This window comes from Pseudomonas sp. NBRC 111119, assembly GCF_001320125.1.
Classification (GTDB): Bacteria; Pseudomonadota; Gammaproteobacteria; order Pseudomonadales; family Pseudomonadaceae; genus Aquipseudomonas; species Aquipseudomonas parafulva.
On the sequence record NZ_BCAV01000005.1, the window covers coordinates 1 to 57,671 of the forward strand.

A 57,671-nucleotide genomic window follows, 5' to 3' on the forward strand; every position below is an offset into this window, starting at 1 on the left:
CTCCCACAGAATGGGCTGCCCCACAAAAGTTGGACACCTCTCCCATTTTTGTGGGGCAGCCTAGAAAGCGCGGCGCGGCTAGCGCCCGTACCGCGCACGGCCCCAGTCCAGCATGGCCTGCAACAGGTCACGCAGCACGTGTTGGGTGGGCTGGGCCAGGTCCTCGCGGTAGTCGAAAGGCGCGTGCTCCTGCATGTAGGTGCTTTGCGCAAGCTCCAGCTGTACCGCATGGATATGCCCGGCCGGGTCACCATAGTGACGGGTGATATGCCCGCCCTTGAAGCGGCCATTGAGCACATGGCTGTAGCCTTGGGCTTGTGCACACACCGCTTCCAGCTGTTGCGCAAGGGTGGCATCGCAACTGGCGCCATTGAAGGTGCCGAGGTTGAAATCCGGCAGCGTGCCATCGAACAGATGGGGGATGCACGAGCGGATCGAGTGAGCATCCCACAACAGGGCGTAGCCAAACTGCACGCGCAGGCGCTCAAGCTCGCGCTGCAAGGTGCCGTGGTACGCCTGCCAGATCTGCCCAAGGTACTGTTGGCGTTGCTCGGCGGTAGGTGCCAGCCCGTCCTTGAACAGGGGCTGGCCGTCGAACAGCGTCGCGGGGAACAGGCCAGTGGTAGCCCCGGCGTACAACGGTTTGTCATCCTGCGGGCGGTTCAAGTCGATAACGAAGCGTGAGTACTCCGCCGCCAGCACACTGGCGCCCATTTCCTGGGCAAAGCCGTACAGCCTGGGGATATGCCAGTCGGTGTCCGGCAAGCCTTGCGCTGCATCGATCAGTCCGTCGCGCACCGCGCTGCTCAGGCGCAGGCCGGCATGGGGCATGCTGATCAGCAGCGGCAGGCGGCCTTGGTGAAAACTCAGTACCTGTTCCATGGGGCCTCGCTCAGTGGGTGATTTCTTGCCCGCTGCGCACGATGCGCTTGGGCAGGTCGCCGCCCAGCCAGTAGGCTAGGTCGGCGGGGCGTTCGATGTGCCAAGCAACGAAGTCGGCCACCTTGCCCGCTTGCAACGTGCCATGGCTGTGGCCAAGGCCCAGCGCGGTGGCGGCGTGCACGGTGACACCGGCCAGGGCCTCTTCAGGTGTGAGGCCAAAGCAGGTGCAGCCCATGTTCAGCATCAGGCGCAGTGACAACCCGGGCGAAGTACCCGGGTTCAGGTCGGTGGCCAGGGCCATCTTCACACCGTGGCGGCGCAATGCAGCCATCGGCGGCAACTGGGTTTCCCGCAGGAAGTAGAAGGCCCCGGGTAGCAACACTGCGACCGTTCCGGCGGCCGCCATGGCGATGGCGTCCTCTTCGGACATGAACTCCAGGTGATCGGCCGACAGCGCCTGGTAGCGGGCTGCCAGGCTGGAGCCGTGCAACGATGAGAGCTGCTCGGCATGCAGTTTGACCGGCAAGCCCAGTTCGCGCGCCGCGATGAACACGCGCTCTACCTGGGCGGGCGAGAACGCCAGGTGTTCACAGAAGGCGTCCACCGCATCCACCAGGCCTTCGGCAGCCAACGCCGGCAGCATGTGCTCGCAGATGTGCGTGATGTAATCATCAGGCCTGCCACTGTACTCGGGCGGCAGTGCGTGTGCGGCCAGGCAGGTAGCGCGCACGGTCAGCGGCAACGCCTGCCCCAGGCGCCTGGCCACGCGCAGCATCTTGCGCTCGCTGGCAAGGTCAAGGCCGTAACCGGACTTCACTTCCAGGGTGGTCACGCCGTCGCGCATCAGGGCCATGACCCGCTGACGGGCGCTGGCGAACAGCGCCTCTTCACTGGCCGCCCGGGTGGCCCGCACCGTACTGGCGATCCCCCCGCCCTGGGCGGCAATTTCAGCGTAACTCACGCCCTTGAGACGCTGCTCGAACTCGCCACTGCGGTTACCGCCAAACACGGCATGGGTATGGCAGTCGATAAGCCCAGGCGTCACCCAGGCACCGCCCAGGTCCACCGTGCGCTCGGGCATGGGCGCGGGCAGCTCGGCCTTGGGGCCCACCCATTCCACAAGCCCATCACAAGTGACGATGGCTGCGTCTTCGATCGCCGAATAATGGCCGTCGACCATGGTTGCCACGTGGCAGTGCTGCCAGAGGGTTCTCATGTACAGTCTCCTTTGCTAACGGTGCAGTTCGGCACGTTCCGCAACCGGCATGCCCTGCCCGGCGCGCGGCTTGCACCACAGCAGGTAGGACGCCACCAGGAACACCAGCCACACCAGCCCGACCAGCAATGCCGCCTGGGTGTCGGGGAAGTAGCCAAGCACACCGAAGATGAACACCATGAACGCGATCGCCATGGCCGGGCCGTAGGGCCAGAACGGAACGGGGAACTTGAGCTGGGCCATCTGCTCACGGCTCATGCGCCGGCGCATGGCAACCTGGGTCACCAGGATCATCAGCCAGACCCACACCGTGGCGAAGGTCGCGATGGAAGCAATCAGCAGGAACACGTTTTCCGGGATCAGGTAATTCAGCAGCACGCCGATCAGCAGCGCAGCGCCCATCACCACTACGGTCATCCAGGGTACTCCGTGCCGGGACAGGTGGCTGAACCCGCGTGGTGCATGGCCTTGCTGGGCCAGCCCATACATCATGCGGCCCGCGCCGAAGATATCGCTGTTGATGGCAGACACCGCCGCCGAGATCACCACGATGTTCAGCACCGCTGCTGCAGAGCCGATCCCCAGGTTGCTGAAGATCTGCACGAAGGGGCTGCCCTGGCTACCGATTTGCGGCCAGGGGTACAGGCACATCAGCACGAACAGGGTAAGCACGTAGAACAGCAGGATGCGCAGCGGCACCGCGTTGATCGCCTTGGGGATCACACGCTGCGGGTCCTTGGCCTCGCCTGCGGTCACGCCGATGATCTCGATGCCGCCAAACGCGAACATCACCACCGCGAAAGAAGCGATCAGGCCCCCTACGCCATTGGGCATGAAGCCGCCATGGTCGAACAGGTTGCCGAGGCCAACCGCATGGCCACTACCCACTTGGCTGAAGCCGAACGCCATGATGCCCAGGCCTGCCAGGATCATGGCGATGATGGCGCCGACCTTGAGCAACGACAGCCAGAACTCCATCTCGCCGAAGACCTTGACGTTGCACAGGTTCAGGCCGCCGATCAGGAAGACGATGCCCAGCACCCAGATCCAGCGGGCTACTTCCGGGAACCAGAAGCCCATGTAGATACCGAAGGCGGTCACGTCGGCGATGGCCACGATGACCATCTCGAAAGCGTAGGTCCAGCCGAGGATGAAGCCCGCCATGGGCCCCAGGTACGTGCTGGCGTAGTGGCCGAAGGAACCGGCCACGGGGTTGTGCACGGCCATTTCACCCAGGGCGCGCATGACCATGAACACCGCTGCGCCGCCGATCAGGTAGGCCAGCAGCACGGCAGGGCCGGCCATCTGGATGGCAGAAGCGGAGCCGTAGAACAGGCCGGTACCGATGGCGGAACCCAATGCCATGAAACGGATGTGGCGGGCACTGAGCCCGCGCTTGAGACCTTGAGCGTGTTGCATGTCACGTCCTTGAATTGTTTTTGTGGTCGTGAGGGCACGGGGCTGCTGCGCAGCCCCTCAGGCATTACAGGCTGGGCAGTACCCCCGCCGGCAGCAAACCGGTCAGGCTGCCTTTGGCCAACAGTTCCACAGCCTTTTCGATGTCCGGTGCGAAGAAACGGTCACGGTCATAGTGCGGTACTTCGCTGCGCAGCGCCTGGCGGGCCTGCTCCAGCTTGGCCGAGGTCTTCAGGCCCTTGCGCAGGTCCAGCCCCTGGCACGCGCCCAGCCACTCGATCGCCAGCACCCCACGGGTGTTTTCGGCCATCTCCCACAGGCGCTTGCCGGCTGCCGGGGCCATGGACACGTGGTCTTCCTGGTTGGCAGACGTCGGCAGGCTGTCGACACTGTGCGGGTGCGACAGCGCCTTGTTTTCGCTGGCCAGTGCCGCTGCGGTCACCTGGGCGATCATGAAGCCCGAGTTGACCCCGCCGTTTTCCACCAGGAACGGCGGCAGCTGGGACATGTGCTTGTCCATCATCAGCGAGATGCGGCGTTCGCTGAGCGAGCCAATTTCGGCAATGGCCAGGGCCAGGTTGTCGGCGGCCATGGCGACCGGCTCTGCGTGGAAGTTACCCCCGGAAACCACGTCGCCTTCGGCGGCGAACACCAGCGGGTTGTCCGACACGGCGTTGGCCTCGACTCCCAGCACCTCGGCGGCCTGGCGCAGCTGGGTAAGGCAGGCTCCCATGACCTGCGGTTGGCATCGCAGCGAGTAAGGGTCCTGGACCTTGTCGCAGTTTTTGTGCGACAGCGAAACCTCGCTGGCTTCGCCCAGCAGGTCGCGGAAGCAGGCTGCTGTATCGATCTGCCCGCGCTGGCCGCGCACTTCATGAATACGGGCGTCGAACGGCGAGCGCGAACCCAGCGCAGCCTCGACGCTCAGGGCACCACAGGCGATGCCAGCCGCATACAGGTCTTCGCCATGGAACAGGCCACGCAGGGCATAGGCGGTGGAGGCCTGGGTACCGTTCAGCAGGGCCAGGCCCTCTTTGGCCGCCAGGGTCAGGGGCTCAAGGCCGGCAACGGCCAGCGCTTCGGTTGCGGGTAACCACTGGCCGCGGTGACGGGCCTTGCCCTCGCCCAGCAGCACCAGCGACATGTGCGCCAATGGCGCCAGGTCACCGGAAGCACCTACCGAACCCTTCAGCGGAATGTGGGGGTACACCTCGGCGTTCACCAGGGCGATCAGCGCATCGATGACCTTGCGGCGAATACCCGAGAAGCCGCGGCTGAGGCTGTTGATCTTCAGTACCATGATCAGCCGCACCAGGGCATCGTCCAGCGGTGCGCCGACCCCGGCGGCATGGGACAGCACCAGCGAGCGCTGCAGGTTTTCCAGGTCGTGGCTGGCGATGCGGGTGGACGCCAGCAGGCCGAAACCTGTGTTGATGCCATAAGCGGTGCGGTCTTCGGCAATGATCTGTTCGACACAGGCCACGCTTGCGTCGATGCCGGCTGCAGCCCCCGGGTCGAGCTGCAGGCGTACGGGCGCGTCATGAATGGCACGCAGCTGGGCAAGGGTCAGGGCGCCGGGTTTGAGGGTAAGTTGGGTCACGTTGCTACTCCAGTCGCGGGGCATGGCGGGCGTGTCTGTCGGCGCCGGCGTGCCCCTTCTTGTTGTTCAGTATCACCCGCGAAGGGTGGGAGCCAAAGCGTGGCGGTCAGCCGGTGATCATCGGTAGGTCCAGGCCTTGCTCGCGGGCGCAGTCGATGGCGATGTCGTAGCCAGCATCGGCATGGCGCATTACGCCGGTGCCAGGGTCGTTGGCCAGCACCCGGGCGATGCGGGCGGCGGCTTCATCGGTGCCGTCGCACACGATGACCATGCCGGAGTGCTGGGAGAAGCCCATGCCAACACCGCCCCCGTGGTGCAGCGATACCCAGGTGGCACCGCTGGCCGTATTGAGCAGGGCGTTGAGCAGCGGCCAGTCGGAAACGGCATCGGAACCGTCGCGCATGGCTTCGGTTTCGCGGTTGGGGCTGGCTACCGAGCCGGAATCCAGGTGATCGCGGCCAATCACGATGGGCGCCGACAACTCGCCGCTGCGGACCATTTCGTTGAACGCCAGGCCCAGCTTGGCGCGCAGGCCCAGGCCCACCCAGCAAATGCGGGCTGGCAGGCCCTGGAAGCTGATGCGCTCGCGGGCCATGTCCAGCCAGCGGTGCAGGTGGGCGTCGTCGGGGATCAGTTCCTTGACCTTGGCATCGGTCTTGTAGATGTCCTGGGCATCGCCAGACAGCGCGGCCCAGCGGAACGGGCCGATGCCGCGGCAGAACAGCGGGCGGATGTAGGCCGGGACGAAGCCCGGGAAGTCGAAGGCATTGGCAACGCCCTCTTCCTTGGCCATCTGGCGAATGTTGTTACCGTAGTCGAAGGTGGGAATGCCCTGCTTCTGGAAGTCGAGCATCGCCTGCACATGCACGGCCATGGACTGCTTGGCCGCCTTGACCACGGCAGCCGGCTCGGTCTGGGCGCGGTCACGGTACTGCTCCCAGCTCCAGCCTGCGGGCAGGTAACCGTTGAGCGGGTCGTGGGCGCTGGTCTGGTCGGTTACCATGTCCGGGCGTACGCCGCGCTTCACCAGCTCGGGCAGAATTTCAGCCGCGTTGCCATGCAGGGCGATGGAAATGGCCTTGCCCTCGGCGGTATAGCGGGCGATACGGGCCAGAGCGTCGTCCAGGTCGGTGGCCTGTTCATCCACATAGCGGGTTTCGAGGCGGAAATCGATACGGCTCTGCTGGCATTCGATGTTCAGCGAGCAGGCGCCGGCCAGCGTAGCGGCCAGGGGCTGAGCACCGCCCATGCCGCCCAGGCCGGCGGTAAGCACCCATTTGCCTTTGAGGCTGCCGCCATAGTGCTGGCGGCCTGCTTCGACGAAGGTTTCGTAAGTACCTTGGACGATGCCTTGGCTGCCAATGTAGATCCAGCTGCCTGCGGTCATCTGGCCGTACATGGCCAGGCCCTTGGCATCCAGCTCGTTGAAGTGTTCCCAATTGGCCCAGTGGGGGACCAGGTTGGAGTTGGCGATCAGCACGCGGGGCGCGTTGCTGTGGGTCTTGAACACACCCACGGGCTTGCCCGACTGCACCAGCAAGGTTTCGTCGTCTTCCAGGCGGGTGAGGGTTTCGACGATCTTGTCGTAGCAGGCCCAGTTGCGCGCAGCACGGCCAATGCCGCCGTAAACCACCAGTTCCCTGGGGTTTTCTGCCACTTGCGGGTCCAGGTTGTTCATCAACATGCGCAGCGGTGCTTCGGTCAACCAGCTCTTGGCGGTGAGCTTGTTGCCACGGGGGGCACGGATTTCAACGTCACGGTATTTGTTGTTGTCAGTCACGGGAAGGTCCTCTGCGGTCGTCCGCGGGCAGATGTGTCATGGCGGGTATACAAACACATCTTTACTTGTATGTACAAGCATGGACAACCAATATTTCTAGATGACGCTAGCGGCCTCACGGTGCTTTATCGACGAATGTGATTGGGCTGGGAGGTGTTCGGCTTTCCAGGTGCAGCGCCTGGGAGATCGAGCGCCGCACGCGCGGCGCATCGCGAGCTGCGCTCGCTCCTGCGTTTGTTTCGGGCCAATTATTGCCTTGGGGGTTGTAGGCAAAGGTGGTCACGCCCGGTGAGCTCGATCAAGCAACACCGCCCCTGCACTTCCAGTTCCTGCAACCCTTCCCCAGGCTCCAGCCGCAAGCAGTCGTACAAATCCAACCGCTGCGTGTTCGCGCCTGGGACCGCTACTTGCACCACGCTGGCGGCGGCAAACAGCAGTATCAAAGACGCCGAGCTGTAAAGCCGGGTGGTGCCCTCCAGCCATTGCAGCCGTGCCTGATACCGCAGCGGGGCATAGATCAGGTTGAAGTCACGGATAGCGCCACCCAGCAGCGTGCAACTCACCTGGCTGGCGCCGTTGAAAGCAAACGCATCGAACGGCAACAGCGGTCGGCTGGCCTGCCCGTCCACCAGCAGGCGCATGCCCTCGCCCTGCAGCACGGTGATGACCCGTTGATAACCGGCGAAGGCAGAAAAACCACCGGACGCCTCGATATCAGCAATCGACAGCCGCCAGCCAAACCCCTCCAGGCCCTCGCCATCGTCGCGGGCGATTTCTTCGGTGAAACCGCCGCCGTTCTTCCAGGGCATGCGGGGGTAGTCGCGTGCGCGCAACACCTGCAAGCGGCTCATTTGCTGAATCGCCCTTCCAGGCGATGACGTGAGCCAGGGTGAATCAGCCGTGCAGCCGTGACCGGCTGCCGACCCGACCAGGTGCGGCGGCGAATGAGCAGGCAAGGTTCGCCACGCTCGATCTGCAACAGGCGGCACTCCTCAGGCTCGGCAAGAATCGCCTCCACCACGTGCTCGCCCTCGGTCAGTGGCGCGACCTGCGACAAATAGGCGTAAGGCGTCTGCCGGGTGAAGTCCTGTTTCAGGTAGTCCGGCGCGATGGCCGCGTTGACGTAGCGGTCCTCGATCTGCACCGGCGTGCCGTTCTCGAAATGCACGATCAGCGAGTGGAACACCCGCTGGCCCTCACGCATGTCCAGGGCCAGCGCCCGCTCGGAACCCGCCGCCTCTTCGGCCAAGGTAATCACCTGGCAGCTGTGCTGGTGACCACGGGCGGCGATTTCGTCGGCAATGTTGTTCACTTCGAACAGCGCCGAACGCCCCTTGGGCTCGGCCACGAAGGTGCCCACGCCCTGCATGCGCACCAGCAGGCCCTCGGCGGTAAGCTCGCGCAAGGCGCGGTTGATGGTCATGCGGCTGAAGCCCAGTTGGTTGACCAGCTCGCTCTCCGAAGGCACGCGGTGATGCGGCGGCCAGCTGCCATTGTCGATCTGCTGGGCGATCATCTGCTTGACCCGCGCATACAGCGGCGCCGGGCCCTCGCCCATCTGGGCAACCAGCGCGGAGACAGGAGGTGTCGGCACGGCGTGGATCCTTGTCGATAGAAATGAACGGTAGCTTGCCGCAGTTTACCCGGCAGGCAAACAGCTGTATATGTATATACAAGCTAATAACAACAGGATTTCTGCCGATGTCCACCTACTTTGCCGAGCGCGCCCTGCTGCCCACCGGCTGGGCCCGCGACGTGCTGATCGAGGTGGCCAGCACTGGCCACATAGCCCGCATCGAGGCTGGGGCATCGCCCGCGGGTGCCGAGCAGGTGAAGGGGCCGCTGCTGCCCGGCATGCCAAACCTGCACTCCCACGCGTTTCAACGGGCCATGGCAGGCCTGGCGGAAGTGGCAGGCAACCCCAATGACAGCTTCTGGACCTGGCGCGACCTGATGTACCGCCTGGTCGGGCAGATCAGCCCCGAGCAATTGCAGGTCATCGCGCGCCAGTTGTACATCGAAATGCTCAAAGCCGGTTATACCTCGGTCGCTGAATTCCACTACGTGCACCATGCCCCATCCGGCCAGGCTTACGACGACCCGGCCGAGCTGTCCCGGCGTATCAGCGCAGCGGCAGCCGACAGCGGTATCGGCCTTACCTTGTTGCCGGTGCTTTACAGCCACGCAGGTTTCGGCGGCCAGGCACCGAGCGAGGGGCAGCGGCGCTTCATCAACACCACCGGGCACTACCTGGAACTGCAATCGCGGCTGGCCCCGCTGATGGCAGCGCAACCCGCGCAGCGCCTGGGCCTGTGCTTCCATTCGCTGCGGGCAGTAACGCCTGGGCAAATCGCCGATGTACTGGCCGCCAGCGACCCGCACTGCCCGGTACATATCCACATCGCCGAACAACAGAAAGAAGTGGACGACTGCGTAGCCTGGAGCGGCCTGCGGCCGTTGCAATGGCTGCATGAGCATGTGCAGGTGGACCCGCGCTGGTGCCTGGTACATGCCACCCATGCCGAGCCCCACGAGGTCACCGCCATGGCCCGCAGCGGCGCAGTGGCCGGGCTATGCCTGACCACCGAAGCCAACCTGGGTGACGGGATATTCCCGGCGGTGGATTACCTGGCCCAGGGCGGGCGCCTGGGTATCGGCTCGGACAGCCACGTATCACTGAGCGTGGTGGAAGAACTGCGCTGGCTGGAATATGGCCAACGCCTGCGTGACCAACGGCGCAACCGCTTGTATGGCCGCGAACAACCCATGGTGGGCCGCACACTGTACGACGCGGCGCTTGCAGGTGGGGCCCAGGCGCTGGGGCAACCCGTTGGCGAACTGGCGGTAGGCAAACGCGCCGACTGGCTGGTACTGGATGGGCACGACCCTTACATCGCAACCGCGAACGGCGATGCCATTCTCAACCGCTGGCTGTTCGCGGGTGGCGACCGCCAGGTACAGGACGTGATGGTCAACGGCCAGTGGGTGGTGCGCCAGGGCCATCACGCCCAGGAAGAGGCCAGTGCACAGGCCTTTACCCAGGTGTTGCGCGAACTGTTGGGTTGAATGCAGCGGGGCTGCCTGGCAGCCCCACCCCGTCAATGCATCTTGACGATCTGCTGATCGGAAGCGCGCCAGACCAGCCGGCTGGTGTCATAACCCTGCTGGCGTGCCTTGGCCAGCAAGCTCTCCCGCTGCCAGGCCGGCAGGCTTTGCGTGCGTGACAGAATCCACAGGTATTTGCGGTCCGGGCTGCCGACGATCGCGGTGCGATAGCGGTCGTCTACGTACAGAATCCAGTAGTCGCCCTTGGCTACGCCCGGTACCAGCTTGGTGAACCAGTTGTCGAACTCTACCCACAGCTTGTCGGTGTGGCCGGGCTCCTGAACCGTGGCATGGCCTTCGGCGCGCAGCCACTCATCGCCCATCGTGCGGCAACGGTTGAGTACGCCAAAGGTGCCGTCCGGCTTCAGGTTGTAATGGGCTTCGGACTGCTCGCAACCAGCCTGGTAGCGCATGGGCAGGCGCGCCAGCTCATACCACTTGCCCTGGTAACGCTTGAGGTCGACATTGCCAGCTGTCTTGGGCGCCAGCGGATCATGCGCAGAGCCGGCGCACCCCCCCAGCAACATGGCCAGGCAGACACCGATCAGCAGGTACAGACGCCTCATTTGAGACCCTGCCCGGAGTACATCAGCACTTTGTCGGAGGCGTACTGCACGCTGATGAAACTCTTCTCGTCGCCCCAGGTACAGCTGCTCATGCCCAGCGCGCCGGAGCACTCGGTAGGCGTGCCGAGCAACTGCTCGACCTCGGCCTTGTTCATACCGGCCTTGAGCCTGGAATAGTTTTCCTGGTTGATCTTGCTGCAGGCGGCCAGAACGACGCACAGCGACAACAGGGCGAGGGAACGCAACGACATGAGGGACACTCCTGACAATGGACACAGGCGAGTGGCCTGCAGTGGCCTTCGACGGGAAAAACGGTCCCAGGTTCCCTGATGCAGTGCTGCGGTGCGCACCAGGTAGGGGGGCGCGAGCGCAGGTCGCGATGGGCTGCGCGGCAGGCCCTGCGATATCGGCGTTTTTTTATGGGAAAGGGGGCGCTGTGCGCCCCATCGCGAGCTGCGCTCGCTCCTACGACGGCGGGGGTCAGAAGCGGGAGCCGGGCTCCAGCAGGAAGTCCATCTCTTCGCTGGTACTCGGCCGCTCCAGCACCAGGTTGCGGTGCGGGAACCGGCCAAAGCGCTCGATCACACGCTGATGCTGCTCGGCGTAATCCAGAAACCCTTCGAACAGCCGGCGGTTGGGCTCAGGCTGCTCTTCCAGCAGCATCTGATAACGCTCCACGCACAGGTTCTGCCAGTCCAGCACTTCGGCATGCTCCAGCACCAGCAGCACGAACACCCGCTGGATAGGCAGCAACTGGTAATCCCAGCCCTTCTGCAAGCCCTGCATGGCCACCACCTGGGCACGGCGATCGCCCTCGAAAGCACGCGGCGTATCGCGGTAGAGCATGCGTGGCAACTGGTCCAGCAGTATCAGCAGCCCCAGCCAGCCCTGCGGGCTTTGCTGCCACTCGTCGAGCCCGCCCGCCAGGGCCTGCTCCACGAGTTCGCCGAAAAGCGCATGCGCCTCGGCATCGTGCTGCTTGCCGAACCACTGCGCGCTTTTCTCGTCAGCCACGGCCTGGGCATTGCTGCCCCAACCGAACCACCACTCCAGCAACGGCTGCCAAGGTGCGAGCATGACTTACTCCTTGTGGTAGGCGGTTACGCGCTCGACCTCTTGCTTCGAGCCGAGGATCACCGACACACGCTGGTGCAGGCTGTCTGGCTGAATATCGAGGATGCGGTCGTAACCGTTGGTGGAAGCGCCGCCGGCCTGTTCGATGATGAACGACATCGGGTTGGCTTCGTACATCAGGCGCAGCTTGCCCGGCTTGCTTGGGTCGCGGGCATCACGCGGGTACATGAACAGGCCGCCACGGGTCAGGATGCGGTGCACGTCGGCAACCATCGAGGCGATCCAGCGCATGTTGTAGTTCTTCTTCAACGGCCCGGTTTCACCCGCCAGCAGCTCGTCCACATAACGCTGTACCGGGGCTTCCCAGTGGCGCTGGTTGGACATGTTGATGGCGAACTCCGCGGTGGTTTCAGGCACCTGGATGTTCTCGTGGGTAAGCACGAAGCTGCCCAGCTCACGGTCGAGGGTGAAGCCTTTTACGCCGTTGCCCAAGGTCAGGATCAGCATGGTCTGCGGGCCATAGATGGCGTAACCCGCCGCAACCTGCTGGGTGCCTGGTTGCAGGAATGCGTTTTCGTTCAGGGTTTCGTTCTGGCTCAGGTACTCGGTTGGGCAACGCAGTACCGAGAAGATGGTGCCCACCGACACGTTGACGTCGATGTTGGACGAGCCGTCCAGCGGGTCGAACACCAGCAGGTAAGCACCCTTGGGGTAGCGCCCCGGGATCTGGTAGGCGTTGTCCATTTCTTCGGACGCCATGCCGGCCAGGTGACCGCCCCACTCGTTGGCTTCAAGCAGGATATCGTTGGAAATCACGTCCAGTTTCTTCTGGACTTCGCCTTGCACGTTTTCGGTGCCCATGCTGCCCAGCACGCCGCCGAGGGCGCCCTTGGACACGTGGTGGCTGATTTCCTTGCACGCACGCGCCACCACTTCGATCAGGAAGCGCAGATCGGCAGGGGTATTGTTGCTGCGGGTCTGCTCGATCAGATAGCGACTCAGGGTAACGCGGGACATGTATGGCTCCGAATGGATTGGGGATGAAAACCCACGCAGTTTACAGGGAGAGTGACAGGCTAGCGAGTCATGAGACTCGCCACGGCTGTCAGACGGCACATCAGGTCGGTAGTTCAGCGGCCGCCAGGCCGGTGGTCGGCATCCGGGCCTTCGCGGGTTCACCCGCGAAAGGGCCGAGGCAGCAGCCGATCACTCCAGCGCCTTCCAGATGTCGGTCGCATACTCCCTGATGGTGCGGTCCGACGAGAACCAGCCCATGCGCGCCGTGTTCAGCACCGCCATGCGCCACCATTGCTGCGGCTGGTGCCACAGGTCCTCGACACGCTGCTGCGCATCCCAGTACGCATCGAAGTCGGCGCACACCAGGAAGCGGTCGTAACCCACCAGCCCATCGATCAACCCCACGTAGCGCGACGGATCATCCGGCGAGAACACCCCACCGCGGATCGCCTCCAGCACATTGCCGAGGCGGCCGGATGCTGCAATGTCCTGCTCCGCGCCAAAGTCTCCGGCACGCTTGCGTGCCTCCACCTGCTGCGCGGTAAGGCCGAAGATGAACATGTTCTCGGCCCCCACCTGCTCACTCATCTCCACGTTGGCGCCATCCAGCGTGCCGATGGTCAGGGCACCGTTGAGCCCGAACTTCATGTTGCTGGTACCGGACGCTTCGTAACCGGCGGTGGAGATCTGCTCGGACAGGTCCGCCGCCGGGATGATGCTTTCGGCCAGGCTGACGTTGTAGTTGGGCAGAAACACCACCTTGAGCCGGCCATGCACCGTGGGGTCGTTGTTCACCACCCGGGCGATGTCGTTGGCCAGCTTGATGATCAGCTTGGCCTGGTGGTAGCTGGCAGCGGCCTTGCCGGCGAAAATCTTAACCCGGGGCACCCAGTTGGTGCTGGGGTCGTTACGCATGGCCTGGTAGAGCGCCACGGTGTGCAGCAGGTTGAGCAACTGCCGCTTGTACTCGTGGATGCGCTTGACCTGCACGTCGAACATGGCCTCGGGGTTCACGGTAATGCCGAGGCGGTCCTGGATGATGCTGGCCAGTGCCCGCTTGCTGTGCAGCCGCTGGGCGGCGAACTGCCGGCAGAAGCTGGGCTTGTCCGCAAAGGGCACCAGGCCGGCCAGGCGTCCCTCGGGGTCGTCCAGCAGCTCCGGCCCGAGTGCCTCCACCAGCATGCCGGTCAGCTGCGGGTTGGACTGGTACAGCCAGCGGCGGAACGTGATGCCGTTGGTCTTGTTGTTGATGCGGTCGGGGTACAGCTTGTGAAGCTCGGCGAACACCGTGCTCTTCATCAGTTGGCTGTGCAGCGCCGACACGCCGTTGACGCTGTGCGAGCCCAGGAACGCCAGGTTGCCCATGCGCACCCGGCGGCCGTTGTCTTCCTCGATCAGTGACACGGCCCGCAACACGTCGAAGTCATGGGTGCCTTTGGCCCGCAGGGCATCGATGTGGTAGGCGTTGATCAGGTAGATGATCTGCATGTGCCGCGGCAGCATGCGTTCCATCAGCGCTACCGGCCAGGTTTCCAACGCCTCGGGCAGCAAGGTGTGGTTGGTGTAGGCCAGGGTGCCTACGGTCAGTTCCCAGGCGGTATCCCACGGGATCTCGTGCTGGTCGACCAGCAGACGCATCAATTCGGCAACCGCAATGGACGGGTGGGTGTCGTTCAGCTGAATGGCCGCGGCATCGGGCAGGTTGAGCAGGCTGTCGTGCATGTTCAGGTGGCGGCGCAGCAGGTCCTGCAACGAAGCCGATACGAAGAAGTATTCCTGGCGCAGGCGCAGTTCCTGCCCCGCTTCGGTGCTGTCGGCCGGGTAGAGCACCCGCGAGATGCTTTCGGCGCGGGCCACTTCGGCCACTGCACCCAGGTGGTCACCGGCATTGAAGCGCTCCAGGTGCAGCTCTTCCAGCGCCCGCGCACGCCACAGGCGCAGGGTATTGACGCTGGAACCGCGCCAGCCCACTACGGGTGTGTCGTAGGCAACTGCCCGCACGGTTTCACCCGGCGTCCACACCTGGCGCGCATTGCCATGGGCGTCGTGCAGCGTTTCGACGCTGCCACCAAAACTGATCGGGTAGATCACTTCGGCCCGCTCGAACTCCCAGGGGTTGCCGAAATCCAGCCAGTTCTCGGTCTGCTCCTGCTGCCAGCCGTCCACCATCGCCTGCCGGAACAACCCGTGCTCGTAGCGGATGCCATAGCCATGCGCAGCGATGCCCAGGGTCGACATGCTTTCCATGAAGCACGCCGCCAGGCGGCCCAGGCCGCCGTTACCCAGCGCGGCATCCGGCTCGAGCAGGCGAATGCGCTCCAGGTCCACGTCCAACCCTTCCAAGGCATCACGGGCGATGTCCAACAGGCCGAGATTGCTCAGGCTGTCGTAGAGCAGACGGCCGATGAGGAACTCGAGGGAGAGGTAATACACCCGCTTCTGGCTGCGTCGGTACGACTGCCGCGTGTGGTCCATCCAGTGGTCGACCATGTGGTCGCGCGCCGCCAGGGCAATGGCTTCGAACCAGTCGTGGTCAAAGGCATGCTCCGGGTCTTTGCCGACCGCGTAGGTGAGTTTATCCAGCACTGCGGCGCGAAAATCCGCGACTTCAGCGTCTCGAGCGTTGGGTTCCTGGGACATGCGGCATCCTCGGGCGAGTAGACGAAAGCGGAATGCAAATGTTGAGCCTAGACGCTTCGACCGAACACCACGGCCAGTGTTCGCGATTTTCATCAGGCACACTGCATTTGGTCAAAAGGTTGTTCATAAATTGAGCGATTCCGGTATCATCGCGCGCCCCAAGACCGTGATCCACCCTATAAAACGATGAAAACGTCCCTGATCGCCGCTGCCGAAGTCGACCGCCTGGAAACCTGGCAGCGCTATGCCAGCCACATGTGTGGTGGCTGCCACTCCACCTGCTGCACCTTGCCGGTAGAGGTCAAGATCAAGGATCTGATCCGTATCGGTGTGGTGGATGAGTTCGAAAAAGACGAACCTCCCAAGAACGTGGCCAAGCGCCTGCAGAAAGAAGGCATCATCGAGCGCTTCAACCAGAAGTCCGGGATCTTCACCCTGACCCGAATGAGCAATGATGACTGCATGTATCTGGATCGTAAGAGCCGCCTGTGCACCATTTATGACAAGCGCCCGGACACCTGCCGCAATCACCCCAAGGTTGGGCCGCGGCCAGGATATTGCGCGTACAAGCCCAAGGTGGTCGGGCGCTGATCGTTGGCCTGGACCGGCCTCTTCGCGGGTGAACCCGCTCCCACAGTGGCTTCACAGGCTCTGATCATAGCAGAGATCGTTTGGGAGCGGGTTTACCCGCGAAGAGGCCAGCCCCGACAGCACAATTTCTGAAGGCACAAAAAAACGCCCCCGGCCTTTCGACCGGGGGCGTTTTCATTCAGCCTGAGCTAACTCAGTTCTTGGCTTTCTTGGCAGCGCGGGTACGCTCGCCTTCGTCCAGGATCTTCTTGCGCAGACGGATCGACTTCGGCGTCACTTCGCACAGCTCGTCATCCTGGATGAATTCCAGGGCCTGTTCCAGGGTGTGGCGAACCGGCGGCACCAGGGCGATGACTTCGTCTTTGCCCGAAGCACGCATGTTGTCGAGCTTCTTGCCTTTGGTCGGGTTCACGCCCAGGTCGTTGTCACGGCTGTTCAGGCCGATGATCTGACCACCGTAGATTTCCTGGCCGTGCTCGACGAACAGCTTGCCGCGCGCCTGCAGGGTTTCCAGCGAGTAGGTCAGTGCCTTGCCGGTTTCGACCGAAACCAGAACGCCGTTCAGACGGCCAGACATCTGGCCCGACTTCATGGTGTCGTAGCGGTCGAAGATCGAGGTCAGGATGCCTGCACCGTTGGTCAGGGTCAGGAACTGGTTACGGAAACCGATCAGACCACGGGCCGGGATGTTGTACTCCAGGCGAACACGGCCTTTGCCATCTGGCACCATGTTGGTCAGGTCGCCCTTACGCAGGCCCATCTCTTCCATGACCTTGCCCTGGGATTCTTCAGGGATGTCGATGGTCACGTTTTCGAACGGTTCCTGCTTCACGCCATCCACTTCGCGGATGATCACTTCAGGGCGGCCCACGGCCATCTCGAAGCCTTCGCGGCGCATGGTTTCGATCAGTACCGACAGGTGCAGTTCACCACGGCCCGACACCTTGAACTTGTCTGGGGAGTCGGTTTCCTGAACGCGCAGGGCTACGTTGTACAGCAGCTCCTTGTCCAGACGGTCCTTGATGTTACGGCTGGTGACGAACTTGCCTTCCTTGCCGCAGAACGGCGAGTCGTTGACCTGGAAGGTCATCGAAACGGTTGGCTCGTCAACGGTCAGCGGCTTCATCGCCTCTACCGCGTCCGGTGCACACAGGGTGTCGGAAATGAACAGCTCGTCGAAACCGCTGATGCAGACGATGTCGCCAGCCTGAGCTTCTTCGACGTCAACACGGTGCAGGCCGTGGTGACCCATCAGTTTCAGGATGCGGCCGTTGCGCTTCTTGCCGTCGGTGTCGATGGCCACAACCGGGGTGTTCGGCTTGATGCGGCCACGGGCGATGCGGCCAACGCCGATTACGCCGAGGAAGCTGTTGTAGTCCAGTGCGGAGATCTGCATCTGGAACGGGCCGTCACGGTCAACCGAAGGCGCAGGCACGTTGTCGATGATCGACTGGTACAGGGCAGTCATGTCTTCGCCCATTTCGGTGTGGTCCAGGCCGGCGATGCCGTTCAGGGCCGAGGCGTAGACGACTTTGAAGTCCAGCTGTTCATCGGTGGCACCGAGGTTGTCGAACAGGTCGAAGATCTGGTCCAGAACCCAGTCAGGACGCGCGCCCGGGCGGTCGACCTTGTTGATCACAACGATCGGCTTCAGGCCGGCTTCGAAGGCCTTCTTGGTCACGAAGCGGGTTTGCGGCATAGGGCCGTCCTGGGCGTCGACCAGCAGCAGCACGGAGTCGACCATCGACATCACACGCTCAACCTCGCCACCGAAGTCGGCGTGGCCGGGGGTGTCGACGATGTTGATGTGGTAGCCGTTCCAGTTGATGGCGGTGTTTTTCGCCAGAATGGTAATGCCGCGCTCTTTTTCCTGGTCGTTGGAGTCCATCACGCGCTCGTCGTTGAGCTCGTTACGCTCCAGGGTGCCGGACTGGCGCAGGAGTTTGTCGACCAGGGTAGTTTTACCATGGTCAACGTGGGCGATGATGGCGATGTTACGCAGATTTTCGATCACAACTGTATCTCGATCAGAGGATTCGGTTGCCGCCAGTGTAGGCGGCGAATAGGTATGCTTTGCGGCTCAGCGGGCCCGCAGGTCGGGAGGGCGATGGCGGATGCTGCCGCCATACAGCCCTGGCGTCTTATGCCGGACGATAAACACGCACATTGGCATGTCCCTCACTGAGCAGGTGGTGTGCGTGCAAACGGCTCATCACACCTTTGTCGCAATACAGCAAGTACTGGCGCGTGGGGTCCAGGTGCTTGAACTTGCTGTTGATGGCATAGAACGGCATGGCCTGGACTTCGATCCCGTCGATGAGCAGGGGTTCGTCTTCCTGGGCATCGGGGTGACGGATGTCGATGATGATCTGACCCGGCAGAGCCTCGGCCACTTCCTCGATTTCGATGTCCTTGCCCAGCTCGTCGATCACATGGTCGATGGAGATGAACTTGGCGCGCTCGATGGCGCGCTCCAGCACCTGCATCTCGAACTGCTTTTCTTCGTGCTCCATGCGGTGGCGTTTGGCATGGGTAGTCGGGTTCACCGAAATCACGCCGCAGTACTCGGGCATGTGCTTGGCGAAATCGGCGGTGCCGATGGCGTAGGCCTGGTCGATGATGTCCTGCTTGTGGGTGGCCAGCAGCGGGCGCAGCACCAGCTTGTCGGTAGCCGAATCGATGATCGACAGGTTGGGCAGGGTCTGGCTGGACACCTGGGAAATCGCCTCGCCGGTCACCAGCGCGTCGATGTCCAGGCGCTCGGCCATGCGCGCTGCAGCGCGCAGCATCATGCGCTTGAGGGTCACGCCCATGTAGCTGTTGTCGACCTTGTTGAGGATCTCGCCGACCACTTCCTCGAATGGCACGCTGATGAACAGCACGCGCTGGCTGCTGCCGTACTTCTTCCACAGGAAGTGGGCCACTTCCATCACCCCGAGCTCGTGGGCACGGCCGCCGAGGTTGAAGAAGCAGAAGTGGGTCATCAGGCCGCGGCGCATCATCTGGTAGGCCGCCACGGTGGAGTCGAAACCACCGGACATCAGCACCAGCGTCTGCTCCAGCGCTCCCAGCGGATAACCGCCGATGCCCTGGTGCTGGCTGTGAATCACGTACAGGCGCTGGTCGCGGATTTCGATGCGCACCAGTACTTCGGGGTTCTTCAGCGTGATACCGGCCGCACCGCACTGCTGGCGCAGCTGGCTGCCGACGTAACGGTCGACGTCCATCGAGGTGAAATCGTGATGGCCACCGCGCTTGCAGCGTACGGCGAAGTGCTTGCCGGCCAGCAGGTGGCCGAAATGGTGCTTGCACTTGGCGACGATATCGTCGAAGTCACCCAGTGGGTATTGCTCGACCTGCAGGAAGTGGGTGATACCCGGGGTGCAGGTAAGGCGCTCGATGATCTCGCGCTGGACCTTTTCGTCCTCGATGCGGGTGACCACTTCGAGATTGTCCCAGACACCGTCGACCGCGAGCTCAGGGTCGAGGTCCTTGAGCACGTTGCGGATGTTCTTGGCCAGCTGGCGGATGAAGCGCTTGCGCACTGGCCGGCTCTTGATGGTGATCTCTGGGAAGACTTTGACGATAAGTTTCATTGGTCTACAGCGCGCACTGGGCCTGCCGAAAATGAGGGGCGCGAATTATAGCGGAAGTTGCTCAGCTTTTGACCAACTTTCGGTCAGAAGCGCCAATATTAATGCAACGCCCCTCTATCGTGGGAACGCGTAGGAGCGAGCGCAGCTCGCGATGGCCCTCACACGATCGCCCTGGAGAACGCAATCGCGAGCTGCGCTCGCTCCTACATATAGACGCGTCGCACCATGACGGTGCACCGGAGGAAAATTACGCATGATAATGGTGCAAAGCTTGCCCTAAGCCTGTCGCCAGATGCCCAAGAACGCCCCCTTATGTCCAGACCTCGCCATTTTCGGGCACTGGCATGCAATTTGCTCCCTTGTGAGGCAGGTAAGCTTGGCCGACTATCCGCGCCCGGCAACACCCTTTTTCCAGGGCCGCGGCCAACCGTGCCCTAGACCATCCGGAGGACAACATGTCGAAGTCGGTTCAACTCATCAAAGATCATGACGTCAAGTGGATTGATCTGCGTTTCACGGACACCAAAGGCACTCAGCACCACGTGACCATGCCGGCGCGTGATGCGCTGGACGACGATTTCTTCGAAGTCGGCAAGATGTTCGACGGCTCCTCCATCGCTGGCTGGAAAGGCATCGAAGCCTCCGACATGATCCTGATGCCGGTCGACGAAACCGCCGTGCTCGACCCGTTCACCGAAGAGCCCACCCTGATCATCACCTGCGACATCGTCGACCCGTCGAGCATGCAGGGTTACGACCGCGACCCACGCGCCATCGCCAAGCGCGCCGAGGAATACCTCAAGAGCACCGGCATTGGTGACACCGTCTTCGCAGGCCCGGAGCCTGAGTTCTTCATCTTCGACGAAGTGAAGTTCCAGTCGGACATTTCCGGCTCGATGTTCAAGATCTTCTCCGAGCAAGGCTCGTGGATGACCGGTGCCGATATCGAAGGCGGCAACAAAGGCCACCGCCCAGGCGTGAAAGGCGGCTATTTCCCGGTTCCGCCGTTCGACCACGACCACGAAATCCGTACTGCCATGTGCAACGCACTGGAAGAAATGGGCCAGACCGTCGAAGTTCACCACCACGAAGTGGCCACCGCTGGCCAGAACGAAATCGGCGTCAAGTTCAACACCCTGGTGAAGAAGGCGGACGAAGTACAGGCCCTGAAATACGTCGTGCACAACGTTGCCGACGCCTACGGCCGTACCGCTACCTTCATGCCCAAGCCGCTGTACGGCGATAACGGCTCGGGCATGCACGTGCACATGTCGATCTGGAAGGAAGGCAAGAACACCTTCGCGGGCGAAGGCTATGCCGGCCTGTCCGACACCGCCCTGTACTTCATCGGCGGCATCATCAAGCACGGTAAGGCCCTGAACGGCTTCACCAACCCGTCCACCAACTCCTACAAGCGTCTGGTCCCAGGCTTCGAAGCCCCGGTAATGCTGGCCTACTCGGCACGCAACCGCTCGGCCTCGATCCGTATCCCCTACGTCGGCAGCCCGAAAGCTCGCCGTATCGAAGCGCGCTTCCCGGACCCATCGGCCAACCCGTACCTGGCCTTTGCAGCCCTGCTGATGGCTGGCCTGGACGGCATCCAGAACAAGATCCACCCAGGCGATGCGGCGGACAAGAACCTGTATGACCTGCCGCCCGAAGAGGCCAAGGACATCCCGCAAGTGTGCGGCAGCCTGAAAGAAGCCCTGGAAGAGCTGGACAAAGGCCGTGCGTTCCTGACCAAGGGCGGCGTGTTCTCCGACGATTTCATCGATGCCTTCATCGAACTGAAGAGCGAAGAAGAGATCAAGGTCCGCACCTTCGTCCACCCGCTGGAATACGAGCTGTACTACAGCTGCTGATCTGATCGGCACACCTCGCCGATACGAAAAACGAGATGGCCTCCTTGATGGAGGCCATTTTTTTTGCATTTCACACTGTGTCCTACACGGCAAGCAGACACAGCTGACATTTTGCGGTGTCACGCAGCAGCAAGGTAGACGGCCATTTCCTCAACGGGCGTCACCATGCAAAAAATCCTACCCGCGCTACTCACCGCAGCATTGCTCACCGGATGCGTCAGCCACGGCCAGGAGGCCGTCAAATCACAGGTTCTCCACCGGGCAACAGGCAGCTGGGACGGCACCCCTTACCGTCAATACCCGGCGGGGCCACCTGTGTTGTCCCTGGTGAGGCTGACCATACCTGCCAACACGACACTAGACTGGCATTGCCACAAAGCGCTCAACCTCGGCTACCTGGCTGAAGGCAGCCTGGAAGTGGAAACCCGCGATGGAAAACGAATCCACCTGAACGCGGGCGACACGCTGGCTGAGCTGGTTGGGGAAGTTCATCGCGGGCACACGGCGGGGCAACCAGCGACGGTAATGGTGTTTCACGCAGCTGATGAGACGTTGGCGTTCTCCACGCCGGAAGCGCAATGCCCAGCTCAACGACCGGCTGAAAACACCGCTCTGAATGCACTCCTCGATCTGGTGGAGAAACGCCTGACAACCGCTGAGGCAGTTGCTTTACATAAATGGGACAAGAAACAGCCCGTTCAAGCGACCGAGCGTGAGCAGCAAGTACTGGCCAGTGTCCGCCAGGCCTCGCCGGGGCTGGGCGTGGCGCCACAACGCGCCGAGGCGTTCTTCGCCGACCAGATGGAAGCCAACAAGCTGGTGCAATACACCTTGCTGTCCCAATGGCACCTGGCGGGCCAGGCGCCAGACACCCAGCGCCTGGACCTGACCGACGTCATCCGCCCACGGTTGGACGAACTGCAGGCTGACTTGCTGGCGAAGCTGGCCGCCTTCGACCAACACCCTGTACCAGGCTGCGCGGCGCAGCTTGCCGTTGCCATCGCCAACAGGCCGCTGCTGCCAACGGCGCAACATGCGTTGATCCGCGCTACCGGCCAGCTATGCGATCGCCCCTGAACTCACTATGCTCCATTATGGTGCGCGCCACCTGCAGTCACACTGCGCGGCCACCCAAAAAAGGTCGTCTGAAACGATAAACCTGAACATCTTGGTGCGTAGTCGGACCTAATAAGGCGTTTTTCGGCTTATTCCGCTTCTTTTCGGGGCCTTGGTTTGTTTCTTGCATTTTCATGGCGACTGCAACAGTGGAAACCCCGTGCCTTGCCCGGTCCACGTTTTGCCAGACAGCCCCGAAAGAGGTCGACGACGCCTTATGACCATCAGTGATGCACAGCACCGTCTGCTTCTGGACAACCTTACCACCGCCACCTTGCTGCTTAATGCCGAGTTGCGGTTGGAATACATGAACCCGGCCGCCGAGATGCTGCTGGCCGTCAGCGGCCAGCGCAGCCATGGGCAGTTCATCAGCGAATTGTTCACCGAGTCTGCCGAAGCCCTGGGTTCGCTGCGCCAAGCGGTAGAGCAGGCTCACCCGTTCACCAAGCGCGAAGCCCAGCTCACCTCGTTGACCGGCCAGACCATTACTGTGGACTACGCCGTTACCCCCATCCTGCACCTGGGCCAGACGCTGCTGCTGCTGGAGGTGCACCCCCGTGACCGGCTGTTGCGCATCACCAAGGAAGAGGCGCAGCTAAGCAAGCAGGAAACCACCAAACTGCTGGTGCGCGGGCTGGCCCACGAGATCAAGAACCCGCTGGGCGGCATCCGGGGGGCGGCGCAGTTGCTGGCCCGCGAACTGCCGGAAGAGAGCCTGCGCGACTACACCAACGTGATCATCGAAGAAGCAGACCGCCTGCGTAACCTCGTTGACCGCATGCTGGGCTCCAACAAGCTGCCGTCGCTGGCCATGACCAACATCCACGAAGTACTGGAAAGGGTCTGCAGCCTGGTGGATGCCGAGAGCCAGGGGTGCATCACGCTGGTGCGCGACTATGACCCGAGCCTGCCGGACGTCTTGATCGACCGCGAGCAGATGATCCAGGCAGTGCTCAATATCGTGCGCAACGCCATGCAGGCGATCAGTTCGCAAAACGAGCTGCGCCTGGGCCGCATCACCCTGCGCAGCCGTGCCCTGCGCCAGTTCACCATCGGCCATGTGCGCCATAGGCTGGTGGCGAGGGTCGAGATCATCGACAACGGGCCCGGTATCGCAGCGGAACTGCAAGACACCCTCTTCTACCCCATGGTCAGTGGTCGCCCGGACGGTACCGGGCTGGGCCTGGCCATTACCCAGAACATCATCAGCCAGCACCAGGGGCTGATCGAGTGCGAAAGCCACGCGGGCCATACCGCATTTTCCATTTACCTGCCCCTGGAACAAGGAGCCAACGCCTCATGAGCCGAAGTGAAACCGTATGGATCGTCGACGATGATCGCTCCATTCGCTGGGTGCTGGAAAAAGCCCTGCAACAGGAAGGCATGACCACCCAGAGCTTCGACAGCGCCGATGGGGTGATGGGCCGGCTGGCACGCCAGCAGCCCGACGTGATCATTTCCGATATCCGCATGCCCGGCTCCAGCGGCCTGGAACTGCTCGCCCAGATTCGCGAACAGCACCCACGCCTGCCGGTCATCATCATGACCGCGCACTCCGACCTGGACAGCGCCGTGGCGTCGTACCAGGGCGGTGCGTTCGAGTACCTGCCCAAGCCATTCGATGTGGACGAGGCGGTTGCGCTGGTCAAGCGTGCCAACCAGCACGCCCAGGAACAACATGGGCTGGACGTGCCGCAGAGCCTGGCGCGCACCCCTGAAATCATCGGCGAAGCGCCGGCGATGCAAGAGGTGTTTCGCGCCATTGGCCGCCTGAGCCACTCCAACATCACGGTGCTGATCAACGGCGAATCGGGCACAGGCAAGGAACTGGTCGCCCACGCGCTGCACCGCCACAGCCCGCGGGCTGCCTCACCGTTCATCGCCCTGAACATGGCAGCCATCCCCAAGGACCTGATGGAGTCCGAGCTGTTCGGCCACGAAAAAGGCGCGTTCACCGGGGCGGCCAACCTGCGCCGCGGCCGCTTCGAGCAGGCCGACGGGGGCACCCTGTTCCTCGACGAAATCGGCGACATGCCAGCCGACACCCAAACCCGCCTGCTGCGGGTGCTGGCGGACGGCGAATTCTACCGAGTGGGGGGCCACATACCGGTCAAGGTCGATGTGCGCATCATCGCGGCTACCCACCAGAACCTGGAATCGCTGGTGCAAGCCGGGAAGTTTCGTGAAGACCTGTTCCACCGCCTGAACGTGATCCGCATTCACATCCCGCGGCTGGCCGATCGCCGTGAAGACATCCCGGCCCTTGCCCGGCATTTTCTGGCCCGCGCTGCCCAGGAACTGGCAGTGGAGCCAAAAGTGCTCAAGCCGGAGACCGAGGAGTTCATCCGCAACCTGCCCTGGCCCGGCAATGTGCGGCAGATGGAGAACACCTGCCGCTGGATCACGGTCATGGCGTCCAGCCGTGAAGTGCTGATCGGCGACCTCCCACCGGAGCTGTTGAACCTGCCGCAGGATGCTGCGCCGGTGACCAACTGGGAGCAGGCGCTACGCCAGTGGGCCGACCAGGCCCTGGCCCGTGGGCAGTCGAACCTGCTGGACAGCGCCGTGCCCAGCTTCGAGCGGATCATGATCGAGACAGCGCTGAAGCACACCGCAGGTCGCCGCCGTGATGCCGCACTGCTGCTGGGCTGGGGGCGCAACACCCTGACCCGCAAGATCAAGGAACTGGGCATGAACGTGGCCGGTGCCGACGACGAGGAAGGCGACGAGCACTGAAACCCACCTGCCGGGGCCATTGCGCAGCCCCGGCACCCGCCTGCACCGATCCTGTGCCCCGTGCACCGCACCAAGGCACGATCCCCCTCAAAACCTGGCAGATTCCCCCTGAAAGCCCAGTATTCACGGGCTTCTCAAAACTGGCACGACCCCTGCAATAGCCTTGGTAACTCCAGTTTCGGGGGCCCTGGTACAGGCAGGCCGGGTGACCCCTCTTTTATTCGCGACATGCTGTTTTTCGGGGGACCTTGGTACAGGCAGGCCAAGACATCCCCTCTTTTATTCGTGCAGGGTCACCTGCAGCCGCCACCGCCCCCCGGCCGGTGCGCCGGCCCACTCGCCGTGCAGGGCACGCGCAGCCACCACCGTGACCAGCAAGCCTTCCTGGCTCTGCTGCACCCGCCAGCTCGCCGGCTTGCCGTGTACCGTAAGCCGCCCCTGCCCGGCCTTGCCCGTGGCCTGAAACAGCAGCGCTACAGTGCCCTCGACGTTCTCGCCATGCAGCTTGGGTTCTTCGTTGAACCACAATGCCAGGCCATCCTGCACAACCTCGATCTGCTGCAGTTCGCGCGCTTGCGGCGCGGTGAGGCGGCCGATCATCAGCCCCACCATGACGCCGACAATCGCCAGCGACAGCATTACCCGCGGGAACGCTTTCGAACGTACATCCGGTTCAGGGGTAGAATGCCCGTCATCTTCATGCCTGGAGCCGTGCATGTTTCACGTCATCCTTTTTCAACCCGAAATTCCGCCGAATACCGGCAACATCATCCGCCTGTGTGCCAACAGCGGCTGCCACCTTCACCTGATCGAACCCATCAGTTTCGAGCTGGACGACAAACGCCTGCGCCGTGCCGGGCTCGATTACCACGAGTATGCCACGCTCAAGCGCCACCCGAGCCTTGAGGCCTGCCTGGACAGCCTGGGCGGCCCGAGGCTGTTCGCCTTCACCACCAAGGGATCGCACCCATTCCACGAGGTGGCCTACCAGCCTGGCGACGCGTTTCTGTTTGGGCCAGAAAGCCGAGGTTTGCCGGGCGAGGTGCTGGACAGCCTGCCCGCCGAACAACGCCTGCGCCTGCCGATGCGGCCGGGGTGCCGTAGCCTGAACCTGTCCAATACCGTGGCGGTGACGGTTTACGAGGCGTGGCGGCAGAATGGGTTTGCCGGAAGCTGATGGTTAGCCTGCAAGGGCCCTTTCGCGGGTAAACCCGCTCCCACCGAAATTCCTGGGTAGCTATTCCTGGGCAGCACCATTCCAGTGGGAGCGGGTTTACCCGCGAAGAGGCCGGGGCAGGCAATAAAAAAGCGCCCCGAGAGGCGCTTTTGCACAGGCAGCAGCTGTTACTGCGCAGCAGGCACTTCGCCCGCTTCCTGCATGCGCTGCATTTCTTGCGCGTACAGGGCATCGAAGTTGACCGGCGACAGCATCAGGGCCGGGAACGAGCCACGGGTTACCAGGCTGTCCAGGGTTTCGCGAGCATAGGGGAACAGGATGTTCGGGCAGAATGCGCCCAGGGTGTGGCTCATGGAAGCGGCATCCAGGTTCTTGATCAGGAAGATACCCGCCTGCTGCACTTCAGCGATGAACGCCACTTCGTCACCGTTCTTGACGGTAACCGACAGGGTCAGTACAACCTCGTGGAAGTCACCTTCCAGCGCTTTCTGCTTGGTGTTCAGGTCCAGGCCGACACTCGGCTCCCAGGTCTGACGGAAGATCTGCGGGCTTTTCGGGGCTTCGAACGACAGGTCACGCACATAGATGCGCTGCAGGGAAAACTGAGGGCTGTTGTCTTCTGCAGCAGCGCCGTTGGTCTGTTGGTCAGTCATGGCAGATCCTTATCCTAGTGTTTTGGAGTGCAGTGCAAATCAGGCCGCCAGCAGTGCGTCGAGCTTGCCGGCGCGCTCCAGGGCATAGAGGTCATCGCATCCACCGACGTGAGTGCTGCCGATCCAGATCTGCGGCACCGATGTGCGCCCAGCCTTCTGGGCCATCTCGGCGCGCAGTTGCGGCTTGCCATCGACCTTGATTTCCTCAAATGCAACGCCCTTGCTCTCGAGCAGGTACTTGGCGCGCATGCAGTAGGGGCAGTAGTCGCTGGAATAGACGATGACAGGTTTCATATCACTTCACCAAAGGCAGGTTATCGGCTTTCCAGCTGGACACGCCACCGCTGAGCTTGGCAGCGTTGTAACCAGCCTTGAGCAGATCGCGGCACACGGTGCCGGACTGCTGGCCCATCGCGTCGACCACGATGAGGGTTTTTTCCTTGTGCTTGTCCAGCTCGGTCATGCGGCTGGCCAGCTTGTCCTGGGGGATGTTCACCGCACCGACGATATGGCCGGCGGTGTACTCCTTGGCTGGGCGGATATCAATGACAAGGCCTTTGTCGGCGTTGACCAGGGCGGTGAGTTGGCCATTGCTCAGGCTCTGCCCGCCACGACGGATTTCATTGACCAGCAAAGCGACCAGCAGAACAACGAAGATCGCCACCAGTAGGTAGTGGTTTGTCGCAAATTGAATCAGGTTAGCAACCATCTGGGGTGTTCCACGCGATAGAAAATGCCGGCCAGTATACACACCCCCTGTGTGGCACCAAAGCCCGACGGCCCGGCCATGAAAGCGCTCTCACGGGGCCAGGCCAGGTGCGCCGGTCGGCGGAAGGGACGATTATTCGCCCGCGCTGGCACATTTGCCCTAAAATGCGTGTCTTTATCATCTTTGAACAACCGTGAGTTTGATTGATGACGAGCACGCCCAAACCCCTGGTCCTGATCATCCTTGATGGCTTTGGCCACAGCGAAAGCCCCGAATACAACGCCATCTATGCGGCCAATACACCGGTCTACGACCGCTTGCGCGCCACCCAGCCGCACGGCCTCATTTCAGGTTCGGGCATGGACGTCGGCCTGCCGGACGGGCAGATGGGCAACTCTGAAGTCGGCCACATGAACCTCGGCGCTGGGCGCGTGGTGTACCAGGACTTCACCCGGGTGACCAAGGCCATCCGTGACGGCGAATTCTTCACCAACCCCGTGCTCACCGGCGCCGTGGACAAAGCCGCCAATGCTGGCAAGGCTGTGCACATTCTTGGTTTGCTGTCCGATGGTGGCGTACACAGCCACCAGGACCACCTGGTGGCCATGGCCGAACTGGCCGCCCAGCGCGGCGCCGAAAACATCTACCTGCACGCGTTTCTCGACGGCCGCGACACCCCGCCACGCAGCGCACAGTCGTCCATCGAGCTGCTGGATGCCACCTTCGCCAAGCTGGGCAAGGGCCGCATCGCCAGCCTCATCGGCCGTTACTACGCCATGGACCGTGACAACCGCTGGGATCGCGTAAGCGCCGCGTACAACCTTATCGTCGACAGCACCGCCGAATACACCGCCGACAGCGCCCTGGCAGGCCTCGAAGCCGCCTATGCACGCGATGAGAGCGACGAATTCGTCAAGGCTACCCGCATTGGCCAGGCGGTCAGCGTGGAAGACGGCGATGCCGTGATCTTCATGAACTTCCGCGCCGACCGCGCCCGTGAACTGTCGCGGGTGTTCGTCGAGCCTGATTTCAATGAATTCCCACGGGCGCGCCTGCCCAAGGTTGCCGCCTACATCGGCCTGACCCAGTACTCGGCCAAGATCGCAGCCCCTGCGGCCTTCGCCCCGGCCAGCCTGCACAACGTGCTGGGCGAGTACTTGGCCAACAACGGCAAGACCCAGCTGCGCATCGCCGAAACCGAAAAGTACGCCCACGTCACCTTCTTCTTCTCGGGCGGGCGCGAAGAGCCGTTCGAAGGCGAGGAACGCATCCTGATCCCTTCGCCGAAGGTTGCCACCTACGACCTGCAGCCAGAAATGAGCGCCCCCGAAGTCACCGACCGCATCGTCGAGGCCATCGAGCAGCAGCGCTTCGACGTGATCGTGGTCAACTACGCCAACGGCGACATGGTGGGCCACACGGGCGTGTTCTCGGCGGCCGTGCAGGCAGTTGAGGCCCTGGACAGCTGCGTGGGTCGCATCGTGGAAGCACTGGACAAAGTCGGCGGCGAAGCGCTGATCACCGCCGACCACGGCAACGTCGAGCAGATGGAAGACGAGTCCACCGGCCAGGCCCACACTGCCCACACCACCGAGCCGGTGCCGTTCATCTACGTGGGCAAGCGCCCCCTCAAGGTGCGTGAAGGCGGGGTACTGGCCGATGTCGCGCCGACCATGCTCAAGCTGCTGGGCCTGGAGAAACCCGTGGAAATGACCGGCACCTCAATCCTCCTCGACGCTTGAGAAACAGCTGCAAGTTGTAAGCTACAAGCTGCAAGAAAGAGCAAAAGCAAGATCAAGAGCCACACGCGCTCGGCTTGCAGCTTGTAGCTTGTAGCTTGCAGCTCCTTCATACTAGGCCAGTCTCCATCCCCGGTACGCCAAACCTCATGCTTCGCGCCCTGATCCTTCTAGCCCTGTCTTGCCTGCTCAGCCCGGCCTTCGCCGATGAGCGCGCACAGACCCAGCAGCAACTGGACGCCACCCGCCAGGATATTGCCGAGCTCAAGAAGACCTTGGGCAAGCTCCAGGAAGAAAAGGCCGGTGTGCAAAAAGACTTGAAAACGACCGAGACCGATATCGGCAAGCTCGAAAGGCAGGTGGAGGCCCTGCAGCAAGAACTAAAAAAGACCGAGGGCGAGCTGGAGCGCCTTGATACCGAGAAAAAAAAACTCCAGAGCGCCCGCGTTGAACAACAACGGCTGATCGCCATTCAGGCCCGTTCTGCCTACCAGAACGGGCGCGAGGAATACCTCAAGCTGCTGCTCAACCAGCAGAACCCCGAGAAATTCGCCCGCACCCTCACGTATTACGATTACCTGAGCAAGGCGCGCCTTGAACAACTGCGCACCTTCAACGAAACACTGCGCCAGCTGGCCAACGTGGAGCGCGAAATCGGCACGCAACAGCAGCAGCTGTTGGCCCAGCAGGCAGACCTCGACACCCGCCGCCAGGCGCTGGAAACCGAGCGCAGCAAGCGCCAGCAGGTACTGGCCAAGCTGAATGGCGACGTGAAAGACCGCGACCAGAAGCTGCGGGCCCGCGAGCAAGACCAGGCCGACCTGGCCAAGGTCCTGAAAACCATCGAGGAAACCCTGGCTCGCCAGGCCCGCGAAGCCGAAGAAGCGCGCCAGCGGGCCCTGATAGCGCAGCAGGAGGCAGAAAAACGCCGTCAGCAGGAGGCCCTTGCCGCCGCCGCCCGCAATCAGCCTGCCGAACCGGTCGAGCCGCCGAAAAAGGCCCGTGCCACCCTGGGGCCGATGGTATCCGGTGATGGCGCCAGCTACGGCGGTGCATTTTCTGCAGCCCGTGGAAAACTTCCCTGGCCAGTCAATGGTCGATTGCTGGCACGCTTCGGCGATGCACGCGGTACGGATGCCCGGGCCAAGTGGGACGGGGTGATGATCGGGGCAAGCCCCGGTACCCAGGTGCGCGCCGTACACGGCGGGCGCGTGGTGTTTGCCGACTGGTTGCGCGGCGCCGGCCTTCTGGTCATTCTCGATCACGGTAACGGTTACCTGAGCCTGTACGGCCATAACCAGAGCCTGCTGAAGAACGCCGGGGATATCGTCAAGGCCGGCGAGGCCATCTCGACGGTCGGTGACAGCGGTGGCCAGGAGGCTGCCGGGTTGTACTTCGCCATCCGCCAGCAGGGCCGGCCTACCGACCCTTCGCAATGGTGCCGTGGCTAGTCAAACTTATGCGGCGTAGCCTGGGTGCTACGCCGATGCTCCGCAGGGAGCGCTTACAGGATCAGGAGTTCGTTCGACATGCTGCACTCGCCTCGTCTTACCCAGCTGGCCCTGTCCATCGCCCTGGCGGTCGGCACGCCCCTGGCCCTCGCCGCAGAGCCGGCCAAGGCGGCAGCAGCACCGGCCACCGAGATGACCAGCAAGGCGCCGCTGCCGCTCGAAGAGCTGCGCACCTTCGCCGAGGTCATGGACCGGATCAAGGCCGCCTATGTCGAGCCGGTGGATGACAAGACCCTGCTGGAGAACGCCATCAAGGGCATGCTCAGCAACCTGGACCCGCACTCTGCCTACCTGGGGCCAGAAGACTTCCAGGAGCTGCAGGAAAGCACCAGCGGCGAATTCGGCGGCCTGGGCATCGAGGTTGGCCAGGAAGACGGCTTCATCAAGGTGGTCTCGCCCATCGATGACACGCCCGCCTCCCGCGCCGGCGTGCAGGCAGGCGACCTGATCGTCAAGATCAACGGTGCCCCTACCCGTGGTCAGACCATGACCGAGGCTGTGGACAAGATGCGCGGCAAGGTGGGTGACAAGATCACCCTGACCCTGATCCGTGATGGCGGCAACCCGTTCGACGTGACGCTGGCCCGCGCGGTGATCCAGGTCAAGAGCGTGAAGAGCCAGTTGCTGGAAAACGACTACGGCTACATCCGCATCACCCAGTTCCAGGTCAAGACCGGCGAGGAAGTGGGCAAAGCCCTGGCCAAGCTGCGCAAGGACAACGGCAAGAAGCTGCGCGGCGTCATCCTGGACCTGCGCAACAACCCAGGCGGCGTGCTGCAGTCGGCGGTGGAAGTGGCCGACCACTTCCTGACCAAAGGCTTGATCGTGTACACCAAGGGCCGCATCGCCAACTCCGAACTGCGCTTCTCGGCCGACCCGGCCGACGCCAGCGAGGGCGTGCCGCTGGTGGTGCTGATCAACGGCGGCAGCGCCTCGGCATCGGAAATTGTTGCCGGCGCTCTACAGGACCAGAAGCGCGCCGTGCTGATGGGCACCGACAGCTTCGGCAAGGGCTCGGTACAAACCGTGCTGCCGCTGGCCAACGACCGCGCACTCAAGCTCACCACCGCCCTGTACTTCACCCCCAACGGCCGCTCCATTCAGGCCCAGGGCATCGTGCCGGACATCGAAGTGCGCCAGGCCAAACTCACGGCCGAGGCCGACAACGACAACTTCAAGGAAGCCGACCTGCAGGGCCACCTGGGCAACGGCAACGGCGGCGCCGACCGCCCCACCGGCAGCAGCAAGCGCAAGGAGCGGCCACAGGATGACGACTTCCAGCTCAGCCAGGCCCTGAGCCTGCTCAAGGGCCTCAACATCACCAAAGGCAATTGATGAGGCCCATGCGGCACCTGCTGTGCCTGTTGCTGTGTCTCTTGGCCGGTGCCGCGCAAGCGGCCCCACCGGCCAAGGCGTACATGAGCATCATCATCGACGACCTGGGCCAGAGCACCGAGCGTGACAACCGTACCCTGGCCCTGCCCGGGCCGGTAACCATGGCGATCATGCCCGACACTCCACACGCCACTAGCTTCGCCCGCCAGGCGCACAAGGCCGGCAAAACGGTGATCCTGCACATGCCCATGGACCCGGCCACGGGCCCTTACGCGTGGCACCCCGGCCTTGCCATGGGCGAGCTGGCTTCGCGCCTGGACGCTGCGCTGCTGAAGGTGCCGTTCGCAGCGGGGGTCAACAACCACATGGGCAGCCGCATGACCTCGCAGCCCGAGGCCATGGCCTGGCTGATGGGGGAATTGCAGCAGCGCGGGCTGTTCTTCGTCGACAGCCGCACCAGCGCCGCCACCGTGGCAGCGGCCAAGGCCCAGGCGCAAAGCGTGGCCCATGTGTCGCGGGACGTGTTCCTTGACGATGTGCGCACCACCGAGGCTATCGCCGGGCAGCTGCAACAGGGCGTGGCGCTGGCGCGTCGGCAAGGGTCGGCCGTGCTCATCGGCCACCCTTACCCGCAAACACTGGAAGTGCTCGAACGCGAGATACCCCGGTTGAAACAGCAGGGTGTCGAGCTGATCGAGCTACAGCAGATGGTGGCCGAGCGTGGCAACCAGGCCATGCCGGCCCATGGCCGACATGGCAGGTACAGCAACCGCTGACGCACGTCATTCGAAGGGGATGATGCCCTCGACGTCGCCTTTGCGCAGTTGCCCGCGATACACCCGCAGCACCTCATTGCGCCTGGCCGCGCGCAACACTGCCTGATGCCCGAGTTTGCGTTGTTCCCACAACTTCAGGTGCCCGCGCTGGAAGTTTCTGTCAGGGGTGTCCGCGCCAGGGTAGTGGAAATGCGCCTCCCACAATCGTTTACCTGAAACACGCTTGATTTCGTAAGTGTCCAGGTAGTCAGTGGGTGACAATTCCACCCGACGCTCAACTCTCGCCACCGTTAATTCGCCAATGCCGTGTAGAAATTTCAGGGCGTTCAACGTCGGCGCCTTGCTGGTCAGGTAGTGGGTCTTGAGCAGTTCCTGCTTGCTGTCCTCAAGCTCATCCACGGCGGCCTGCGCACGTTCGGCCAGGGCTTTGTCCGACGCAGTGCGCGGCAACAACGCCCGCGTGTCACGCAGGTCCTTGATATGTTGATCAATCACGGTGGACAGCCCCAAAGGCTCATCCTTGCTGAAAAAACGCTTGGCCATGACCAACGTTGTACCCACGCTGTCGATCAGCCTGCCAAGCCTGTTTCGCAGCACCTCAGGCGCATGCGGCCTGGCAGGTGCCAGCTCCTGCTGCGGTGCGCCCTGTACCTCCCACCACTGGCTGTTCTGCCTGCGGAACGTGCGCAGCACCTTGTCGTGGCTGTCGCGCTGCTGCACCTCTGCCACACCGTCATCGCCCACCGCCTCGATACCCACCACGCTACGGCCACGGTGCGTGCGCACCAGGCGACGTACACCGCCGCGCGCCGCATATACGGGTGTGCGGGGGCGAGCAGCTTCGACCTGTTCCAGTTCGCGGACGCTGGCCGCCATTTCTTCGCTGGCCAGGTCCTTGAGCCTGCGTAGCACCTGCAGGAACAGCTGGAGCTTGTCCGGGCGAATCTCAGCCGGCTCGACACTGGCCAGGTACTCCGCCCGGCCAATGGTTTCTTCATAGCTGTCGATCACATCGTTGAGCACCGCCACGCGCTCTTCATCGGTCAAACCGCTGCCTGCCAGCTCGCCATGCGCACTGCCGGCGCTGCGCAAGTTGTCACCGGCGAGCATCTCGTAATATTCATCCAGCTGCGCTTCACTGGTGCCGTTCAAACGGTTGAGCGCCAGCTCACCCAAGTCCTCGAGCAACCTGAACTCCAGGTCGATGGCATTCAGGCGGCGGTCCTGGATGACGCGGCTCAACTCATGGTGCTTGTTGACCTGCCGCCCATTTTCATCCCTGAAGACGATGTCGTTGTCCTTGAGCGTACTCTCCAGCAACGGGTCGAATTGTGCCGACAGCGCCACCATGTCACTGCCCCATTGCCACACGCGCTCCAGGGATTTGACCAACCGCTGGTACTGCTGCTTCTCCTCATCGGTTTCGGGCAGCAGTGCAATTGCCTTGTGCTGGCCGTCGATATCCTCTTCGTTGATCATGGTGGCCAGCAGGTTGTAGTACGTCTCGCAGGTGGCGATGAGACCTTCACGGATCGTGCTGCGCTGACGGCGAATGGCGTCTTCCACGACCTGGCTGGACAGCCGTATGCGCCCGCGCTCCATCAATACCCTGTCGTGCTCGGTGTCCTGCGCAACGAGCTGCTTGAGGTCGTTGGCCAGGTATTGCCGCTGCCCCCTCCTCAGCTGCTTTTGCAGGCTGAGCATTTCCTGCTGGTGCTCGTCGGGCTGCGCCAGGCGCTCCAGCTCTTCGATCCTGGCGGTGGACCTGTCTACCTCGTTCTTGTGCCGCTCATAGGCCTCGACGAGGCCCTTGCGCTGCTCGGTCAGGCGCGCATCCTCATCACGCATGCGCGCCTCCTGCCGCACATTCTGCTCGCGCATCAGTTCCACGCGCCCCCTGGGCATACCCCCACTCAAACGCAGCCCATGATCGATACGCCATGCCCCTGCTGTGTGCTGCAACCAAGGGCCGGGGTTGCCCAGTGCATCTACAATGCGCACGCCGTGCTCGTCGGGCGCAACGCGATAGGTGTCACCCCGAAGCTTTACGTAGTATTGGCCATGCTGCCTGTAAAGCCCTGCCGCATCACCCGCCTGCAGGGGCTCGACGCCTTCGAGCGATGCATCGACGCGCATGGCTTCCAATCGTTTACGCATTTGGGCCGGTAGCACGTTGAAACCCTCGCCACCACTGAAGGAAAAATCGAGCAGTGCACCGCTTTTTTCCAATGCGCCCGGCAGGTAGACCTTGCCTTGCAGCATCTGGGCTCCAGTTGCCGGCACTGGGCGTACCGACCCAGGCCCAGGGCTGTCGCTGGGCATGGCGTCTGGCAGGGTAGCCGGGTGGCGGGCCAACCTGGGTGCATAAGCATGGCCAACGACCATCACCAGGTTGAGCAGCATGTCGACCACCGCCGCTGACCGCTCGAAGTCGCTGCCTTCGCGAATGGCCTGCAGGTCTGCGCTGGCGGCATTGAACATTTGCACCAGCCACAGCGCAACGGCAGCCGGGCCACGCACCACCAGGCTTGCCACGTCGAACAGCAACCAGGCCCCCTGGGTGAGGATTGCCCAGCGGCTCTCTGCGTTGGATACCGAGTTGCGATCCGCCAGCTCCACCAGCAGGTCGCGATTGGCGGTGTACATCTGCAGGTCGACATCGCTGCGCCAGAAGCGCGGCCAGAACTGCGCGGGCGCCACCGGGGCGGGCAAGATCGACGTGTCCACGATGGCGCCGCCCAGGTGAGGCTCAGTGAACCCACCGTTGGCATACACATGCCGGGCCTCTGGCGCCAGCCAGGCCAGCAGGCTGGCCTGCAGCGCCTGGTCATCGCGCACGGCCTGCATCATGGCCTCGATGCTGGCGAACGCCAGAACGGCCGCCTTGCCATAAAGCGGCCTGTACAGCACGACGCTGCCTGGCTCCGCGTTGAACAACACGTACATGCCGCGGACCACATCGTAAGCCTGGCTGTCAGGGGCGCGGCGCAGGGCGAACGGCATCAGCATGCTTGCCGGTAGCAACGGGTCGACTTGCCCGCTGCAATAGTCGCAGATCGCTTGCAAGGTTGACTCGTCCAAGCTGCCATGCAGCTTGGCCCGCAGCGCGCGCAGCATGAAGTCGCAGCGCCATTCCCGGGCGAAGCGCTGCACCCGCTGCACCAACCCCGTCGGCTCGTTCAGCTTGCTGGCCACATAGGTGGGATAATTACCCCCCACGTCCACACACTGTACCAGCGCCTTTGCATAGTCGGCGGTCATCCAGCCCATGATCAATTGGCCTTCGCGGTGGGTGATGGCCGTTATGGTCGCGCCCTCCAGCGAGCTGAGGTTGGCAATGGCGAACTGGGTCAGGCTGAGGGTGCGCTTCTCGAGCGCGCCATCACCGGCCCCCACCCCGGCACCACCCGGCACACCGAATGCCGAGGTCAGCTCCAGTTGCAGGTCGTCGGGAAAGTAGTTGGCATCCACCGGGTGATCGTGCAACAACTGCTCACGCAACTGCTGGCTGGCGTAGCCGTGCAGGTCGAGTACGCCATCAAGGGCTGCAACACCGTCGGATTCAGCCTGGGCCAGGGCCAACTCATAAAAGGCCCTTTGGCAGGCAAAACTGTCCGGGGCCGCCACACTGAGCAGCCCACGGGGCGGCTTGCCATCCAGCGCGGGCCGGTTGACGTAACCCTCGATGAACCACTGTGCAGGGTCGGTCAGGGCCAGGCAGGCCTGCTCCAGGTCGGTAACACCGTTCAACGCACTGCGGCGCAGGCTGCCGACCTGCTCCAGCATGCACTCCAGCAGCATTGCCGCCTGCTGGGAAAACGGATCACCTTCCAGCTCATGCCGGTGCCAGCTGATGTTGTCGTGGCTGGCCAGGCTTGGGTATTCAGCCTGCAACGCCTGGGCAAACGCATCGAAGCCCGGGTAGCCCCACACAGTGCCGGCCGGCTTGCACCACAGCACGACATCGGCCTCGTCCCATTGGCCATAGACCAGCAAATCGGGTAGAAAACGGCTGGTCGCCTTGCCGTCGACGGTGGCTTCGATCTGCACGAAAAACACGCTGGGACGTTGCCCTGCCCCGCGCAACAAGCCGCGTACGCACGCCTGTTGCTGGGGCCTCAACCCCTGCAATGGCAGGTTGTACAGGGTGGCCGACCTGATCATCTGCTGTAACCAGCGATCACGGCTGACACCTGCACTGCCATCGGCGCGCCAGTAGTCGACCTGGGCCTGGTTGAAACAGCCCCAGATGATCAGCAGCAGGTCATTGAATGCCTGGGTAAGCGGCGCCAGTTCGATCTGGTCACCTTCTGCGGTCTGCAGCGGGTCGGGGATGGCGAAAAAGCGTCGAGCATCGAGCTTCAGGTACTGCTTCTGCCCCGCGACCTGCGAAAAATTCAGCGGTGTACCCGCGTACAGGGCCTGTAACGCCACATCCACCAGGGGCGTGGTCGATACGCGCTGCCCATCGGCACTGGGCAGCGCAAGGCCAAGGCGATCGGCATCAGTGAGTTCAGGGCGGTGCGCCTTGATCAGTGGGTAGTGCTGAATCAGCAGCTGCATGATCTGCGTGCTCAGCACCTGCCGCAGGGTGGGGCGGCTGGCGAACTGGGCAGCCACCAGGGCTTTGAAATCGGTGGGTAGTGCGTAGGGGTCCGGCATGGTCACGCCTCCTGGATGAGCGGAGGGTGAGCCTGCCTTCAGCGAGTTGGCGGCAGGGTGTACATATTGCTGCCTACAGGTACCCGCGCCCCGCGCCGGGCCCGCAAACAAGGTTTGCAGGCCCGGCGACGGGCAAGGTCAGATCAGCTGTAGACACGCCCCAGCAACTGGCGGTGGCTTTCGAACTGGTCCAGTACGTCGCGTACGATCTGCTCCGGTGCAAAGCCCATCAGGTCGTACTCCTGGCTGCCATCGTGCAGGTACACCTCGGCACGGTAGAAGCGCTGCCTGACTTCCGGCTCGCCTTCCACCGGCGCTTCGCTCGGTGCGGCCATGTAGCCGTCAAGGCTGACCTCATAGACGAACGGGTTGCCCTCTTCCATCATCACCCGCAGGCCCATCATGTTGCGCGACTGGCCGACACGGGTTTCTACCTCGAAGCCTAGTGTCTGCAATTGCGCGGCGGCTTCCTTCAGTGCCGGGCTTACCTGTTTGTCCATGAAGCGTTGCACCACGGCCTGGGTGGGTTGCAGCTCCAGCTGGCTGAGGCGCTCGCTGAAGCCGCGGCGGCCACGGGCAGCCAGCTCGGCGCGCTCCTGTTCAACGGCCACATCCTGCTTCATGGCCTTGTACAGGCCGAACATGAACAGCACCAGCACCACCGAGAACGGCAGGCCAGCCAGCACCACCATGGTCTGCATGGCTTCGAAGTTGCCCGCCAGCAGCAGGCCGATGGTGACCAGGGTGATGATCACCGACCAGAACACCACCATCCAGTGCGGCGCATCCTCGTCCACCTTGCCGCCCTTGCAGGAAAGGTTGGCCATCATCACCGCGCCCGAGTCGGCGGGGGTCAGGAACAGCACGAAGCCAACGAATACCGCCACACCGATCACCACCTTCGCCGCCGGGAAGTATTCCAGCAGTTGGTAGATGGACATGGACGGCTGTGCCAGCGCGGTCTTGCCCAGTTCCACCGCCCCATGGTTGATAACCAGGTCCAGGGCGGTGTTGCCGAAGATCGACAGCCAGGCCAGGGTGAAGCCCAGCGGAATCAGCAGCACGCCGCTGACCAGTTGCCGTACGGTACGGCCCTTGGAAATACGGGCAATGAACATGCCCACGAACGGGCCCCAGGAAATCCACCAGGCCCAGTAGAACACGGTCCACAGGCCCAGCCAGCGCTCGGACTTGCCGGCCTCGCCTTCATACACGTACAGGTCGAAGGTTTTCAGCACGATACCGTTGAGGTAATCGCCCACGTTCTGCACCAGGCCATTGAGCAGGTGCAGGGTTTCACCCCCCAGCAGCACGAACATCAGCAGGCCGCTGAACAGGGCGATGTTGAGGTTGGACAGACGGCGGATGCCGTTCTCCACACCCGACACCGCTGCCACGGTGGCCACCCCGGCCATGACTAGGATGACCACCAGCAGGTTGGTCTTGCTGTGGTCCATGCCGAACAGGTACTCGAGGCCCGAGGCCACCTGCATCGAGCCGATACCCAGGTTGGTCACCAGGCCCAGCAGGGTCACGAACATGCCGAAGATGTCCACGGCGTTACCCGCGGCCCCCTTGACCCAACGCTCACCCACCAGCGGGTACAGCGCCGAACGCAGGGCCAGCGGCTGGTTGTGCCGGTAGGCGAAGTAACCCACTGCCAGGCCGACCAGTGCGTAGATTGCCCAACCGTGCAGGCCCCAGTGCAGGAAGGTCAGTTGCAGGCCCTGGCGCGCAGCCTCCAGGCTGGCCGGGGTGCCCTCGGGCGGGTTGAAGTAGTGGTCCAGCGGTTCGGATGCACCGAAGTACAGCAGCGAAATGCCGATACCCGACGAAAACAGCATGCCGGCCCAGGCGCCGTAGCTGAAGTCGGGCTGGTCGTCCTTGCCGCCCAGCTTGAGCTTGCCGTAGTCGGAAAACGCCAGGTACACGACGAACAGCAGGTAGCCGCAGATCACCAGCATGTAGTACCAGCCGAAGGTGCGCGTCAGCCACTGCTGGGCGACGCCCAGTACCTGGCCGGCAGTTTCGGGTACAGCGATGAGCAAGGCAGTCAGAACGAGGATCATCAGCGCGGAGGTGAAGAACACCACACGGTTGACCCGTACCCTCTCGGCAGGAGGGTTTGTAAGTGAGGCAGAAGTCATTGCACGAATGCTCCGGGCAGTACGGCTGTGGAGGCTAATCTGTTTTTCCCGAGCAATTGGTGGAATATCCCCACTGCATCAGGTGTTATAAAAGCACCCTGGGAATCGCGGTTCCGAACCGATCCGCTGCAAAACACACACAGGTGGCCCTGCTGCAAATGCCCCGCGCCGGCTTGCGGTGCGCGCATTGGTCACAGGTACACCGCCCGCTCCAAGGGCCTGCCGCACGGTCCAGCACCGCACGGCAGCATCTGCGTCTTGCATCGCTAGTACCCGCGCAGGCTTTACCAGCCGGGGGCTTCGCGATTTTCTGGGGTGACAATCCGTGCCTGCTCGACCGCCTGAAAAACTGTCAATGGCACAAATTGTCGCAGAGCTTATTCTTTATTGATTGAACGTTCAATCAAAACAAAATAGACTGGTCTTCGCCGAGTCAGCCGCCTGTCGTCTGCTCGCAGGCCTGAGGAGATAGCAAGATGCCCAAGGTCGGTATGCAACCCATCCGCCGTCAGCAGTTGATCGAAGCCACGTTGCAGGCTGTCGATCAGGTCGGCCTGGGGGATGCCAGCATTGCGCTGATTGCCCGTTTGGCCGGGGTGTCCAACGGCATCATCAGTCACTACTTTCGGGACAAGAATGGCCTGATCGCAGCGACGATGGGCTACATCATGAGCATGCTCAACGAGGGCGTGCGGGCACGCCGCCAAGCCTTGACCGACGATACGCCCCGCGCCCACCTGAAAGTGATCATCGAGGGCAACTTCGATGCCAGCCAGGTGAATGGCCCGGCGATGAAAACCTGGTTGGCGTTCTGGGCTTCCAGCATGCACCAGCCCGATCTGCACAGGTTGCAACGGATCAACGACCACCGTTTGTACTCCAACCTGTGTTGCCAGTTCCGCCGCGCCCTGCCGCTTTACCATGCGCGCAAGGCAGCCCGCGGCCTGGCGGCCCTGATCGATGGCTTGTGGCTGCGTGGCGCCCTGTCGGGGGATGCCTTCGACACCGACCAGGCAATACGGATTGCTTACGAATACATGGATCTACAACTGGCCAAGCAGCACACCCTGGGCACTGACCCAGGGGCTGAAAAACGGCGCGCAGCCCTTGCCAACCCGGCGGGAGCGTGACCCCAGGCCAACCCACACACTGCACTTGCGAGGACACTATGGCCCGTTTCGGAACGCTAAAACTCTACATTGATGGCGGTTACGTGGATGCTGGCAGCGATGCCACCTTCGAAGCCATCAACCCGGCCACCGGCGAAGTGCTTGCCCACGTGCAGCGTGCCACCGAGGCTGACGTCGAGAAGGCCGTCGCCAGCGCCGAGCGTGGCCAGAAGGTGTGGGCGGCCATGACCGCCATGCAGCGCTCGCGCATTCTGCGCCGTGCCGTCGACATCCTGCGTGAACGCAATGACGAACTGGCCATGCTGGAAACCCTGGACACCGGCAAGTCGTACTCCGAAACCCGCTATGTCGACATCGTGACCGGTGCCGACGTGCTGGAATACTACGCAGGCCTGGTGCCGGCCATCGAGGGCGAGCAGATCCCACTGCGCGAATCGTCCTTCGTCTACACCCGCCGCGAGCCCCTGGGCGTTACCGCAGGCATCGGCGCCTGGAACTACCCCATCCAGATCGCCCTGTGGAAATCCGCACCGGCGCTGGCCGCCGGCAACGCGATGATCTTCAAACCGTCGGAAGTGACCTCGCTGACCACCCTGAAACTGGCCGAGATCTACACCGAAGCTGGCCTGCCTGATGGCGTGTTCAACGTACTGACCGGCAGCGGCCGCGAAGTCGGCGGCTGGCTGACCGAGCACCCGCGCATCGAGAAAATCTCCTTCACCGGCGGCACTACCACCGGCAAGAAAGTCATGGCCAGCGCCTCGAGCTCGTCGCTCAAGGAAGTGACCATGGAACTGGGCGGCAAGTCGCCCCTGATCATCTGCGCCGACGCCGACCTGGACAAGGCCGCCGACATCGCCATGATGGCCAACTTCTACAGCTCGGGCCAGGTGTGCACCAACGGCACCCGCGTGTTCATCCCGGCCGAGCTGAAAGCTGCCTTCGAAGCCAAGATCGTCGAGCGCGTGGCACGTATCCGTGCTGGCAACCCGGAAGATGAAAACACCAACTTCGGCCCCCTGGTCAGCTTCCAGCACATGGAAAGCGTGCTGGGCTACATTGCCAAGGGCAAGGAAGAAGGCGCCCGCGTACTGTGTGGCGGCGAGCGCATGACCGACGGCCTGTTCGCCCAGGGCGCATTCGTGGCACCGACCGTGTTCACTGATTGCACCGACGACATGACCATCGTCAAGGAAGAAATCTTCGGCCCGGTAATGAGCATCCTCAGCTACGAAACCGAGGAAGAAGTGGTACGCCGCGCCAACGACACCGAGTACGGCCTGGCAGCGGGCGTGTGCACCAACGACATCAGCCGCGCCCACCGCATCATCCACCAGCTCGAAGCGGGTATCTGCTGGATCAACGCCTGGGGCGAGTCGCCGGCCGAAATGCCGGTGGGTGGTTACAAGCAATCGGGTGTAGGCCGTGAGAACGGCATCAGCTCGCTGGCCCAGTACACCCGCATCAAGTCGGTTCAAGTCGAACTGGGCGGTTACGCGTCGGTCTTCTGATCCACAGCGTCTAGCTCGCTACTCGCTGCAAGAAAGCGCCGGCTGGCAACCTGCCAACCGGCCCTTGCAGGCCTCGTCCATCCGTGAGCTTCGCACGGCTGCTGTTCCTTGCAGCTCGCAGCTTGAAGCTCGCCACTGCTTCCGGAGGAAGCCCCATGGAATACGATTACATCATCGTGGGTGCCGGCTCTGCCGGTAACACCCTGGCCACCCGCCTGACCGAAGATGCCGGCACCACCGTGCTGCTGCTCGAAGCCGGTGGCCCCGACTACCGTTTTGACTTCCGCACCCAGATGCCCGCCGCCCTGGCCTTCCCGCTGCAGGGCCGCCGCTACAACTGGGCCTACGAGACCGACCCCGAACCGCACATGGATGGCCGCCGCATGGAGTGTGGCCGTGGTAAAGGCCTGGGCGGATCGTCGCTGATCAACGGCATGTGCTACATCCGTGGCAACGCCATGGACTTCGACGGCTGGGCCGAGCTGCCTGGCCTGCAGGACTGGACCTACCTGGACTGCCTGCCGTACTTCCGCAAGGCCGAAACCCGCGACATCGGCCCCAACGATTACCACGGCGGCGAAGGCCCGGTCAGCGTCGCCACGCCCAAGGCTGGCAACAACCCGCTGTTCCACGCCATGGTCGAGGCCGGCGTGCAGGCCGGCTACCCGCGCACCGAAGACCTGAACGGCTACCAGCAGGAAGGCTTCGGCCCGATGGACCGTTCGGTGACCAAGAACGGTCGCCGCTCCAGCACCGCCCGCGGCTACCTGGACCAGGCCAAGAAACGCCCCAACCTGACCATCGTCACCCACGCCCTCAGCGACCGCGTGCTGTTCGACGGCAAGCGTGCCGTGGGCGTGACCTACCTGGTGGGCGATAGCGAAGAGCGCGTCGAAGCGCGCGCGCGCAAGGAAGTGATCGTAAGCTCCGGCGCCATTGCCTCGCCGCAACTGCTGCAGCGCTCCGGCGTGGGCCCGCGCGCCCTGCTGGAAACCCTGGGTGTGCCGGTGGTGCACGACCTGCCAGGCGTGGGCGAGAACCTGCAGGACCACCTGGAGCTGTACCTGCAGTACGCCTGCACCCAGCCGGTCTCGCTGTACCCGTCGCTGCTGTGGTGGAACCAGCCGGCCATCGGTGCCGAATGGCTGTTCAATGGCACCGGCATTGGCGCCAGCAACCAGTTCGAGGCCGGTGGCTTCATCCGCACCCGCCCCGAGTTCAAGTGGCCGAACATCCAGTACCACTTCCTGCCGGTCGCCATCAATTACAACGGCTCCAACGGCGTGAAGGAGCACGGTTTCCAGGCGCACATGGGCTCGATGCGTTCGCCAAGCCGTGGCCGCGTGCAGGCCAAGTCCAAGGACCCGCGCCAGCACCCGAGCATTCTGTTCAACTACATGGCCACCGAGCAGGACTGGCAGGAATTCCGTGACGGTATCCGCCTGACCCGCGAAATCATGGCCCAGCCGGCGCTGGACCCTTACCGTGGCCGCGAAATCAGCCCGGGCGCGCACGTGCAAACCGACGAAGAGCTGGATAAGTTCATCCGTGAGCACGCTGAAACGGCGTTCCACCCGTCCTGCTCGTGCAAGATGGGCACCGACGACATGGCCGTGGTCGATGGCGAGGGCCGCGTGCATGGCATGCAGGGCCTGCGCGTGGTCGACGCCTCGATCATGCCGATCATCATCACCGGTAACCTCAACGCCACCACCATCATGATTGCCGAGAAAATCTCGGACAAGATCCGTGGTCGCCAGCCATTGCCGCGCAGCACTGCCCGGTATTACGTGGCGGGCGATGCGCCGGTGAAAGGCGCGCCGATGCGTGAAGTGAAGCAGGCGTAAGCCGGCCCACAGGTAGCGCATCCCCTGCGGTCCTTGTGACCAGCCTGTAGCAGCGGGTTCACCTGTGAAGCCCGCCCATAGGCAGCATGGATAAAGGCACCCACTGAGGTGCCTTTTGTACATCTGCAGAAACGCTTTACATGCTGGCAATTCATCGGGTTAGAATCGATTGGCACGCGACTTGCCAGTCAAGCCTCATTCTTCCCGCAATATCCCGGAGTACCTGCCTTTGGATGCCAGCACCATCAACAGCCTGTTCCTGATCGGCGCATTGCTGGTGGGCGCAAGTATTCTGGTCAGCTCGCTGTCATCGCGCCTGGGCATCCCCATTCTGGTCATCATCCTCGCCGTCGGCATGGTCGCGGGCGTGGACGGCGGCGGCATCATCTTCAACAACTACCCCACCGCCTACCTGGTGGGCAACCTGGCGCTGGCCGTCATCCTGCTCGACGGCGGGCTGCGCACCCGGGTTGCCAGCTTCCGCGTCGCCTTGTGGCCAGCGCTGTCGCTGGCCACGGTGGGGGTCATGATCACCACGGCGCTGACCGGCATGGTCGCCGCCTGGCTGTTCAACCTCAGCCTGATCCAGGGCCTGCTGATCGGCGCCATCGTCGGCTCCACCGACGCCGCGGCAGTATTCTCGCTGCTGGGCGGCAAGGGGTTGAACGAGCGGGTCACCGCCACCCTTGAAATCGAATCGGGCAGCAACGACCCCATGGCGGTGTTCCTCACCGTCACCCTGATCGACATGATTGCCAGTGGCCAGACCGGGCTGCACTGGAGCCTGCTGGGCCACCTGCTGCGCGAGTTCGGTATCGGCGGGCTGCTGGGCCTGGGCGGTGGCTGGCTGATGCTGCAACTGGTCAACCGCATCAACCTGGCTGGCGGCCTGTACCCCATTCTGGTGGTGGCCGGCGGCCTGGTGGTGTTCTCGCTGACCAACGCGCTGCACGGCAGCGGCTTCCTGGCCGTGTACCTGTGCGGCCTGGTGCTGGGCAACAAGCCAATCCGCAGCCGCCATGGCATCCTGCACATGCTCGACGGCATGGCCTGGCTGGCCCAGATCGGCATGTTCCTGGTGCTGGGGCTGCTGGTGACGCCCCACGACCTGTTGCCCATCGCGGTACCGGCACTGGGCCTGGCCCTGTGGATGATCCTGGTGGCACGCCCGCTGTCGGTGGTGGCTGCACTGCTGCCGTTCAAGGCCTTCCACGGGCGTGAAAAGGGCTTCATTGCCTGGGTCGGCCTGCGCGGCGCAGTCCCCATCATCCTGGCGGTGTTCCCGCTCATGGCCGGCCTGCCCGACGCCCAGCTGTTCTTCAACCTGGCCTTCTTCATCGTGCTGATATCGCTGCTGGTCCAGGGCACCAGCCTGCCATGGATGGCCAAACTGCTGAAGGTGACCGTGCCGCCAGACCCGGCGCCCATTTCACGCTCGGCGCTGGAGGTGCACATCACCAGCGAGTGGGAAATGTTCGTGTATCGCCTGGGCGCAGAAAAGTGGTGCATTGGCGCAGCCCTGCGCGAACTCAAGATGCCCGAGGGCACCCGGATTGCCGCGCTGTTCCGTGGCGAACAGCTGCTGCACCCCACCGGTAGCACGGTGCTGCAGGTGGACGACATGCTTTGCGTCATCGGCCACGAGCACAACCTGCCCGCACTGGGCAAACTGTTCAGCCAGGCGCCGCAGCGCGGCCTGGACCTGCGCTTCTTCGGTGACTTTGTGCTCGAAGGTGACGCAGAGTTGGGCGCGGTGGCGTCCCTGTACGGCCTGAAAGTGGACACCCTCGACGCGCAAATGCCGCTGGCGCAGTTCATCCGACAGAAGGTCGGAGGCGCGCCAGTGGTAGGCGACCAGGTGGAATGGAACGGCACGATCTGGACCGTGGCGACCATGGACGGGAACAACATCCAGAAAGTGGGCGTCAGATTCCCCGAAGGAACGCGACCAGGACCAGGATTGTTCCTCTAAACTTCGTTTCTGCCTGATCCATAAGTAGCCTGCCTATGTCCTTTCGCGTGTACCTGCGCACAGCCCTGCTGGGGCTGTGCCTGTCCCTTTCCTTCGCAGCCGCTGCGGCAGAAGCCCCAACCACCGCCAGCGTGCAGAACAGCCTCGACAAAATTGCCGACCGCAAGCTGCCCGAAGCGGATCAGAAGGCCCTGCAGCAGGTGCTGGAACAGACCCTGAACCTGCTGGCCAGCAAGGAAGACAGCGAACGCAAGCTGGCCGCATTGAAGCAGCAGTTGGCCAATGCCCCGAAGGAAACCAGCGAAAGCCAGAAAGAACTGGCCCGGCTCAAGCAAAGCCCGGCGCAACCGGTAGCGCAGCGCTATGCCAGCCTGTCTGTGCCGCAGCTTGAACAGATGCTCAGCGAGCGCACCACCCAGCAGGGCGAGCTGCAGAAGGCACTGTCCGAAGCCAACAGCCTGATCATCAACTCGCAGACCCGCCCGGAGCGGTCCCAGGCCGAGATCAGCAGCAGCCAGGCACGTACCCAGCAGATCAACAGCACCCTCAAAAGCGGCAAGGACGCCGGCAAACCGATCAGCGCCGACCTGCGCAACCAGCTCAATGCCGAACTGGCTTCGCTCAATGCGATGACCACGCTGCGCCGCCAGGAACTGGCTGGCAACAGCCTGCTGCAAGACCTGGGCAATGCCCGCCACGACCTGCTGATCGAACGCGCCGCACGCCTTGAGCAGGAAATTCAGGACCTGCAGACCCTGATCAACAGCAAACGCCTGGCCCAATCACAGGAAACCGTGACCCAGCAGTCGATTGAGGCGCAAAAAGCCGGTGGCAGCAGCCTGTTGGCAACCGAGAGCGCGACCAACCTGCAACTGTCCGACTACCTGCTCAGAAGCACCGACCGGCTCAACGAACTGACCCAGCAGAACCTGCGGACCAAGCAGCAGCTCGACAGCCTAACCCAGGCCGACCAGGCACTGGACGAGCAGATCAACGTGCTCAAGGGCAGCCTGCTGCTGTCCAAGATCCTCTACAAGCAGAAGCAGACCCTGCCCCACCTCAAGCTGGACCGTGACCTGGCTGACCAGATTGCCGACACACGGTTGTACCAGTTCGAAGTCAACCAGCAGCGCGAACAGATGAGCAGCCCGGTGAGCTATGTGGACAAGCTGCTGGCCGGGCAACCCCAGGAAGAGGTGACGCCCCAGCTGCGCAAAGCGCTGCTGGAGGTGGCGATCACCCGCAGTGACCTGCTGGAGCGGCTTAACCGCGAGCTGTCGGCGTTGCTCAACGAGTCCATCACCCTGCAGCTGAACCAGAAGCAACTGCTGGGTACGGCACAGAGCCTGCGTACCACGCTGGACGAGCAGATGTTCTGGATCCCCAGCAACAAGCCCCTGGACTGGGACTGGCTGACCTACGTGCCCCAGCGCCTGGCCGACCAGGTAGCCAACCTGCCCTGGAGCTCGGGGCTGAACGAGCTGGCGGACGGCCTAGTGCAGCGCCCGCTGCTGTTCCTGCCGCTGCTGCTGGTGATCGGTGGCCTGCTGTGGCGGCGCAAGAACCTGTACGCCAGCATCGACAAGGTCCACCAGGATATCGGCCACTTCCGTCGAGACAGCCAGTGGCATACGCCGCGGGCAATCTTGATCAACATCCTGCTGGCAATGCCGGTGAGCCTGGGCCTGGCCCTGTGCAGCTACGCCCTGCAGATCGACGCCCGTGGGCAGAACGCCAACCTGGGCGCCGCCTTGTGGCAACTGGCCCAGGCCTGGCTGGTGTTCTACACCGCCTATCGCATCCTGTCGCCAGGCGGGGTGGCGGAGGTGCACTTCCGCTGGCACAAGCCTCAGGTCGAATTCCTGCGTGGCTGGGTGCGCCGCCTGGGCACCGTGGTGCTGGCCCTGGTTGGCGTGGTGGCCGTGGCGGAGCATCAGCCCTCGGCGCTGGCGGATGACGTACTGGGCATCGGCGTGGTACTGACCTGCTACGCGCTGATGGCCTGGCTGCTCAGCCGCCTGCTGCTGAGCAGCCCGGCACACCGCGACACCTCGCTGTTCCGCAAGGCCGTGGGCGTGGCGTTCACCGCGCTGCCCATCGCCTTGTTCATGGCCGTGTGCTTCGGCTACTACTACACCGCGCTGAAGCTGACCGACCGGCTGATCTACACGCTCTACCTGCTGCTGTTCTGGCTGGTGATCGAAGCTGCCTTCGTGCGCGGCCTCTCGGTGGCAGCGCGGCGCCTGGCCTACCAGCGTGCGCTGAGCAAGCGTGCGGCGGCCAAGGAGGGGCTGGACGGTGAGGTCATCATCGAAGAGCCCACCCTGGATATCGAACAGGTCAACCAGCAATCCCTGCGCCTGATCCGCCTGGCCCTGCTCGGCGGGTTCATTGCCGGGCTGTACTGGGTATGGGCAGACTTGATATCGGTGTTCGCCTACCTCAACAACTTCGTGCTGTACGAGTACACCAGCGGTACTGGCGCGGCCGCCAGCATGGTCCCTATCAGCCTCGGCGACCTGCTGGGCGCGCTGGTGATCGTGGGCATTACCTTCGCCCTGGCCGGCAACCTCCCTGGCCTGCTGGAGGTGCTGGTGCTGTCACGGCTGAACCTGGCCCAGGGCAGCGCCTACGCCACCACCACGCTGCTGTCGTACACCATCGTCGGGGTGGGTATCGTCAGCACCCTGTCCACCCTGGGGGTGAGCTGGGACAAGCTGCAATGGCTGGTGGCGGCACTGTCGGTGGGCCTGGGTTTCGGCATGCAGGAAATCTTCGCCAACTTCATTTCCGGCATCATGATCCTGTTCGAACGCCCGGTGCGCATCGGCGACACCATCACCATCGGCAACCTGTCGGGCACGGTCAGCAAGATCCGCATCCGGGCCACCACCATCACCGATTTCGACCGCAAGGACATCATCGTCCCCAACAAGACCTTCATCACCGGCCAGCTGATCAACTGGTCGCTGACCGACACGGTCACCCGCGTGACGCTCAAGCTTGGCATCGACTACGGCTCCGACCTGGACCTGGTGCGCGACCTGCTGCTCAAGGGTGCCCACGAGAACCCGCGCGTGCTCAAGGACCCGGAGCCGCTGGTGTACTTCCTGCAATTTGGCGAAAGCTCGCTGGACCACGAACTGCGCATGCACGTGCGCGACCTGGGCGACCGCAACCCGACACTGGACGAGATCAACCGCTACATCAACCGTGAGTTCAAGGCCCACGACATCAAGATCTCGGTACGCCAAGTGGAGGTGTTCCTGATGGACACCAAGGGTGGCAAGCAGCAGCTGATCCCGCAGGACCCACCCAAACCCGATGGCACTGCTGCGGTGTAGCAGGCTCGAATGCCTTATGCTTCGCTGAACTTCAGGAGCCGCCTGTGAAAGCACTCGACCAACTGAGCTTCGACAATCGCTTCGCCCGCCTGGGCGACGCCTTCTCCACCGAGGTGCTGCCAGAGCCTATTGCAGAGCCGCGCCTGGTGGTGGCAAGCCAGGCAGCCATGGCCCTGCTGGACCTGGACCCGGCTCAGGCCGAGCTGCCAGCTTTTGCCGAGGTATTCAGCGGCAATAGCCTGTGGGACCAGGCCGAGCCACGGGCCATGGTCTATTCCGGGCACCAGTTCGGCAGCTACAACCCGCGCCTCGGCGATGGCCGCGGCCTGCTGCTGGCCGAGGTGGTCAACGATGCAGGTGAGCACTGGGACCTGCACCTCAAGGGTGCCGGCCAAACCCCGTATTCGCGCATGGGCGATGGCCGCGCCGTGCTGCGCTCATCCATTCGCGAGTTCCTCGCGTCCGAAGCCCTGCATGCCCTGGGCATCCCCACCAGCCGGGCGCTGTGCGTGGTCGGCTCCAGCACCCCGGTGTGGCGCGAAACCCGCGAGAGCGCTGCAATGCTGACGCGCCTGGCCCACAGCCACGTGCGCTTTGGCCACTTCGAGTACTTCTACTACACCAAGCAGCCCGAACAGCAGCGCCAGCTGATCGACCACGTGTTGCAGCAGCACTACGCCGAGTGCCTGACGGCCGAGCAGCCCTACCTGGCCATGTTCCGCACCATCGTGGAACGCAACGCCGAGCTGATCGCCCGTTGGCAGGCTTATGGTTTCTGTCATGGGGTGATGAACACCGACAACATGTCGATCCTGGGCATCACCTTCGACTTCGGCCCGTTCGCGTTCCTCGATGATTTCGATGCCAACTTCATCTGCAACCACTCCGATGACCGGGGCCGTTACAGCTATGCCAACCAGGTACCCATCGCCCACTGGAACCTCAGCGCGCTGGCCCAGGCGCTGACCACGGTGATCGAAGTGGAGCCGCTGAAGGACGCGCTGGGGCTGTTCCTGCCGCTGTACCAGGCGCACTACCTGGACCTGATGCGTCGGCGCCTGGGGCTGACCACTGCCGAGGATGACGACATGGCGCTGGTCGAGCGCCTGCTGCAGCGCATGCAGAGCGGCGGCGTGGACTACAACCTGTTCTTCCGTACCTTGGGCGACCAGCCGGTGGCCGAGGCGTTGCAGCGGGTAAGGGACGACTTCATCGACCTGGCTGGCTTCGACGGCTGGGCAGCGGACTACCTGGCACGCTGCGCCCGCGAACCTGCCAACGCCGAAGGCCGGCGTGCGCGCATGCATGCGGTAAACCCGCTTTATGTGCTGCGCAATTACCTGGCACAGAAGGCCATCGAAGCGGCTGAAGGCGGGGATTACGCGGAGGTGCGGCGCCTGCATGCAGTGCTTTGCAAACCGTTCGAAGAGCAGCCAGGGATGGAAGCCTATGCCCAACGCCCGCCGGAGTGGGGCAAGCACCTGGAAATCAGCTGCTCTTCCTGATTCAGGCGTTGTGGGTAGGGCTGCACACAATGGGTTGATCTGAAAAGAATCTGTTGGAGCAACTGTCTTCCGCAAAATCTGAACGCTGGCGCAATCCACGTTGTGGGAACGGCTCCAGCCGCGAACACCGGCGAAGCCGTTGCCATACCCCGCGCTATTTGCTTCGCGGATAAACCCCACAGTGAATAGGCCTTGCTTACTGAAACACTGCCCTATACGTGTGACTTCTTACGCGCCTGCCAGCAATGATTCGTAAGGAATGCGGAGGCCATCATGGAGACGCTTGATCATCGAGAGACTCAAGCCCCGTTTACCATTTAGCACTTCCGATACTCGGCCACTTGCGCCGATATAGGGTTCAAGATCCCGTGCAGTAAGTCCCTGTTGGTCCATGCAAAATTTAATGGCTTCAATCGGGGTAGCAGGATGGATTGGGTAGTGCTTGCTTTCGTAAACTTCGATCAGCGTGACTAGAACTTCCATTTCATCGGCCTCAGCTGTGCCAGCCTCTGCTTGGAAAATAGCTTCTAGCCTCTCGAATGCCGCTCGCAGATCATCATAATTGCGGATCGGTTTAATATTCATTGACTGTCTCCACGTCGATTTCGTCATACCGCTCGTGCGTACCGATGAACTTAACCCATGCAATACCCGCACGGTATTGAATCTCCACGACTAGCCGATACTTATTGCCTCCAATATTGAAGACAACGCGGTTATTGCCACAGACACTGGCACTACCCATTTGATTCTTCACATCCTGTGGCGTTCGCCATTCTGCCTTGAGCACGATGTCATGCCAGCTTTCGAGGGCCGATTTGGCGTCTTGACGGCCAGGCGACTCCCAAAATTTCACCAAACTGCTCTTGGCAATAATACGCATCCGGGCCAATCTCCCTTTTTGGGAGATTATGCCGAGAGTTTACCGCCGCAGCAAGCTCTCGCCAAGCCAGCTACGCCCCCCGCTCCAGCAAATCGTGCAACTCCACGAATTGCTGTGTCAGCTTGTGCCGGGGTTCGAGGTGGATCAATGGCAGGCTGGCGTGGTGCGATTCGCGCATTTTCACCGAGCTGCCCAGGTAAACCGGCAACACGGGCAAGCCTTCGGCCAGTAGCTCGTCGAGCATCTGCTGGGGCAGGCTGGCGCGGGCCTGGAACTGGTTGACCACAATGCCTTCGACCTGCAGGTCTTCGTTGTGGTCATCTTTCAACTCTTCGATTTCCGCCAACAGGCCGTAAAGGGCCTGGCGCGAGAAGCTGTCACAATCGAAAGGAATAAGCACCCGATCGGCAGCGATCAACGCTGAAACCGCATAGAAATTCAGCGCAGGCGGTGTATCGATGTAAATCCGGTCGTAGTCCTCGTCCAGCGCCTCGAGCAACTTACGCAGCTTGTTGATCTTGTGCTTGGCCTCGAGCTTGGGCTGCAAGTCGGCAAGCTCTGCCGTGGCAGTGACCACATGCAGGTTGTCGAACGGGGTTTCGTAGATGTCCACCTTGTTCTTCTTGGCGACCGGCCCGCTGGACAAACTCTGCTTGAAGAAATCGGCAATACCCATGGGGATGTCATCGCCGGTGAGGCCGGTGAGGTACTGGGTGGAATTGGCCTGGGCATCCAGGTCTATCAGCAGGGTACGGTAACCTTCATGGGCACTTACCGCCGCCAGGTTGCAGGCGATGCTCGATTTGCCCACGCCACCTTTCTGATTGAATACCACGCGCCGCATGGCTGATCTCCGTGTGTAGACGAGTGCCCGAGTATGTGCGGGCCACGTGACAATAACCAGCACCGTCGCAGGCAATAGCAGCCTGCCAGCACGCAGCACCGGCTGTCGGAAACAGGCAACTATTCGATCAGACGTTGCCACACGCGATTGAAGGCGTTGTCTGTTTGGATCCGAATCCATTGCTACATGCACGCCGCACCGGGATAATGCGCGCCACTCGACGAACGCACCCACCCTTGCAGGCATGCGCCGAGTCATTCCCTCGGCATGGAAGTCCCTCGGGGCGGGAAAGAGAAACCACTGTGATCACCTTTGATATCACCCAATGGCGTGCCTGGGCTCCGGGCCTTTCGGCGCCTGCTGATTGGCAGGCCTGGGCCTGTGGGCAGCAGCCACCCGCTGGCGATGCCGCGGCACCCGACGTGGCCTTTTTGCCCGCGATGCAGCGGCGGCGGCTCAGCCACATGGCGCGAATGGCGTTCGCCGTGGGCTGGCCCCTGGCCGAAGGGCAGCCGCAGCTGCCACTGGTGTTCGTTTCACGGCATGGTGAAACACCGCGTACGTTCTCGATCCTCAGCGAGCTGGCGGCGAAACAGCCGTTGTCGCCTACCCAGTTCAGCCTGTCGGTACACAACGCAGTAATCGGCCTGTGGTCGATCCTGCGCGGGTCCACGTGCGAAATGACCGCGCTGGCCGCCGCTGGCGACGGCTTTGAGCAAGGCGTTCTGGAAGCGGCCGCGCTGCTGGCCGAAGGTGCGCCAGCCGTGTTGCTGATCGTCACCGAGGAGCAACCACCGCAGGTGTATGGGCCGTGGATAGACGACGTGCCCTTCGCCTATGCGCTGGGCCTGTTGCTGACCCCGGGCAAGCAGTGGCAGCTGGCACCCGCAACCACCGCTGAACCGTCACGGCACGGGGCATTGCCCCATGGCCTCAGTTGGCTCAAGGCCATGTTGACGGGCTGCGATTCTTTCACCCACACATGGATGCGTCGTACATGGAACTGGCACCGTCAGCTGTGAGCAGGCCCCGCGACGCCTACCATTGGCGCCTGCTGGCAACCGCCGCGAGCTTCTTTGTATTTGGCTTGGGCTGCCTGGCCCTGCGCCTGCTGGTGTTCCCGTTGCTGGCGTGCCTGCCTGGGGGCAGCGGCCGCCATCGCCTGCGTGCGCGGCGCACCATCAGCTGGCTGTTCTGGCGCTTCGTGCGCTTCATGCGCGCCGCCGGCGTACTCACCTACCAGATCGACGGGGCAGAGCGCCTGGGCCGGCCCGGGCAGATGATCATCGCCAACCACCCTTCGCTGATCGATGTGGTGTTCCTGATTGGCCTGGTGCGCCAGGCCAACTGCGTGGTCAAGCAAAGCCTGTTCGACAACCCGTTCACCCGCGGGCCGGTCAGCGAAGCCCAGTACATCGGCAACAACGGCAGCATGGACATGCTCGACGCCGCCGTCGACTCGCTGCAGCAGGGCCAAACGCTGGTGATCTTCCCCGAAGGCACGCGTACCCCGCCAGGCCAAGCGCCGGCCTTCCATCGCGGGGCCGCCGCCATCGCCCTGCGTGGCGCGAAAATGGTCACCCCCGTCACCATCAGGGTCGGCCCCACCACGCTGACCAAGAACGAACCCTGGTACCGCATTCCCAGCCGCCGCGTGCACCTTACCTTCAAGGTAGGTGCCGATATCGATCCCCAAGTGTTCAGCGCCCTGGGCCCGGCGCCCAAGGCCTCTCGCCTGCTGAACGATTACCTGCATGACTACTTCCTCAAGGAGCTCGCCGCCGATGAGCGCGCCACAGCAAGACCTCAACCGTGACCTCAAACAGCTGATCATCGACGCCCTGGGCCTCGAGGACATCAGCGTCCAGGACATCGACGACGAACAGACCCTGTTCGGCGAAGGCCTGGGCCTGGATTCGGTCGATGCGCTGGAGCTTGGCCTGGCGATCCAGAAGCGCTACGGCATCAAGATCGATGCCGATGCCAAGGACACCCGCAACCATTTCAGCAACGTCGCCACCCTGGCGGCATTCGTCACTGCCCGTCAGGCCGCCTGAGACCGCACCATGCAAACCCGTGAAGACATCTTCAACATCCTGCGCGACGCCCTGGTCGAGTTGTTCGAGCTGGACCCGGCCCGCATCAGCCTCGACGCCAACCTGTACCAGGACCTGGAAATCGACAGCATCGACGCCGTTGACCTGATCGATCACATCAAGCGCCAGACAGGCAAAAAAATCGCCGCTGACGAATTCAAGTCGGTGCGCACCGTCAACGACGTGGTCGAGGCTGTGTTCCGCCTGGTAAACCCGGCGGCATGAAACAGCTGATTGGCCTGGGCCTGCTGGTGGCCGGCCTGCTATACCCGTTTGCGGTGCACTTCGGCATGGCCCATTTCGCCCCCTGGCAATTCGGCCTGCTGCTTGGCAGCCTGTGGCTGGCCCGTGTGCTCAGCGCGCCGCGCCGCCCCGGCAGCCTGTGGATGGCCGTGGCCGCCCTGGCATTCTGCTGCGTACTGGGGCTGTCCGACAGCCAGGCCCTGCTGCGCTGGTACCCGGTGTTGATCAGTGCCTTCATGCTGGCGCTGTTCGGTACCAGCCTGCTGCACGGCATGCCGGTGGCCGAGCGCCTGGCACGCCTGCGCGACCCACAGCTGCCGCCGCGAGCGGTGCGCTATACGCGGCACGTCACCCAGGCCTGGTGCCTGTTTTTTCTGCTTAACGGCCTGATCGCCGCCAGCCTCACGCTATGGGCACCCCTGACGTGGTGGACGCTGTACAACGGCATCATCGCCTACGCCGCCATGGGCGTGCTGTTCGCCCTGGAATGGCTGATAAGACAACGTGTGCGAGGACGCTCATGAACTGGATCAACCTCGAACACCTGCTGCTGGCACTGGACGCGTCGCGGCCGGTGACCCAGGCCCCCGCCCTGGACCATGCCAGCCTGTGCCAACAGGCCCTGCGGCTGGCGGGGGGCCTGCACCAGCGCGGTGCCCGGCGCCTGGCCATTCACCTGGAGGACGCGGCCCAACTGGCCGCCGCCCTGCTAGGTGCCTGGCGGGCGGGCGTCGAGGTGCTGCTGCCCGCCGACCTGCAGCCCGCCACCCGTGAGCGCTGGCACAGCCATGTCGACCTGTGGCTCAGCGACCAGCCCGGCGATACGCCGTTCGAGGCATTGATGGGCCAAGCCATGCCCCCCGCCGCGCTGGACCTGGACCTGTGCCGCATCAGCCTGTGCACGTCCGGGTCCAGTGGCGAACCCAAGCGCATCGACAAGCAGCTGCGCCAGCTGGCCAACGAGGTAGAGGCACTCGAGCAACTCTGGGGAGCCGACCTGGGCCGGGCCTGGATCATCGGCAGTGTCGCCACCCAGCACATCTACGGCCTGCTGTTCCGTGTGCTGTGGCCCCTGTGCGCCGGGCGCGGCTTCGAGCGGCGCCAGCTGCCCTTCCCCGAAGACCTGCAACGGGCCAGCCGTGAGCACCCTGCGTTCGCCTGGGTGGCCAGCCCTGCCCTGCTCAAGCGCATGGGCGAGAACCTGGACTGGCCTGCCCTGCAACCGGTGCGCAAGGTATTTTCGTCCGGTGGCGAGCTGCCAGCCGATGCCGCGCAGCGCCTGCAGCAACGCCTCGGCCAGTGGCCTGCAGAAATTCTCGGCAGTTCGGAAACCGGCGGTATCGCCTGGCGCCAGGGGCAAGCCCTGTGGCAGCCCTTTGCCGGCGTGCACTTAAGCCATGGCGCCGATGGCGCGCTGCGTATCGCCTCGCCTTACCTGCCTGCCGGGCATGTGGAACACAGCGCGGATGCTGCGGAGTTCTCGCCAGACGGGCGTTTCCGCCTGCTGGGCCGCCTGGACCGCATCGTCAAGCTGGAAGAGAAGCGCATCTCCCTGCCCATGCTGGAGCAGGCCCTGTGCACCCACCCCTGGGTGGCTGAAGCGCGCCTGGGCATGATCGAACAAGGCCGGGCGTACCTGGCCGCGTTGCTGGTACCCACCGCAGCAGGCCTGCACGCGCTGCGCAACCAGGGCCGCCGGGTACTGCTGGATACGCTGCGTAAACACCTGGCGGGCCACTGCGAGGCGCTGGCGTTGCCGCGCCGCTGGCGGCTGATGCAGCAACTGCCACTCAACAGCCAGGGCAAGCTACCCCAGGCGGCCCTGCACACGCTGCTGGAGGCACCACGCAGCATGGCGCCGCAGGTGCTGGCACAGCAGGGCGCGGGCGACGAACTGCAGTTCAACCTCGCCGTGCCGCTGGACCTGGCGTGTTTCTCCGGGCATTTCCCGCGTACGCCAGTGCTGCCGGGCGTGGTGCAGATCGACTGGGCCATCGCCCTGGCAACCGAACACCTGCAGGCCGGGCTGCACTTCGCCGGCATGGAAGTGCTGAAGTTCCAGCAGCTGGTGCGCCCCGGCGACCAGCTGGCACTGAGCCTTCGCCTGGACCGGGCACGCAGCAAACTGTACTTCGCCTTCACCTGCGCGGGGCAGCCCTGCTCCAGCGGCCGTATCCTGCTGGAGGACACCTGTGCATAAGCCCTGCGCGGTCATCCCCGTGTACAACCACGAGCAGGCACTGCCGGCTGTGGTAGCCGAGCTGCAGCAAGCGGGCCTGCCCTGCGTGCTGGTCGATGACGCCAGTCATCCCGCCTGCGCGCAAGTGCTCGAGCACCTGGCCAGCCAGCGTGATGTGTATCTGGTCACCCTGACCGTGAACCAGGGCAAG

Annotated in this window: 47 protein-coding genes (1 of these 47 running past the window's edge); 24 read left to right on the forward strand and 23 right to left on the reverse strand. The window is 63.2% G+C overall.

Annotated elements, in window-relative coordinates; genetic code table 11:
* Positions 1-78 precede the first annotated feature (78 nt).
* From hutG to hutC, 7 genes are all read right to left on the reverse strand, one after another.
* Positions 79-882 carry an N-formylglutamate deformylase gene (hutG, locus tag APH25_RS00875; protein WP_060480763.1) on the reverse strand — a complete coding sequence of 268 codons (804 nt, stop codon included), beginning with the start codon at positions 880-882 and terminating at the stop codon, positions 79-81.
* Positions 883-892: 10 nt separating this feature from the next.
* The gene (gene hutI / locus APH25_RS00880; RefSeq protein WP_060480764.1) at positions 893-2,098 is read right to left on the reverse strand and encodes an imidazolonepropionase; all 1,206 of its coding nucleotides are present in this window, start codon (positions 2,096-2,098) and stop codon (positions 893-895) included.
* Between the two features lie 15 nt (positions 2,099-2,113).
* Positions 2,114-3,517, reverse strand: coding sequence for an amino acid permease (locus tag APH25_RS00885; RefSeq protein ID WP_060480765.1), 1,404 nt, complete (start codon positions 3,515-3,517; stop codon positions 2,114-2,116).
* A gap of 64 nt (positions 3,518-3,581) precedes the next feature.
* Positions 3,582-5,138 (reverse strand): histidine ammonia-lyase, encoded by a 1,557-nt coding sequence (hutH, locus tag APH25_RS00890; RefSeq protein ID WP_156333123.1) that lies wholly within the window; start codon positions 5,136-5,138, stop codon positions 3,582-3,584.
* An 82-nt stretch (positions 5,139-5,220) separates the two neighbouring features.
* Positions 5,221-6,894 (reverse strand): urocanate hydratase, encoded by a 1,674-nt coding sequence (gene hutU / locus APH25_RS00895; protein WP_060480767.1) that lies wholly within the window; start codon positions 6,892-6,894, stop codon positions 5,221-5,223.
* Between the two features lie 248 nt (positions 6,895-7,142).
* Positions 7,143-7,745: a HutD family protein gene (locus APH25_RS00900; protein WP_060480768.1), complete on the reverse strand. Its 603-nt coding sequence runs from the start codon at positions 7,743-7,745 to the stop codon at positions 7,143-7,145.
* Positions 7,742-8,452 carry a histidine utilization repressor gene (gene hutC, locus APH25_RS00905; RefSeq protein WP_174435891.1) on the reverse strand — a complete coding sequence of 237 codons (711 nt, stop codon included), beginning with the start codon at positions 8,450-8,452 and terminating at the stop codon, positions 7,742-7,744. Before hutC ends, APH25_RS00900 begins: the two co-directional genes overlap by 4 nt.
* 143 nt (positions 8,453-8,595) lie before the next feature.
* On the opposite strand from hutC, the gene APH25_RS00910 reads away from it, so the two are divergent.
* The gene (locus APH25_RS00910) at positions 8,596-9,960 is read left to right on the forward strand and encodes a formimidoylglutamate deiminase (RefSeq protein WP_060480769.1); all 1,365 of its coding nucleotides are present in this window, start codon (positions 8,596-8,598) and stop codon (positions 9,958-9,960) included.
* A gap of 32 nt (positions 9,961-9,992) precedes the next feature.
* Here the strand turns inward: APH25_RS00910 and APH25_RS00915 are convergent, their stop codons facing one another.
* The 5 genes from APH25_RS00915 to APH25_RS00935 all read right to left on the reverse strand — a co-directional run bounded on the left by APH25_RS00915 (position 9,993) and on the right by APH25_RS00935 (position 15,296).
* Positions 9,993-10,565 carry a lipocalin family protein gene (locus APH25_RS00915; protein WP_028631968.1) on the reverse strand — a complete coding sequence of 191 codons (573 nt, stop codon included), beginning with the start codon at positions 10,563-10,565 and terminating at the stop codon, positions 9,993-9,995.
* A complete protein-coding gene (gene bamE / locus APH25_RS00920) occupies positions 10,562-10,816 on the reverse strand; it encodes an outer membrane protein assembly factor BamE (RefSeq protein WP_028631969.1) in 255 nt (84 codons plus the stop codon). Before bamE ends, APH25_RS00915 begins: the two co-directional genes overlap by 4 nt.
* Before the next feature lie 229 nt (positions 10,817-11,045).
* The gene (locus tag APH25_RS00925) at positions 11,046-11,642 is read right to left on the reverse strand and encodes a DUF924 family protein (RefSeq protein ID WP_028631970.1); all 597 of its coding nucleotides are present in this window, start codon (positions 11,640-11,642) and stop codon (positions 11,046-11,048) included.
* A 3-nt stretch (positions 11,643-11,645) separates the two neighbouring features.
* Positions 11,646-12,656: a class 1 fructose-bisphosphatase gene (locus APH25_RS00930; RefSeq protein WP_028631971.1), complete on the reverse strand. Its 1,011-nt coding sequence runs from the start codon at positions 12,654-12,656 to the stop codon at positions 11,646-11,648.
* A gap of 189 nt (positions 12,657-12,845) precedes the next feature.
* Positions 12,846-15,296, reverse strand: a complete 2,451-nt coding sequence (locus tag APH25_RS00935) for a glycogen/starch/alpha-glucan phosphorylase (protein WP_060480770.1) — start codon at positions 15,294-15,296, stop codon at positions 12,846-12,848.
* A gap of 186 nt (positions 15,297-15,482) precedes the next feature.
* Here APH25_RS00935 and APH25_RS00940 point away from each other — a divergent pair, with 186 nt between their 5' ends.
* Positions 15,483-15,887, forward strand: a complete 405-nt coding sequence (locus APH25_RS00940) for a YkgJ family cysteine cluster protein (protein ID WP_060480771.1) — start codon at positions 15,483-15,485, stop codon at positions 15,885-15,887.
* A gap of 193 nt (positions 15,888-16,080) precedes the next feature.
* Here APH25_RS00940 and typA read toward each other — a convergent pair whose 3' ends face one another.
* Both typA and thiI read right to left on the reverse strand, forming a co-directional pair.
* Complete coding sequence (typA, locus tag APH25_RS00945) at positions 16,081-17,901, reverse strand: translational GTPase TypA (RefSeq protein ID WP_060480772.1); 1,821 nt, start codon at positions 17,899-17,901, stop codon at positions 16,081-16,083.
* A gap of 127 nt (positions 17,902-18,028) precedes the next feature.
* Positions 18,029-19,483 (reverse strand): tRNA uracil 4-sulfurtransferase ThiI, encoded by a 1,455-nt coding sequence (gene thiI, locus APH25_RS00950; protein WP_060480773.1) that lies wholly within the window; start codon positions 19,481-19,483, stop codon positions 18,029-18,031.
* 455 nt (positions 19,484-19,938) lie between these two features.
* On the opposite strand from thiI, the gene glnA reads away from it, so the two are divergent.
* The 4 genes from glnA (at position 19,939) to ntrC (ending at position 25,197) form a co-directional block, all read left to right on the forward strand.
* Entirely contained in the window at positions 19,939-21,345 is a 1,407-nt protein-coding gene (gene glnA / locus APH25_RS00955) for a type I glutamate--ammonia ligase (protein ID WP_060480774.1), read from the forward strand.
* 165 nt (positions 21,346-21,510) lie between these two features.
* The gene (locus APH25_RS25825) at positions 21,511-22,422 is read left to right on the forward strand and encodes a chorismate mutase (protein WP_082428188.1); all 912 of its coding nucleotides are present in this window, start codon (positions 21,511-21,513) and stop codon (positions 22,420-22,422) included.
* Between the two features lie 256 nt (positions 22,423-22,678).
* The gene (gene glnL / locus APH25_RS00970) at positions 22,679-23,764 is read left to right on the forward strand and encodes a nitrogen regulation protein NR(II) (RefSeq protein ID WP_060480775.1); all 1,086 of its coding nucleotides are present in this window, start codon (positions 22,679-22,681) and stop codon (positions 23,762-23,764) included.
* Positions 23,761-25,197 carry a nitrogen regulation protein NR(I) gene (gene ntrC / locus APH25_RS00975; protein WP_028631978.1) on the forward strand — a complete coding sequence of 479 codons (1,437 nt, stop codon included), beginning with the start codon at positions 23,761-23,763 and terminating at the stop codon, positions 25,195-25,197. The genes glnL and ntrC overlap by 4 nt, the downstream gene beginning before the upstream one ends.
* Positions 25,198-25,476: 279 nt before the next feature.
* Here ntrC and APH25_RS00980 read toward each other — a convergent pair whose 3' ends face one another.
* Entirely contained in the window at positions 25,477-25,914 is a 438-nt protein-coding gene (locus APH25_RS00980; protein ID WP_060480776.1) for a hypothetical protein, read from the reverse strand.
* Between APH25_RS00980 and trmL the strand changes: the two genes are divergently transcribed.
* A complete protein-coding gene (trmL, locus tag APH25_RS00985) occupies positions 25,913-26,374 on the forward strand; it encodes a tRNA (uridine(34)/cytosine(34)/5-carboxymethylaminomethyluridine(34)-2'-O)-methyltransferase TrmL (protein WP_028631980.1) in 462 nt (153 codons plus the stop codon). The two genes, APH25_RS00980 and trmL, sit on opposite strands and share 2 nt — an antisense overlap.
* A 167-nt stretch (positions 26,375-26,541) precedes the next feature.
* Here trmL and secB read toward each other — a convergent pair whose 3' ends face one another.
* From secB to APH25_RS01000, 3 genes are read right to left on the reverse strand one after another with little or no spacing between them, the layout of a single operon-like run.
* On the reverse strand, positions 26,542-27,027 hold the full coding sequence (gene secB, locus APH25_RS00990; protein WP_028631981.1) for a protein-export chaperone SecB: 486 nt from the start codon (positions 27,025-27,027) through the stop codon (positions 26,542-26,544).
* A 39-nt stretch (positions 27,028-27,066) separates the two neighbouring features.
* The gene (grxC, locus tag APH25_RS00995; RefSeq protein ID WP_029886544.1) at positions 27,067-27,321 is read right to left on the reverse strand and encodes a glutaredoxin 3; all 255 of its coding nucleotides are present in this window, start codon (positions 27,319-27,321) and stop codon (positions 27,067-27,069) included.
* Position 27,322: 1 nt separating this feature from the next.
* On the reverse strand, positions 27,323-27,736 hold the full coding sequence (locus tag APH25_RS01000; protein ID WP_028631983.1) for a rhodanese-like domain-containing protein: 414 nt from the start codon (positions 27,734-27,736) through the stop codon (positions 27,323-27,325).
* A gap of 206 nt (positions 27,737-27,942) precedes the next feature.
* Here APH25_RS01000 and gpmI point away from each other — a divergent pair, with 206 nt between their 5' ends.
* The 4 genes from gpmI (at position 27,943) to APH25_RS01020 (ending at position 33,097) form a co-directional block, all read left to right on the forward strand.
* Entirely contained in the window at positions 27,943-29,478 is a 1,536-nt protein-coding gene (gene gpmI, locus APH25_RS01005) for a 2,3-bisphosphoglycerate-independent phosphoglycerate mutase (protein ID WP_060480777.1), read from the forward strand.
* 146 nt (positions 29,479-29,624) lie between these two features.
* A complete protein-coding gene (locus APH25_RS01010; RefSeq protein ID WP_060480778.1) occupies positions 29,625-30,926 on the forward strand; it encodes a murein hydrolase activator EnvC in 1,302 nt (433 codons plus the stop codon).
* 78 nt (positions 30,927-31,004) lie between these two features.
* Positions 31,005-32,321, forward strand: a complete 1,317-nt coding sequence (locus tag APH25_RS01015) for a S41 family peptidase (RefSeq protein ID WP_028631986.1) — start codon at positions 31,005-31,007, stop codon at positions 32,319-32,321.
* Positions 32,322-32,329: 8 nt separating this feature from the next.
* Positions 32,330-33,097 (forward strand): divergent polysaccharide deacetylase family protein, encoded by a 768-nt coding sequence (locus APH25_RS01020; protein WP_060480779.1) that lies wholly within the window; start codon positions 32,330-32,332, stop codon positions 33,095-33,097.
* A gap of 6 nt (positions 33,098-33,103) precedes the next feature.
* On the opposite strand, the gene APH25_RS01025 is transcribed toward APH25_RS01020, so the two are convergent.
* A complete protein-coding gene (locus tag APH25_RS01025; protein WP_060480780.1) occupies positions 33,104-37,759 on the reverse strand; it encodes a dermonecrotic toxin domain-containing protein in 4,656 nt (1,551 codons plus the stop codon).
* Positions 37,760-37,902: 143 nt separating this feature from the next.
* Entirely contained in the window at positions 37,903-39,849 is a 1,947-nt protein-coding gene (locus APH25_RS01030) for a BCCT family transporter (protein WP_245614719.1), read from the reverse strand.
* A gap of 533 nt (positions 39,850-40,382) precedes the next feature.
* Here APH25_RS01030 and betI point away from each other — a divergent pair.
* The 6 genes from betI (at position 40,383) to selO (ending at position 51,215) form a co-directional block, all read left to right on the forward strand.
* Complete coding sequence (gene betI, locus APH25_RS01035) at positions 40,383-41,036, forward strand: transcriptional regulator BetI (protein ID WP_028631990.1); 654 nt, start codon at positions 40,383-40,385, stop codon at positions 41,034-41,036.
* Positions 41,037-41,074: 38 nt separating this feature from the next.
* Positions 41,075-42,547: a betaine-aldehyde dehydrogenase gene (gene betB, locus APH25_RS01040; RefSeq protein WP_060480781.1), complete on the forward strand. Its 1,473-nt coding sequence runs from the start codon at positions 41,075-41,077 to the stop codon at positions 42,545-42,547.
* A 155-nt stretch (positions 42,548-42,702) separates the two neighbouring features.
* Positions 42,703-44,394, forward strand: a complete 1,692-nt coding sequence (gene betA, locus APH25_RS01045) for a choline dehydrogenase (RefSeq protein ID WP_060480782.1) — start codon at positions 42,703-42,705, stop codon at positions 44,392-44,394.
* Positions 44,395-44,623: 229 nt separating this feature from the next.
* Complete coding sequence (locus APH25_RS01050) at positions 44,624-46,366, forward strand: potassium/proton antiporter (protein ID WP_028631993.1); 1,743 nt, start codon at positions 44,624-44,626, stop codon at positions 46,364-46,366.
* A gap of 35 nt (positions 46,367-46,401) precedes the next feature.
* On the forward strand, positions 46,402-49,710 hold the full coding sequence (gene mscK / locus APH25_RS01055; RefSeq protein ID WP_060480783.1) for a mechanosensitive channel MscK: 3,309 nt from the start codon (positions 46,402-46,404) through the stop codon (positions 49,708-49,710).
* 44 nt (positions 49,711-49,754) lie between these two features.
* Complete coding sequence (selO, locus tag APH25_RS01060; protein WP_060480784.1) at positions 49,755-51,215, forward strand: protein adenylyltransferase SelO; 1,461 nt, start codon at positions 49,755-49,757, stop codon at positions 51,213-51,215.
* Between the two features lie 228 nt (positions 51,216-51,443).
* Here the strand turns inward: selO and APH25_RS01065 are convergent, their stop codons facing one another.
* The 3 genes from APH25_RS01065 to APH25_RS01075 all read right to left on the reverse strand — a co-directional run bounded on the left by APH25_RS01065 (position 51,444) and on the right by APH25_RS01075 (position 52,942).
* Positions 51,444-51,800, reverse strand: coding sequence for a type II toxin-antitoxin system HigA family antitoxin (locus APH25_RS01065; RefSeq protein ID WP_028631996.1), 357 nt, complete (start codon positions 51,798-51,800; stop codon positions 51,444-51,446).
* A complete protein-coding gene (locus APH25_RS01070; protein WP_028631997.1) occupies positions 51,790-52,098 on the reverse strand; it encodes a type II toxin-antitoxin system HigB family toxin in 309 nt (102 codons plus the stop codon). Before APH25_RS01070 ends, APH25_RS01065 begins: the two co-directional genes overlap by 11 nt.
* 70 nt (positions 52,099-52,168) lie before the next feature.
* Complete coding sequence (locus APH25_RS01075; protein WP_060480785.1) at positions 52,169-52,942, reverse strand: ParA family protein; 774 nt, start codon at positions 52,940-52,942, stop codon at positions 52,169-52,171.
* Positions 52,943-53,244: 302 nt separating this feature from the next.
* Here APH25_RS01075 and APH25_RS01080 point away from each other — a divergent pair, with 302 nt between their 5' ends.
* The 7 genes in view from APH25_RS01080 to APH25_RS01110 are tightly spaced (at most 9 nt apart) and all read left to right on the forward strand, a layout consistent with a single transcriptional unit that may run on beyond the window.
* A complete protein-coding gene (locus tag APH25_RS01080; RefSeq protein WP_028631999.1) occupies positions 53,245-53,964 on the forward strand; it encodes a beta-ketoacyl synthase chain length factor in 720 nt (239 codons plus the stop codon).
* Entirely contained in the window at positions 53,940-54,758 is an 819-nt protein-coding gene (locus APH25_RS01085) for a 1-acyl-sn-glycerol-3-phosphate acyltransferase (protein WP_060480786.1), read from the forward strand. The genes APH25_RS01080 and APH25_RS01085 overlap by 25 nt, the downstream gene beginning before the upstream one ends.
* Positions 54,727-54,999, forward strand: coding sequence for a phosphopantetheine-binding protein (locus APH25_RS01090; RefSeq protein ID WP_028632001.1), 273 nt, complete (start codon positions 54,727-54,729; stop codon positions 54,997-54,999). Before APH25_RS01085 ends, APH25_RS01090 begins: the two co-directional genes overlap by 32 nt.
* Before the next feature lie 9 nt (positions 55,000-55,008).
* Positions 55,009-55,263 carry an acyl carrier protein gene (locus tag APH25_RS01095; protein WP_028632002.1) on the forward strand — a complete coding sequence of 85 codons (255 nt, stop codon included), beginning with the start codon at positions 55,009-55,011 and terminating at the stop codon, positions 55,261-55,263.
* Positions 55,260-55,805, forward strand: a complete 546-nt coding sequence (locus APH25_RS01100) for a membrane protein (protein WP_028632003.1) — start codon at positions 55,260-55,262, stop codon at positions 55,803-55,805. The genes APH25_RS01095 and APH25_RS01100 overlap by 4 nt, the downstream gene beginning before the upstream one ends.
* Positions 55,802-57,481 (forward strand): AMP-binding protein, encoded by a 1,680-nt coding sequence (locus tag APH25_RS01105; protein WP_060480787.1) that lies wholly within the window; start codon positions 55,802-55,804, stop codon positions 57,479-57,481. Before APH25_RS01100 ends, APH25_RS01105 begins: the two co-directional genes overlap by 4 nt.
* Positions 57,474-57,671: the 5' portion of a glycosyltransferase family 2 protein gene (locus APH25_RS01110; protein ID WP_060480788.1), read on the forward strand. It continues 537 nt past the right edge of the window; the window shows 198 of its 735 coding nt (coding positions 1-198); it begins with the start codon at positions 57,474-57,476; the stop codon falls past the right edge of the window. Before APH25_RS01105 ends, APH25_RS01110 begins: the two co-directional genes overlap by 8 nt.

Bases quoted from the DNA above. Each gene is read 5' to 3' on its own strand.
- hutG (WP_060480763.1), bottom strand. From the start codon at position 882: ATGGAACAGGTACTGAGTTTTCACCAAGGCCGCCTGCCGCTGCTGATC.
- hutI (WP_060480764.1), bottom strand. From the start codon at position 2,098: ATGAGAACCCTCTGGCAGCACTGCCACGTGGCAACCATGGTCGACGGC.
- APH25_RS00885 (WP_060480765.1), bottom strand. From the start codon at position 3,517: ATGCAACACGCTCAAGGTCTCAAGCGCGGGCTCAGTGCCCGCCACATC.
- hutH (WP_156333123.1), bottom strand. From the start codon at position 5,138: ATGCCCCGCGACTGGAGTAGCAACGTGACCCAACTTACCCTCAAACCC.
- APH25_RS00900 (WP_060480768.1), bottom strand. From the start codon at position 7,745: ATGAGCCGCTTGCAGGTGTTGCGCGCACGCGACTACCCCCGCATGCCC.
- hutC (WP_174435891.1), bottom strand. From the start codon at position 8,452: ATGGGCGAGGGCCCGGCGCCGCTGTATGCGCGGGTCAAGCAGATGATC.
- APH25_RS00910 (WP_060480769.1), top strand. From the start codon at position 8,596: ATGTCCACCTACTTTGCCGAGCGCGCCCTGCTGCCCACCGGCTGGGCC.
- APH25_RS00915 (WP_028631968.1), bottom strand. From the start codon at position 10,565: ATGAGGCGTCTGTACCTGCTGATCGGTGTCTGCCTGGCCATGTTGCTG.
- bamE (WP_028631969.1), bottom strand. From the start codon at position 10,816: ATGTCGTTGCGTTCCCTCGCCCTGTTGTCGCTGTGCGTCGTTCTGGCC.
- APH25_RS00925 (WP_028631970.1), bottom strand. From the start codon at position 11,642: ATGCTCGCACCTTGGCAGCCGTTGCTGGAGTGGTGGTTCGGTTGGGGC.
- APH25_RS00930 (WP_028631971.1), bottom strand. From the start codon at position 12,656: ATGTCCCGCGTTACCCTGAGTCGCTATCTGATCGAGCAGACCCGCAGC.
- APH25_RS00935 (WP_060480770.1), bottom strand. From the start codon at position 15,296: ATGTCCCAGGAACCCAACGCTCGAGACGCTGAAGTCGCGGATTTTCGC.
- APH25_RS00940 (WP_060480771.1), top strand. From the start codon at position 15,483: ATGAAAACGTCCCTGATCGCCGCTGCCGAAGTCGACCGCCTGGAAACC.
- thiI (WP_060480773.1), bottom strand. From the start codon at position 19,483: ATGAAACTTATCGTCAAAGTCTTCCCAGAGATCACCATCAAGAGCCGG.
- glnA (WP_060480774.1), top strand. From the start codon at position 19,939: ATGTCGAAGTCGGTTCAACTCATCAAAGATCATGACGTCAAGTGGATT.
- APH25_RS25825 (WP_082428188.1), top strand. From the start codon at position 21,511: ATGCAAAAAATCCTACCCGCGCTACTCACCGCAGCATTGCTCACCGGA.
- glnL (WP_060480775.1), top strand. From the start codon at position 22,679: ATGACCATCAGTGATGCACAGCACCGTCTGCTTCTGGACAACCTTACC.
- ntrC (WP_028631978.1), top strand. From the start codon at position 23,761: ATGAGCCGAAGTGAAACCGTATGGATCGTCGACGATGATCGCTCCATT.
- trmL (WP_028631980.1), top strand. From the start codon at position 25,913: ATGTTTCACGTCATCCTTTTTCAACCCGAAATTCCGCCGAATACCGGC.
- APH25_RS00980 (WP_060480776.1), bottom strand. From the start codon at position 25,914: ATGCACGGCTCCAGGCATGAAGATGACGGGCATTCTACCCCTGAACCG.
- secB (WP_028631981.1), bottom strand. From the start codon at position 27,027: ATGACTGACCAACAGACCAACGGCGCTGCTGCAGAAGACAACAGCCCT.
- grxC (WP_029886544.1), bottom strand. From the start codon at position 27,321: ATGAAACCTGTCATCGTCTATTCCAGCGACTACTGCCCCTACTGCATG.
- APH25_RS01000 (WP_028631983.1), bottom strand. From the start codon at position 27,736: ATGGTTGCTAACCTGATTCAATTTGCGACAAACCACTACCTACTGGTG.
- gpmI (WP_060480777.1), top strand. From the start codon at position 27,943: ATGACGAGCACGCCCAAACCCCTGGTCCTGATCATCCTTGATGGCTTT.
- APH25_RS01010 (WP_060480778.1), top strand. From the start codon at position 29,625: ATGCTTCGCGCCCTGATCCTTCTAGCCCTGTCTTGCCTGCTCAGCCCG.
- APH25_RS01015 (WP_028631986.1), top strand. From the start codon at position 31,005: ATGCTGCACTCGCCTCGTCTTACCCAGCTGGCCCTGTCCATCGCCCTG.
- APH25_RS01020 (WP_060480779.1), top strand. From the start codon at position 32,330: ATGCGGCACCTGCTGTGCCTGTTGCTGTGTCTCTTGGCCGGTGCCGCG.
- APH25_RS01025 (WP_060480780.1), bottom strand. From the start codon at position 37,759: ATGCCGGACCCCTACGCACTACCCACCGATTTCAAAGCCCTGGTGGCT.
- betI (WP_028631990.1), top strand. From the start codon at position 40,383: ATGCCCAAGGTCGGTATGCAACCCATCCGCCGTCAGCAGTTGATCGAA.
- betB (WP_060480781.1), top strand. From the start codon at position 41,075: ATGGCCCGTTTCGGAACGCTAAAACTCTACATTGATGGCGGTTACGTG.
- betA (WP_060480782.1), top strand. From the start codon at position 42,703: ATGGAATACGATTACATCATCGTGGGTGCCGGCTCTGCCGGTAACACC.
- mscK (WP_060480783.1), top strand. From the start codon at position 46,402: ATGTCCTTTCGCGTGTACCTGCGCACAGCCCTGCTGGGGCTGTGCCTG.
- APH25_RS01065 (WP_028631996.1), bottom strand. From the start codon at position 51,800: ATGAATATTAAACCGATCCGCAATTATGATGATCTGCGAGCGGCATTC.
- APH25_RS01070 (WP_028631997.1), bottom strand. From the start codon at position 52,098: ATGCGTATTATTGCCAAGAGCAGTTTGGTGAAATTTTGGGAGTCGCCT.
- APH25_RS01075 (WP_060480785.1), bottom strand. From the start codon at position 52,942: ATGCGGCGCGTGGTATTCAATCAGAAAGGTGGCGTGGGCAAATCGAGC.
- APH25_RS01085 (WP_060480786.1), top strand. From the start codon at position 53,940: ATGGAACTGGCACCGTCAGCTGTGAGCAGGCCCCGCGACGCCTACCAT.
- APH25_RS01090 (WP_028632001.1), top strand. From the start codon at position 54,727: ATGAGCGCGCCACAGCAAGACCTCAACCGTGACCTCAAACAGCTGATC.
- APH25_RS01095 (WP_028632002.1), top strand. From the start codon at position 55,009: ATGCAAACCCGTGAAGACATCTTCAACATCCTGCGCGACGCCCTGGTC.
- APH25_RS01100 (WP_028632003.1), top strand. From the start codon at position 55,260: ATGAAACAGCTGATTGGCCTGGGCCTGCTGGTGGCCGGCCTGCTATAC.
- APH25_RS01105 (WP_060480787.1), top strand. From the start codon at position 55,802: ATGAACTGGATCAACCTCGAACACCTGCTGCTGGCACTGGACGCGTCG.